Source organism: Paenisporosarcina sp. OV554 (assembly GCF_003058165.1).
Taxonomy (GTDB): domain Bacteria; phylum Bacillota; class Bacilli; order Bacillales_A; family Planococcaceae; genus Paenisporosarcina.
The window spans coordinates 1-48064 of record NZ_QBUC01000027.1; the positions used below are offsets into that span (position 1 = coordinate 1).

Annotated in this window: 34 protein-coding genes and 2 pseudogenes; 28 read left to right on the forward strand and 8 right to left on the reverse strand. The window is 37.4% G+C overall.

From position 1 onward, the window contains the following. Positions 1 to 171 (forward strand): IS3 family transposase (locus C8K15_RS17190; protein ID WP_146173673.1); only part of this gene is annotated, 171 nt, incomplete at its 5' end. 58 nt (positions 172 to 229) lie between these two features. Here C8K15_RS17190 and C8K15_RS20640 read toward each other — a convergent pair. From C8K15_RS20640 to C8K15_RS20430, 5 genes are all read right to left on the reverse strand, one after another. Beyond that, positions 230 to 880, reverse strand: coding sequence for an HNH endonuclease (locus C8K15_RS20640; RefSeq protein WP_199224135.1), 651 nt, complete (start codon positions 878 to 880; stop codon positions 230 to 232). A 74-nt stretch (positions 881 to 954) separates the two neighbouring features. Further along, positions 955 to 3564, reverse strand: coding sequence for a hypothetical protein (locus tag C8K15_RS17200; protein WP_108587658.1), 2610 nt, complete (start codon positions 3562 to 3564; stop codon positions 955 to 957). Beyond that, on the reverse strand, positions 3561 to 4007 hold the full coding sequence (locus C8K15_RS17205; RefSeq protein ID WP_108587659.1) for a hypothetical protein: 447 nt from the start codon (positions 4005 to 4007) through the stop codon (positions 3561 to 3563). Before C8K15_RS17205 ends, C8K15_RS17200 begins: the two co-directional genes overlap by 4 nt. Continuing rightward, a complete protein-coding gene (locus C8K15_RS17210; protein ID WP_108587660.1) occupies positions 4004 to 4387 on the reverse strand; it encodes a hypothetical protein in 384 nt (127 codons plus the stop codon). Before C8K15_RS17210 ends, C8K15_RS17205 begins: the two co-directional genes overlap by 4 nt. After that, positions 4384 to 4551 (reverse strand): hypothetical protein, encoded by a 168-nt coding sequence (locus tag C8K15_RS20430; RefSeq protein WP_158268347.1) that lies wholly within the window; start codon positions 4549 to 4551, stop codon positions 4384 to 4386. The genes C8K15_RS17210 and C8K15_RS20430 overlap by 4 nt, the downstream gene beginning before the upstream one ends. A 589-nt stretch (positions 4552 to 5140) precedes the next feature. Between C8K15_RS20430 and C8K15_RS20965 the strand changes: the two genes are divergently transcribed. The 4 genes from C8K15_RS20965 to C8K15_RS17225 all read left to right on the forward strand — a co-directional run bounded on the left by C8K15_RS20965 (position 5141) and on the right by C8K15_RS17225 (position 11694). Then, the gene (locus tag C8K15_RS20965) at positions 5141 to 5515 is read left to right on the forward strand and encodes a hypothetical protein (protein WP_233260548.1); all 375 of its coding nucleotides are present in this window, start codon (positions 5141 to 5143) and stop codon (positions 5513 to 5515) included. A 381-nt stretch (positions 5516 to 5896) separates the two neighbouring features. Continuing rightward, entirely contained in the window at positions 5897 to 6019 is a 123-nt protein-coding gene (locus C8K15_RS21215) for a hypothetical protein (RefSeq protein WP_255421141.1), read from the forward strand. A gap of 149 nt (positions 6020 to 6168) precedes the next feature. Beyond that, positions 6169 to 10890 carry a protein NO VEIN domain-containing protein gene (locus tag C8K15_RS17220; RefSeq protein ID WP_108587661.1) on the forward strand — a complete coding sequence of 1574 codons (4722 nt, stop codon included), beginning with the start codon at positions 6169 to 6171 and terminating at the stop codon, positions 10888 to 10890. Positions 10891 to 11247: 357 nt separating this feature from the next. Further along, a complete protein-coding gene (locus tag C8K15_RS17225) occupies positions 11248 to 11694 on the forward strand; it encodes a hypothetical protein (RefSeq protein WP_108587662.1) in 447 nt (148 codons plus the stop codon). A gap of 744 nt (positions 11695 to 12438) precedes the next feature. On the opposite strand, the gene C8K15_RS17230 is transcribed toward C8K15_RS17225, so the two are convergent. Then, positions 12439 to 14514, reverse strand: coding sequence for a DUF262 and DUF1524 domain-containing protein (locus C8K15_RS17230; protein ID WP_108587663.1), 2076 nt, complete (start codon positions 14512 to 14514; stop codon positions 12439 to 12441). A gap of 246 nt (positions 14515 to 14760) precedes the next feature. Between C8K15_RS17230 and C8K15_RS17235 the strand changes: the two genes are divergently transcribed. The 20 genes and pseudogenes from C8K15_RS17235 (at position 14761) to C8K15_RS17330 (ending at position 42165) form a co-directional block, all read left to right on the forward strand. Then, entirely contained in the window at positions 14761 to 15351 is a 591-nt protein-coding gene (locus tag C8K15_RS17235; protein WP_233260550.1) for a DUF1819 family protein, read from the forward strand. An 11-nt stretch (positions 15352 to 15362) separates the two neighbouring features. After that, positions 15363 to 15908, forward strand: a complete 546-nt coding sequence (locus C8K15_RS17240; protein WP_108587665.1) for a DUF1788 domain-containing protein — start codon at positions 15363 to 15365, stop codon at positions 15906 to 15908. Positions 15909 to 15920: 12 nt separating this feature from the next. Then, positions 15921 to 19496 carry a BREX system P-loop protein BrxC gene (brxC, locus tag C8K15_RS17245; RefSeq protein WP_108587666.1) on the forward strand — a complete coding sequence of 1192 codons (3576 nt, stop codon included), beginning with the start codon at positions 15921 to 15923 and terminating at the stop codon, positions 19494 to 19496. A gap of 55 nt (positions 19497 to 19551) precedes the next feature. Beyond that, positions 19552 to 23037 carry a BREX-1 system adenine-specific DNA-methyltransferase PglX gene (gene pglX, locus C8K15_RS17250; protein WP_108587667.1) on the forward strand — a complete coding sequence of 1162 codons (3486 nt, stop codon included), beginning with the start codon at positions 19552 to 19554 and terminating at the stop codon, positions 23035 to 23037. 182 nt (positions 23038 to 23219) lie between these two features. Next, on the forward strand, positions 23220 to 25727 hold the full coding sequence (gene pglZ / locus C8K15_RS17255; protein ID WP_108587668.1) for a BREX-1 system phosphatase PglZ type A: 2508 nt from the start codon (positions 23220 to 23222) through the stop codon (positions 25725 to 25727). A gap of 63 nt (positions 25728 to 25790) precedes the next feature. Continuing rightward, positions 25791 to 28967 carry a DEAD/DEAH box helicase gene (locus C8K15_RS17260; protein WP_108587669.1) on the forward strand — a complete coding sequence of 1059 codons (3177 nt, stop codon included), beginning with the start codon at positions 25791 to 25793 and terminating at the stop codon, positions 28965 to 28967. Positions 28968 to 30208: 1241 nt separating this feature from the next. Beyond that, a pseudogene (locus C8K15_RS17265) lies at positions 30209 to 30592 on the forward strand (DDE-type integrase/transposase/recombinase); the annotation flags it as partial. A 409-nt stretch (positions 30593 to 31001) separates the two neighbouring features. Beyond that, complete coding sequence (locus tag C8K15_RS17270) at positions 31002 to 31727, forward strand: GntR family transcriptional regulator (protein ID WP_108587671.1); 726 nt, start codon at positions 31002 to 31004, stop codon at positions 31725 to 31727. 147 nt (positions 31728 to 31874) lie between these two features. Then, the gene (gene phnG / locus C8K15_RS17275; RefSeq protein ID WP_108587672.1) at positions 31875 to 32297 is read left to right on the forward strand and encodes a phosphonate C-P lyase system protein PhnG; all 423 of its coding nucleotides are present in this window, start codon (positions 31875 to 31877) and stop codon (positions 32295 to 32297) included. A 37-nt stretch (positions 32298 to 32334) separates the two neighbouring features. Beyond that, positions 32335 to 32931 carry a phosphonate C-P lyase system protein PhnH gene (gene phnH / locus C8K15_RS17280; protein ID WP_108587673.1) on the forward strand — a complete coding sequence of 199 codons (597 nt, stop codon included), beginning with the start codon at positions 32335 to 32337 and terminating at the stop codon, positions 32929 to 32931. Beyond that, positions 32932 to 34047 carry a carbon-phosphorus lyase complex subunit PhnI gene (locus C8K15_RS17285; RefSeq protein ID WP_108587674.1) on the forward strand — a complete coding sequence of 372 codons (1116 nt, stop codon included), beginning with the start codon at positions 32932 to 32934 and terminating at the stop codon, positions 34045 to 34047. Beyond that, on the forward strand, positions 34037 to 34915 hold the full coding sequence (locus tag C8K15_RS17290; RefSeq protein ID WP_108587675.1) for an alpha-D-ribose 1-methylphosphonate 5-phosphate C-P-lyase PhnJ: 879 nt from the start codon (positions 34037 to 34039) through the stop codon (positions 34913 to 34915). Before C8K15_RS17285 ends, C8K15_RS17290 begins: the two co-directional genes overlap by 11 nt. Further along, entirely contained in the window at positions 34908 to 35747 is an 840-nt protein-coding gene (locus C8K15_RS17295) for an ATP-binding cassette domain-containing protein (protein WP_108587676.1), read from the forward strand. The genes C8K15_RS17290 and C8K15_RS17295 overlap by 8 nt, the downstream gene beginning before the upstream one ends. A gap of 14 nt (positions 35748 to 35761) precedes the next feature. Then, positions 35762 to 36943, forward strand: coding sequence for a phosphonate metabolism protein PhnM (gene phnM, locus C8K15_RS17300; protein ID WP_108587677.1), 1182 nt, complete (start codon positions 35762 to 35764; stop codon positions 36941 to 36943). A 20-nt stretch (positions 36944 to 36963) separates the two neighbouring features. Beyond that, positions 36964 to 37686: a phosphonate C-P lyase system protein PhnL gene (phnL, locus tag C8K15_RS17305; RefSeq protein WP_108587678.1), complete on the forward strand. Its 723-nt coding sequence runs from the start codon at positions 36964 to 36966 to the stop codon at positions 37684 to 37686. After that, positions 37676 to 38503, forward strand: coding sequence for a PHP domain-containing protein (locus C8K15_RS17310; protein WP_108587679.1), 828 nt, complete (start codon positions 37676 to 37678; stop codon positions 38501 to 38503). The genes phnL and C8K15_RS17310 overlap by 11 nt, the downstream gene beginning before the upstream one ends. Positions 38504 to 38606: 103 nt before the next feature. After that, positions 38607 to 39647: a PhnD/SsuA/transferrin family substrate-binding protein gene (locus tag C8K15_RS17315; protein ID WP_108587680.1), complete on the forward strand. Its 1041-nt coding sequence runs from the start codon at positions 38607 to 38609 to the stop codon at positions 39645 to 39647. A 94-nt stretch (positions 39648 to 39741) separates the two neighbouring features. Further along, positions 39742 to 40515: a phosphonate ABC transporter ATP-binding protein gene (gene phnC, locus C8K15_RS17320; RefSeq protein WP_108587681.1), complete on the forward strand. Its 774-nt coding sequence runs from the start codon at positions 39742 to 39744 to the stop codon at positions 40513 to 40515. A 13-nt stretch (positions 40516 to 40528) separates the two neighbouring features. Beyond that, entirely contained in the window at positions 40529 to 41317 is a 789-nt protein-coding gene (phnE, locus tag C8K15_RS17325) for a phosphonate ABC transporter, permease protein PhnE (RefSeq protein WP_108587682.1), read from the forward strand. After that, positions 41317 to 42165, forward strand: a complete 849-nt coding sequence (locus C8K15_RS17330; protein WP_108587683.1) for an ABC transporter permease subunit — start codon at positions 41317 to 41319, stop codon at positions 42163 to 42165. Before phnE ends, C8K15_RS17330 begins: the two co-directional genes overlap by 1 nt. A 179-nt stretch (positions 42166 to 42344) precedes the next feature. Here the strand turns inward: C8K15_RS17330 and C8K15_RS21220 are convergent, their stop codons facing one another. After that, positions 42345 to 42479 (reverse strand): hypothetical protein, encoded by a 135-nt coding sequence (locus C8K15_RS21220; protein ID WP_255421143.1) that lies wholly within the window; start codon positions 42477 to 42479, stop codon positions 42345 to 42347. Between the two features lie 191 nt (positions 42480 to 42670). On the opposite strand from C8K15_RS21220, the pseudogene C8K15_RS17335 reads away from it, so the two are divergent. Next, a pseudogene (locus C8K15_RS17335) lies at positions 42671 to 43066 on the forward strand (ATP-binding cassette domain-containing protein); the annotation flags it as partial. 153 nt (positions 43067 to 43219) lie between these two features. On the opposite strand, the gene C8K15_RS17340 reads toward C8K15_RS17335, so the two are convergent. Beyond that, positions 43220 to 44875: a PucR family transcriptional regulator gene (locus tag C8K15_RS17340; protein ID WP_108587684.1), complete on the reverse strand. Its 1656-nt coding sequence runs from the start codon at positions 44873 to 44875 to the stop codon at positions 43220 to 43222. 150 nt (positions 44876 to 45025) lie between these two features. On the opposite strand from C8K15_RS17340, the gene C8K15_RS17345 reads away from it, so the two are divergent. Together C8K15_RS17345 and C8K15_RS17350 are read left to right on the forward strand one after the other, a co-directional pair. Next, on the forward strand, positions 45026 to 46495 hold the full coding sequence (locus C8K15_RS17345; RefSeq protein ID WP_108587685.1) for a CoA-acylating methylmalonate-semialdehyde dehydrogenase: 1470 nt from the start codon (positions 45026 to 45028) through the stop codon (positions 46493 to 46495). A gap of 21 nt (positions 46496 to 46516) precedes the next feature. Beyond that, complete coding sequence (locus tag C8K15_RS17350) at positions 46517 to 47878, forward strand: aspartate aminotransferase family protein (RefSeq protein ID WP_108587686.1); 1362 nt, start codon at positions 46517 to 46519, stop codon at positions 47876 to 47878. The last annotated feature ends 186 nt before the right edge of the window (positions 47879 to 48064 follow it).

A 48064-nucleotide genomic window follows, 5' to 3' on the forward strand; every position in this document is an offset into this window, starting at 1 on the left:
TTTGGTTTATTGAAATCTGAGTTATTATATCTTAAAGAGTTTGAAAGTATCGATCATCTCAAGCAAGAATTAGAACAATATATTGATTACTACAATCACAAACGGATTAAGGCAAAATTAAAAGGCATGAGTCCGGTTCAATACCGAATTCATACCTTATCAGCCGCCTAATATTCGTGTCTAACTTTTTGGGTTCAGATCATAACAGCGGTGCGATTAGTTCCTCATATTACTTGAAGGGAGGGAAGATATCGTCATTTTTAACTTTCCCTTGTTTTTCAAGGAATTCATCTAATGTCAGTTTTCCTTTTTTTGAATTGCACGATCTACAAGCAGGTACAATATTTTCTAGTTTGTCTGACCCGCCTCTTGAAATAGGAATTATGTGATCTCTTGTACGCTGTTTTATACCTGGGGTTTTTGTCATCCGAACTCCACAATAAAAACAAATGTTATCATGTTTTTTTAGAAGTTCTACCCATTCACCAAAATGGTGTCCAACAACAAGGTTTCTTTCGCGCTTCATCTTACCTTTACGTAAACAATCTTTTACCTTATCGCTATTGAGGACTAGATTTCGTCGTCTTGCTTTTATATGTTCGGGATCATCCTCTAATCTATTTCCAGGACCTTTGTAATTCCAATGTTTTTCGTTTGAATGTGATTTTCCTTTGCATTGTAGTGAACAATATTTAGCATCTTTTCTCCATTTGTTATTATGAAACTTAAACTCTTTCCAGCACACTACACACTTTTTGACCACAAGATTGGTTATGGCTTTTCCTTGACACTCTTTTGAACAATAAGTCCGTTTTTCAGCATGACTAGGTCTTGTTTTATACTCTTTTCCGCAATAAACACATTTCTTGATAACCGGCATCCTAAGCCGCCTCCTCTGATTAATTTTCAAGAGCAAAATTATGCAAAAACTAGTTTAGTAGCAATCCACCCTGCTCATTTTCGAGTAGGGCGCTTTTTTGGTTTATCCTGGGAATATAAAACCCTCGTCTTATCGAATATTTCCTTTTCTACTTCGTGTAACGGTCTTCCGTATGTTTCTGCACATTGTTTCCGAATATAACTCCTATCTTTGACGAGTGGTGACTTAATCGTTTCACATAAAAACGCCTCGTCACTTTCAGCAAATTTACTAACACAGACTCGCTTTTCTGGAATCTTGAATAGTTCTTCTTCCGTAAAAGGAGCAAGTTCCTCTTTTAACGACTTAACCGTTTCTTTAGACGTAGAAAATATAGAGAACTGAGCACCAGCATCTTTAAGAGTTTTCTTCATGAATTCAAAATCCTCCAACTTATGAGCCATCCAGATATTCTTCATGCCCCATTTGCGTGCTTCTCGACATGCGTCATTGTGTATCTTGAAAGACGATGGAGTTTGATGCGGTTCATCCCTTATATATACAAATGGTTTACCGTGACAGCCTTTAACGCTAGGAACGTTATAGCGGGATAACGCTGCAAGCCATATTTTTGCATCCCAAAAAGCTGCGAATCTGTCGATACCTGTTTCGCCTAAAATGCTCTTAGGAATACGGATTCCTACGAAATAAGCACCGCCATACTTAGGATTCGTTAATAAGTTTCCGTCAATCCATTTACGTATATTTATTAGAGGTTTACCATCAGGTCCAATGTTCGGCGTTTGCAAGATGGAATTTCGCATGTAATCGTTCGAAAGGAGTACATTGATACGCGACATAATAAAACGTACTGTTTGCGCTCTCGTATCTTGTGACATTTCATGTAGTTCTTGGATAGTGCCGAACACGATGGAATCATTAATTTTAAAGTTTTGCAAAACATTTTCTCTGTATTCGCCATTTGTAAGGCATAGAATAACCTCCATAATTCCACGAGTCGGACTGGTGAGAATCCCTTTTGCAACAGCTGAAAGGAAACGCTCCATATTGTCAGTGGTTTCATTTGTAGCGAGTTTATTTAAGAAATCAATGAGGACACCAGATAGTTTATTTGAAGCCATACGCCTGTTTACTTCGATTTCTGTCCAATCACCACCACTTAGCTGCATAGCTGAAGTGATTTCGCTCCAATCAGATGCAGGGAGCAGGGCAAGATTGCCAAAATCTAAATCAATGATATGTGATTCTGGAAAGTCTGCAGGCAGTCGGTTGATTGCGTCCTGGATTAAATCACCGTCTGCCGTGTCCATGAGTATGGAAGTGAATCCGAAAGTAGGGAATAGGTGGCCCATCTGCATGCCTTGATTGGTTTTCCCTGTTCCCATTTTCCCTAATACAACTTGTGGCCGACACAATAAGCCATAGTCTTTAATGGGAATGTGAACAATTTCCTTGGTACCTTTGTGGCTGACGAGTCCCCAAGGAATGCCTGAACGTAATACGTTTGGAATTTGTACCTCACGGCGGTTAATGCTTTGAAAATCAAAGGTGTCTTGTAAATAAGCAGAAGGTAGCTCAATCAATCTCCCAAGTTCATTATTTGAAAGGATCATTGCGTTAGGATCAAGTGTAGTTTTTGCGGAAGGTGAGAAGTGTAGGATTTCGGATAGGGTGCGTAGCTGTGTTTTACGTGATAGTTCAACTCGTTCTAGTTCATTATCTGCGGTGAGGTCATGGTAGCCGTTCGATAGGGTCATGATAATACTTTGACGTCTTCCAGCATCCTTTGAACCAGCTATAATGCGCATCCACGTCTTAAAGGTCGGGTCTTTCTTCTTGTGGTGAGTGGAGGTTTTTAAATCGCCGTCAATTAAAATCATTCGTTTTCCGATGTCGATAGCGTCTTCTTTGCGACTTTTATCGCGTATTTCCTTATCTCTAGCGCTTGCTTTCCCTGCGAGTGAATCTAAAATGACGTCAATAGCGTCTGATGCCTGATCCATTGCAAATAGAATTCCGTCACCACTAGCGAGTAATGCGTCTTTCTTCGATATTTTCATACGACGCGGTACTTTTCCAGATTTAAACTTCTTATGCGCTTTCTCTGTAGTATCCTGCCATGACAAGCGATTGACAGGTTGACAAACAATCTGAATACGTGCGAAATCGTCGTCTTTCAGTTCCTTCGTTCCCATTAATAGAGATCCTAGAGGTTCGTGCTCAATCCGTTTATCAACTTTTAGTGAAAAGATGTTATGACGAGATAATCCCATTTCGCAAACCTCTAAGTCATTAAGTTCTTCAATGTGCGAAATAGCTTCCTTTAGTATCGTTGCATGTTCCCAGGTGAGTTCTATTTGTTGGCGTACGAACGATTCTTTTTCAGTGGGTACAGTGCAATAAAAAGCTACATCCCCAGCCGTCATAACAATGTCCCAAAAGAAACGTGTCGGGTCTTTAAACTCGATTTCCTTTTCCGTAAATTTCAAGCGTTTTCGATAGCCGCGATAGAAGTCGTGAATCGAACGCATGAAATCATGGTTACGATTATTTAAAACGGTTCTATCGGGAATGATCCGTAAAGTCAGGTATTGTCCTGTTGTTGAATCAAGTTGTTTCTTCTTCAAAATCTGTTCACCGCGTCCAGTTTTTATTGTCAATTCGCCTACTTTTAAAACACTCAAAACGTTGCCCTCCTTAGAATTTCGAAAATGATAGCAAGGACTAGCGATATAGCCGTCCATTTACCCATTTTTGGAATAGAAGCGATAGCACCTAAACAAAAGATCATTGCGAGTAAACCAAAAGAGTCGGGAAGGACTTGAAGTAGCCACAACCCGAATTCCTTCGCAACATCGCCAAGATTTTGCGTAACACTGTCTTTGATTCCTTCACCAATACTCGATAACGCCTCCGACTTTTTATCGTCCAGGTATTCGCCGAACGATCTGTCGTTAATAGGTGCAGTTTTTACGTATTGAATCGGTTCGATAATCGATATAGGAGAGGGTATGAAAGCTGTGGTGAATTCTTCTGTTTTAATTATTGGTGGTGGTAATTCCCAAACAAACGCAGGGGGCTTGTATTCAACAGCGATAAACGTCCACTGAATGACCGTGCTACTCATTGAGGTGCCGCAGCCTTTATCGTTTCCATGATTACGGGTATTAAGTTAATACCGATGAATCCGATAGCTGCATATTTCATTCGGTCTAAGCCACTTGCCGGACGTTTACATATTACTTCAATACATCCCCATACAAACATTACGTAGCACAACGGTTCAGCCATCGAGATTAGTAAGTCTTTAACTGGCTGAAATGCGGAAGGAATCACTCCATTAGCTGATGCAAACGCCGTACTTCCACTGACTATGCTTCCAAAGACAACCCCTGACGATAAACCCAACGTAACTTTCTGTGCTAATGACGGGTAGAAATCCTCGACTTTTCGAATATCTTCTTTAATTGGAAAACAAGCAGTCCAATCTAATACCGTACTACTCAATCTTTCTCCTCCAATTTCTCTTTATGTTTGAAATACATACTCAAGGCTTCACGATACGTGCGGGATCGGTCACGTCTAGGGATTTTTCTGATGCCATCAATTATTTCTTTGTCGTACTCAGGATTCAATTTTGCAGAAATTTGTGTGATTTTTTCTTCTTCCATTAGTGTAATCCTCCTTTATGACACTTTCTGACTTCCTCACAACATATGAACGAAATTCTGAAATAATGCTTGTACTTTATTAAAAAAGTTAGAGACTTTCATAAAAAAAGAGCCACTTCATAAAGAAGTGACTCAGTACTATATATGACCAAACCTACTCCTACGATCTCGGGGTATGCCCCAAGATATGCTAACAGGTGGTCAAAAGATTCTCCTTTTACCTATGGATTGAAAATAAAGTGTTGAATGTCGACATTTGTCGAACGAATTATAAAGGATAGTGCCAAGAATTGGTGTATTTTAAACGAATGGGGTAAAGAAAAAACCTTTTTAGAAAAGGTATATGAATAGTAACCAATTTCCCGGTTCCCTACCAATAATTATCTTCTAATCATGACTTAGGGAGGAAGAATGAGTTGTCCGAGTTTTTAAGAAATGATACCTCACTAGAAAGTCAATTCAGATCAATATATCTATTCGGAGCAAATGTCGCAACATATAAATTCGCTTTAGCGAAATCACTACTGGAACTCAGCATGATAAGGAATTTATTTCACTGGAAGAATTATCGCATAGTTATGTAAAACATATGTTAGAACATGTTCGTAGCGGAAAGTGTCAAATTACTAGTCAGGGTTCAAAATTTATTCAAGCATGTCAGCTTTATGAAGCTAAGCAAATAACGCTTGACCAATTACTATTAGTCACTGAAAAATTAGGTTTTAAAAACGTTCTGGATGCTTTTCACAACGTTCCAGGTACATCGTTACAATCTAACTTCTTTATAAAAGATGTTAAGGGGAAAAGTTTAGGTATTACTTTGAGTGATGACTTATTTAAAATGAATGATGGAACCCAGAGCAAGAGCATGGTGGAAGAAATAGAGGGTAGATGGAACTTAGGTGAGACAGCTTGGAATGAAAAAAACCCAAATCTTGAAATAAAGTATGATATTAATAACTAGGATTTCTTTACATTTCGACCTGTTTCTGCAAAAAAATATTTAAATTCTCATAGCAGAATTCATCTGACACCGGTTCGAAAACCATTAAATGGGTATCAAAAAGGAAAATGTTTTTATTGTTTTGGTCCAATTTCAATAATTAGCAATCATCATGAAACATGTGACGTAGATCATTTTTATACGATTGAGCATCCAGTACGATTCATCTGTTGACCTCGATTTAAATGGAGTCTGGAATTTAGTCTTAGCTTGTCAGGATTGTAATCGAGGAGAAAAAAATGGTAAATACGCAAGACTTTCGCAAATACACTTCTTAGATAGATTAATTAAAAGGGAAACGAGTATCTTATCCAAAGTAACCACCCATTAAAAGAAACATTAATGTTACGAACAGGTAAAACTCAATCTGCAGGGAACCGATTTTTAGATGTCATGTTTAATTTAGCCAAAACAATCAAAACCGCAGAAAGGGCACCAGAGTATGTAAAAGGTGAAGAATTCTAAGTAAGCATCAATAGAATTATTAGAAAACAGATTTGCTCCTCACTCAAGCTTTTTTATGAATTAATTTCTAGCAACGTTTTTCATTCCCAAAAGAAAATCGGATTTTGAACTTAGAATTAAATGTATTTTTATTATAGGAGGTAAGATTCTTGGGGAATGGTCCACTTGAAGTTATTACGCGAGGAAATATACATGAAACAATTCAAAATCGAATGCAAATGATTAGAAATCATTATAAAGTCGATGTAGAAGATATGGTGTCGAAATATCAAGGAGAAATTCGTAATATTGATGAGTATCGTGGGCGTCAGTTACTAGAGCTAATCCAAAACGCTGATGATGCATCCGTATCGAATAAGCCACGTAAGGTATGGATTCAATATTGGGACCATAAGCTAATCATTGCAAATAATGGTGAACGATTTTCGGAAGATGGCGTTATTTCGCTCCTTTATTCAAATTTAAGTCCGAAGGCAAGACAAGAAAATAAAATAGGCAAAAAAGGATTAGGATTCCGTTCTATCTTAAGTTGGGCAAAATCAATTTACATTAAAAGCGATGAATTATCAATTCAGTTTTCTAAAGAAATTGCCCAGAGCTTTTTAAAAGAAATTATGGAAGAAGAGCCTTCTGTTAAAGATAAGGTAGAAAAATACAAATTTACTGAGCTCCCGATAGCTACATTACATGCTCCGAAGTGGATTGATGATATTGATGATCAATATACAGAGTACGATACATATATAGTCATTGAATGTAATGAAAATATTGAAGATGAGATTCATCAACAAATCCAATCGTTAGACGAAGAGACTATGCTGTTTTTAAATAATTTAGACGAGCTAGTCATTGATAGTGATATTTGCTGTCAAAGCTTTAAAAGACATATTATTTCACCGACAAGAATTGAAGTAGATCGCGTTGAAAAAGGATTAATTACAACTAAGGCATGGTCGATTAATACACGAACCGGTATCTATGAAGATAAAGAATTTGAATTAAAGGTAGCTTTTACTGACACTTTAGATGATAAGAAAAATGTTCTTTACAGCTATTTCCGTACAGAAGTGGCGTTCCCCTTTCCAGCAATTATCCACGGAACTTTTGACTTAACGGGTAACCGGAATCAGCTGATTGAAAATAGTACAAATGCTTATTTATTAGAAGAATTACTCGAGCTATTATTGGATACAGCTATCCTGATTACAAAAAAAACAAATAAAGTAAGCTATGATGCGCTGAAGTTTTTAATGTTTGAAAAACATTTTGATCCGAAGTTAGAAAACTATTTTAAATTTACTGAAAAGTTATTAGAGAAGCTGAAAAGCTGTAAAATTTTCCCTACGATTGCAGATAATTATATCGACTTTGGCGATGAGCCTGTATATTATACGAATGCGTATGCACAAATATTGCCATCACAGTCGTTTACACAATTACTTTTACAATGTGACGATGCAAAAGTTGAGCAATTCTTAGTCAGCCTAGAGTTATTTATTTATGAATACGATGAACTTGTAAAGGATATTAATGCAGAACACGAACAGTTTTCCATCGAGCAGCGTGTTGATTTACTTTACTATTTAATTCAAGATTACGGTGACGAAATTAAGGCAAGCAATGTAAAACCACTATTATTACTTGATACGAATGGTCAAATAATTGAAGAAGGCACAGACATATTTTTAGCTGCAGAGCAGGATGTATTTGAAAATATTCCGAATTTCATTTCCCTTAAGTTTCTCCACCGCGAAATGACAAGACTGTTTCGTGAAAGGATTGGGCAAACGCAAGCGCGTGCTATAGCGGACTTTTTAGAGCCTGTGCATGTAACGGAGTATAATTTTGAATCAGTTATGCGTGCGATGATGAAAAGTATTCGCACGTTTACACAAGTAAAAGGCGATAAGCAAATTTACATTGATGTTTTTATTCCATGGCTTTATGAAAGCTTTAAACAAAATAGTGCAGCATTTGAAAGACTTCCTTCAAATATTCATGTACTACTTCCAAGTCGAAATGGTAGATTACTAGTTGCGAATAAGCTTTATTTCGGCAAGGACTATGGGCAAAGGTTAACTGAAGAGCTATTACAAAATATTGAAGGAACACAGTTTGTTGCTTATTTAGCTCCAGCTAAAAACGATGAAATTTTATTCAAAGATTTTTTGTCGAAGCTAGGAGTAAGGTCTTTCCCTGAGTTAAAGGTACAACCGTTAGTAGGTAAAGATAAGGCAGCTTATGGTCAATATGTTTTAAATACGATGCAACCTTTAAAAGTAGGAGATCAAGTATTTGCAACACGCGAGGACCTTTTAAAAAATGTGAGTACTGCAAATACAGTGAATGTGTTATCAAGTGAGTTATTTGATGCGATTTTAAAAACGGTACCTTTTGAATATATTCTTGCATGGCTTTTACAAGACGAAATGCTTCGTAAATCACTTGAAAATGAAATGGAGCATGCAAATAGTAGTTTGATGTATCTCGTACCGAAGGGTAAATTAAACTCGCGACAAATTATGTATTATCAAATGCCATCTTATATTTTATGGAAGCTTCGTCAAACACCGTGGATAGCAACAAAGGATGCGCGTCGAGAAAAGCCTAGTAGATGCTGCCTAGCTCGAAATTTAAGTAGCGAAATGAGCAAAATCATTGGTGTGCCAAACATCAACTTGGGTCATCCGATTTTTAAACAATATAAAATTACGCGCGAAACAATTGATTATTGTTTACTAAAAGTAGGAGTACCAAGAGATTTTAGTGAAGTGGATACCGTATCTATTTATTCAATGCTTCAGGCAATTCCAGATATTTATCCAGACGGGAAGGGTGTACGTGCCTTTTACCGACATCTTGTGCAAAACGTTCAGGTAGCGTCAATTGATAAAACTAACGCAGCTTATGATAGTTTCTTGAAGAAAGGAAAGCTGTTAGCGACACATCAAGGGAAGAAAGACTATTATTCCGTTAATGAAGTGAGTTATTTAGATAATCGAACGTTAAGTAAACATATTTTAGATCAGTTCCCTATTTTAGATTTGGAAAAGCGTTCTGGTGAGCAAAAGGTGTTGAAGCTATTTGGAGCAAAACCTTTAAAAAATATTACTTTCCAGCTAAATCAGAATCCAATCTTACATAGTGTACAGCGTCCCTTTACGGAAGATTTACAAAAGTTTTTACCCTTTGCTTATTGCTATCGAATTGATAAGGATGCAGAGTTTACATCGCGAAATGTATTGAAAAAGTTAGATATTCAGTTGTGCAGTAAAATTGATGCCAGTTTTAGTATAAATGAACAATCAAGTCAATTACATTTACAGCCTTATGAATATATTATTGTGAATGGAGTGCATTACGTCCAGCTTTCATTAGATATTCATGAATCACTTATAGCACTAAAAGAGGACTTTTATTTTTGTGATTTAATTGCAGAAATATTTACAGGTATTTTTAAGGTGGAAGATGACCGAAATAGCTACCGTGAGCTCTATAGTAAAAGTATTTCGATGCGTCAAAGCATGATTCGCAATGATTTTGATGATGTACAACTAGAATTACTGCGACGTGCTGAGCAGGAGCTTCAAATTGCTCTTAACGAGCGATACGATTTTTGGCAAACACTTATGGATGTACTGGAACTCCAACAGTTACCGATTCAGGACAATAAATTAAAGGTAGCAGTTGTCGATGCTTTATCTAATGTTCCGAAGATTGATCAGCTCTACGAGGAAATACTTTACACTGCTTTAAGTGAAAGTAGAGGGGCGGAGTCATTATGCTCATTGTTCCAGGCATTGTCGATTGATTTTGATGATTTTAACGCACAAGCTTATCAAAAAATCGATATAAAGACGCATTTTATTAAGAAAATAGATCGTATAAAGGAGCACTATACTAGTGCCTACTATTCTCATTTATATAATAATCTAATAAAAATGCCGCTTCAAGAGCAAAAACTTTTTGAAGTCCGAAAGCGCGGATATCAAAGTAAAATATTTCAGATTGAAAACAGCTGTAATTTTAATGCTGAGGAAGCCTTCTTTAAGCAACTTGATTTAGACAAGGAAACATTATTAGAGTCGTCTTCAGTGACATTAAATGATTTGTATTATACGAATGAGAAAAAGTTTATTATGCATTTGGAAACGACCGGTATGTCAGTTGAGAAAAAGGCATTTCAACAATTTTGTGAGAAGGACGAAAATAAAAGCTTAATATATTTTGCACAGTTTAAAATGTTAGCGACATCTTACAGTTTGCAATCTAGTATGGTAAGTTCCCAAGCAGCCCAACTAACGGTTAACACAGAATATAAAGATGTTTTTGCAAGCTTGGAAAATGCATCAGTTAGTGTAATAGTTGCGGAAACCGAAAAACCATCTCTACAAGGGAGAAGAAAAGGTATATTCAATGGTGGTAGTGGATCTCGCCAATCGGATTCTGAGAAGGAGAACATTGGGTTTTATGGCGAGTCAATCGTATTTTATTATTTGCAGAAATATGGAAAAAATGTGAAGTGGGTTTCAGAAAATGCGAAAAAGGCGAATGTAAATGCTGATGGAAGAGAAGGATTCGGCTATGATTTGAAATACATTGAGCCAGATGGAACGGTAAAGTATGTAGAAGTCAAAGCTAGTACGGGAAATGCTCTTCAATTTTATATCACACCTAATGAAGTAAATTTTGCAGAGAAACATAAAGAAGACTTTGAACTTTACTTCGTCCGAAATATTTTCTCGAAAAATCCAGAAATTGTATCTCTGGGTAACATTTTCAATTATGAAGAAAATGAATCGTTCAGGTACAATCCTCGCTTTATTGTGGAAAATAAAGATTTTCGTATTCATGCAAAGCTGAAGGAATGAAACCCCTTTACTCTCGAGGAATACCAAGTGGTATTCCTTCATGTACCGTGTGATCGAATCTAAGATTTCATAGTTTTCACACTGGGTGTGGAAAGGTCTTTTTCTAAAATAACAAGAGTTTTATTGTTCAGTAAAAGTGCACTCTCATATGAGTGTGTTTTTTCTTTGCAACATGAAATGATCAGTTACATATTGAAAAAAGAATGTCGAAAATTTTTTTACTGAAATAGTTTCTCAAGTAGAAAAAAGAAAAAAAAGAAGAAATAAAGGCTAAAAAAAATAAAATTGTATTTAAATTCTTAACTTATTACCAGTAAATGGTGTAAAATATTAATGTATAACTATGAGGTGATTATTATGAAATTTAAAGAATTTTTGACATTTTTTCTTGCACTAATTATTCTTGCAATTTATGGAGCTTTAGGAGGAGTGCTTTTATTTGCATTGCAATTCTCTCTTTGGTTTTATGTGTTGGCTGTTCCTGCATATTTGTTAATGGGCTATATATTCTTTTTATTAAAATTATCTGTGCATAAGGATATATATGGTGCACTTGAAATTGTACTTGGACTTGTAATAATTCTAATTCCATTATTAATGAAGTTTGATGATGCAGATGCAGAGAGTTTTAAATTTATAAGTATTTATTTTGCTTTTTATACTGGGTTATATATTCAGGTTAGAGGTTTTGAAAGTATATATCGTAAATGGACTTCAAAGTCGGAGAAAGTTAATAAGGAAAAAGATTTTGGCTTTATTACAAAATATATGTGTAAAAAAGCTGATGACATATCGATAGATTAAATACATAATGATGGAAAATTGCTTAGTATCATTAGCAGTATTAGAGAAGCCATAACTAGGCACACTCAAATGAGTGTGCCTTTAAATTTTTAAATAAGTGGTCCTTTCTATTTGCACCAAGTAGCAATTACACATTTCTGAACATACGCCGCCATTAATATTTTTTCATTAGTCCCAAACTAGCCCCAATAACCTGTTTTTCTGTACTTTATCTTGCATTATCAAATGAAAAAGAAAAAGCCCTAAATACTGGGACTGACCCCCAGAAATGAGACAGGGTCAAAACACCTTTAATTTAAACTGCAAGTTGAAATTGCTCCCAAGAGTGCTTCCACAAGGGAGCAACAGTCCCACACCTCCGTCTTTCCCTGGGGGAGAAATAGTTGTTGCGTAACCTTCTACATCAACAACTGCCGCAACTAAAGTTAATACCATTAAAAGGCATACTCATCGGGAGTGTGTATTTTATGTCTTAAAAATCGCAACCCATATTACAACCCATATTTTTAAAAATAGAAAAAGCACCACCTCCTAGGGACTGACCCCATAGGCTGGGACAAATAAAAACATCTTTACGTTGAAATTCGGGTATATACTACCTAAATCCAACTTGGAGGTGGGCTTTTAATACTGCAATTTGCAAAGTATAATTAACGTGGGTAACATCATGTTCAATGCTGGCAAAGATGCCAGCAATATTAATACGTTACTGTTTAACATACTCAAGATCATTTTGCGCAGTTTTCACTCCAACAAATTATATTGCTGTTGGATTAAATCCATCAAATCATTCACTTCCGTGATGGACGTCAGCTCCAATTCCGCATTAAGGTTATTGGATGCATTTGTGGATGCGTTTCGGCAAATGCGCTTTGTGTCATTTAAGTCTTCGTATCTAACGTTCAGGTATACTTTCAACTTATTCTTCCTACCCTTAATATCCACAAAATTCTGGAACACATTAGTGTACTTTATCGCGATGTGGTACTTATTGAATTTCTCACTCAAACCTGAATCTAAGGCGAGTACCCGGTCTCTTAATTCATGATAAATGGCTTTCGTATTCTCAGACATTCTTTCATAATGGAAATCTACATCGTACGCACCATTATCCGGATTTTTGACTGGTTTGTATTTTTCTAAAACGGCATCATCCAAGTGTGGGATTTTCCAGATGTGTTCTGCTGAAAGAATAGCAAGTTCTGTTGCTCGTTTCAAAATAGCCGCTTCATTCCATACTGGAGCTTGCTGCAATGTTTTGTTTAGCTTTAATGGACTTTCATCAAAATAGACTTTTTTCACTCGATACAGGCTATCGCTCATCTCTGAGTTGTAACCGGTCAATGTTATGTTCCCCAATGTATGCAGATAGTTCTCATGCACTTCTGCCCAATTTCCCCCTAGTTCGTTCTTCCACCCGGCGCTCATGTTTTCATTTTGAGGTACGACGTGTTCAATCGAATACTCGTTCACATTAACGAATTCTTTACGATTATGATTTTCAATCTTTCTAAGGAGATATTTGCAATTACGGAAGTGATAGACATCCTTTGAAAGAAGACTTTTGATAAACACTTCATCCCTTGGGAAAACCCGATACGATTCTCTTAACAAGAAGGCTGCTTTGACACTTTCTAAATAGTTGTCCTCTTTGATATCTTTCTTTAAACTAGCAAAGATTTTATTAAGCCCATGAGTAGGGACTTCACAGATAGAACGTCTAAAGATGTAACTTTCAATCATCCGGATGGTTTCGACCAATTCTGTTTTAATGATTTTACGGTTTTCATAATCCGCATACACATCTAGCAAAAATGGATACACGACGTCCATATCCAGCTCCGCAAGGTCTACTAAGGACATTCTTATGTCCTTATCTTCAACCTCTTGAAAAGCGACTTTAAAGAAGATTTTCGCGTACTGGTAGATGTCATCCACTAGTGTTTCCACTTCTACTTCCCGATGTTCGATTACATACTTTTTAAATACTTGATAAATTTCATCTTTTCTCGGAATGGCTCCGGTCTTAATGATTAAGTAATCCCTAAAGAATTTATCGAACAACTCTTTGTTGTCGCTCTTTTCAAAGCCTACCTCCATCTTTCTCCAATAACGGTTGTAGATGTCATTCTGCGTGTTTCTATCCAGTCCCATGAGAATGTAATTGCGGATAAGGTCTACCTGGGATAAATCCAAGCCAGTCGAGTTTAAACTCTCAAAGATTAACTGAGGGTCATCTGTCCCTCTTTGTAAGGACGTATCTACAATGACAAGTTTCTTCATACCTTCTAAAATTTCATCTGGGGAATGTTCGCTTCTCTTAATTTGCTGAACAAAGAAGTTGTAATTCTCCATAATTCTAGATGAGTATTCGGCTGGTAATTCTGTATCTTCTAGTAAGTTCAACAACGTGTCTTTATCGGCATCCGTTGATAGAAGTTTATACCGGGCGTTGCCTTCTTCTTCATTGTTAAACAGGTAGTAGTTGTTAATTTTTCGTTGTGATTTCTCATCACCTACATCTTCTTTAAAAGCCTGCCCTAATGCAAACAGTAATATCGTAGTGGTGGTCAACCTTTGCTGTCCATCAATCAATAAGAACTTTGCAATATCCGCAATGTTCGACCCTTCATCATCTATGTACACAACAGAGCCGATGAAATGACTATTAATATGTGGGTTTTCAATAACTCGCTCTATATCTTTCCACAGGCTGTTGCATTGCTGAACAGTCCAACTGTATTTACGTTGGTAAATCGGAACTATCATTTGTTTTGGTTTTTGCATGAATTTCATTAAATTTGCTTCTGTTGCCTTCACTTCTAATTATCCCCCTTTTAAATGGTGACACTATCTTCATCTCCAACCTAAATCTTACATTATTTAATTGAGCTTAACCATGAATTGCACCACTATGCCTCCAATTATTGGTGGCTTTTATTATGTTTACATTTCCTTCTTTTGTCATCTATGTACTGTTATAATTTAAGAATATAAAAAATACCTTTAACCATTGTGCTTACAACATGACTAGGCATCGCAGCAAGGAGTGAATGAGATTTCATGATGAAATATTCAGCTGGATTTACAGGCGAAGGATGGTTTCAAAACGAAATATATATTGTACTTTCGTTAAAAGTAGAAGGTTTATCTCGTAATGATATGCTTGATAAAATATTAGAGCAAAATTTATTCCAACTAAGAAGTGAAGCCAGCATAAAAGAAAGATTTCAAAAGGTATATCGCAGGTCTGAAACATTCAATTCAGAACTTGCTACTTTTTTTATTAATGGTTCCCGCTTGGATCAAAAAGCATTGCTCTTATATAGTTATTTAAAATGTTTTCGTCTTCCTTATGAATTCTTTAATGAGGTTATTTTATACAATTATCGTAACAACAAGCCATTCATTCAAAACATAGAGATCGAATTCTTTATCGAACGAAAAGAAGGGGAATCTGAAAAAGTTGCTGGATGGCGGCCAGAGACGAAAAAAAGGTTGCGCAGCTCCATTTGGATGTTTTTTAGAGAAAGCGGGCTATTGGAAGAAGAAAAAACCGATTTATACAGAATTACTCCTATACATATGAGCAGTAAATTAAAAGATTATGCAAAAGAGTACGATCAATTGCTTCAATTATTAAGTGAATTAAGGTAGGTGAAAAAGACATGAGTCAAACATTCGAGCGTTTAAAACAGATGGAAAAAAGAATAAATGAAGAAGGGTTTACGACTCCTACGGGAATTGGTAGTGAAATTCCTCATTATGTGTTTGACTATCCTGCAGAAGATGAATTAATCGTTCGAACCTATTTAGAAGGTGTCTTGAAACGTACATCTATTGACATTAAAGAAATGCACTTGTTTCAATTCTTATTAAGTCTCTTTGAAGACGATGTAGAGGAACTCGTCGAGATTAGTGAGGAAGGTGGCTACGATGAGTTAGTGCATGCCTTGCAAACTGTCTTAGAAGATCAAGATGTGATTGTTGAGTCCTTCGTAGAACAAACAGATGATGCGAAATTAATTTTCATCACCGGGGTAGGCAGCGCACATCCACTAATCCGTTCAAGTCAGTTGTTAAAAAAATTATCCAATCATGCCTATCGCAAACCAGTTATCTTATTTTATCCGGGTCATTTTACCGGCTTAGAACTCAGGTTATTTGGCATTTTGCAAAATGAAGATCAGTACCAGTTATCCCGAATTTCCTAGGGGGGAAAAAACATGCAAGTTAAAGAGATATTCAAAAAAGATATTTTCCGAAATATTAACGGCGTTGTCCAAGCTGGTCAGTTAGATCATGACACAATCAAAAATGAACTAGAAGAATATGTTATGACAGAGGAAGTAACAGAGTATTTTCAGGAATTTTATGAAAACTATATAGCAGTTTATAAAAATCCAACAAAAGACATTGGGGTATGGCTCAGTGGTTTCTTCGGATCTGGTAAATCTCACTTCTTGAAAATCTTATCTTACTTACTTGATGGCAAAGAAGTAGAGGGTAAGAAGCCATATGAATACTTTATAGAAAAAACAAATAATCAAAGACTACTATCTATGATGCAAGTAGTAGACGGCAAGAACTCTGACGCTCTCCTATTTAATATTGATTCTATGAGTTCGTCTGGGGCTTCTAGCAAAGAACGAATTGTAGAAGTGTTCTTGCGTGTTTTTAATCGCCATTTAGGCTATTCCGATACTTTATGGTTAGCAGACATGGAGCGACAGTTAGATGAAGAAGGTAAATATGAATCTTTTAAGGAAAAAGTACAACTTCTTTTTGAAACAAATTGGGAGGATTTTAGATTAAAAGCTGTTATACGTCGAATGAAGATTATTCAAGCACTTGTAGAAACGGGTTACGACGAGGAAACTGCAAACAGTTTTTTTGAAATCAGCAAAAATAATTTCAGTATGAATTCAGAGCAATTATCTAAGTTAATTGCTAATTATTGTCGAAACCGTGGTTCAGAGTATCGTCTTACATTTTTAGTAGATGAGGTAGGTCAATACATCGGAACAGATGTCAATTTAATGCTCAATTTACAGACAGTAGTGGAAGATGTTGGTGGAGCTACAAAGGGACAAGCATGGATTATTGTGACTTCGCAAGAAAAAATAAATGCAGTAGCAAATATTCATAATACAAATGACTTTTCAAAAATTCAAGGACGTTTTGCCACTCGTATAAACCTATCCAGTGCCAATACGGATGAAGTTATTAAGCGCCGTATCCTAGAAAAAACAGAATCGGCTGAAAAAACCTTGAAAATGCAATACGAACCAATTGAACAACTAGTACGAAACCGCTTATCTTTTGACCAAAACTCTACACAGTTACGTTCAGGATATCGGACTGCAAGTGAGTTTGTAGCTCTGTATCCATTCATTCCTTACCAAGTAGATCTACTACAAAAGGTATTTAATAAAATCAGGATTCATGGTGAAGGCGGTACAAGTCTAGCGCATGGTGAGCGGTCCTTGCTAAAAGCGTTCCAAGACGCGGCTAAGCTAAATTCAGAAGAACAAATTGGGAATTTAGTTACATTAGCTGAATTCTTTCCATCCATACGAAACTTCTTAGAGACATCAATTACAAGAACAATCAGTCGTGCTGAAGATCGCTCTCGGAATAATGAAGGAATAACAAAAGAAGATATTGCTGTTTTGAAGGTACTTTATTTAATTAAAGGAATAGATGAGATAAAGGCAACTTCTAGAAATATTGCCACTCTTCTATTAGAGACGATTCATGACGATCAAAATGATACCCCAATTAAAGAATCATTAAATCGACTAGAACAAGCGATGTTCATTGAGAAACATGCAGATGGTACGTATTCTTTCTTGTCAGATGAAGAACAAGAAATCAACAAAGAAATTAGAAGTGTAGAAATAAATTCGACGAAGGTAAAAGAACAAATAGGGGATTTATTCTTTACTAAAATGTATACAAAAGCAAAATATGAGTACCGAAAAGATACTACACCTTTTGATTTTAACAAGCGTTTTGATAACTATTCAAAGGGCAATATGACACATTCATTAACGATGCAGGTCTTTTCTATTTTTATGTCTGACATGGAAGCCGCTCTAAAAGCAAATTCTGGACAGCTGGTCATATGTTTAGATGAAGAACTTGTTGCCGAAGCAGAGGGAGCTATTAAGTATTCCGAACAAGTACAACGGTATGTCAACCTAAAGCGGAATAACAGTACAACTCAATCGCAGAATCGTATATATGATGCCAAACTAGCTGCAGTTGATGAGTTCGAACAAAAGGCTGACGAACTACTGAAAAAAGCATGTGAAAAGGCTAGTTTCTATATCCAAGGCCAAGTGCGCGACTTTAAAGGTTCTTTTGAGAATCAAATAAATAGCGCCTTCGATATGCTAATTGCTAACACTTATAAGTATCTGGATTATATGGATGACCCTATTTCCTTTAAAACTCATAAAGTAGAATGGAAGCGTCTTGCCGAACAAGGTATTACTAACGATTTGTTAAATATGACCGGGAATCGCAATGCCTATAATGAACTAAAAGAGTATTTTGAAGAAGTAGCCCGGATGCATGAAAAACCATCATTAAAAACCATTATCGAGAAGTACCATGCTATTCCATATGGCTGGAGTGAATATGATGTAATAGGTTTAGTACTGGCTCTCCTGAATGCTGGGAAGGTGAAGCTGCATATAGGAGAAGATCTATTTACGCCAACTCACTCGCAATTTTATGAAAGATTAACACGTATATCGGAACGAGAAAAAATTCGTGTCTTACCTGAAATTGAAGTCGATCCCAAAATTCGTAAAGAATTTATCCCTATCATGCGTGGGTTCTTTGGTCTCTCTGATGTAGGTGAAACGTATCAAGAATTTGCGAATGCCATTGAGAGTGAACTGAAAGACAGGTTTCAGTCACCACTCGAGACTATTCGATTAAGACGACAAAATACACGCTTGCGCAATTACCCTTATCCGGGTGAGAGAGAGATCACCACACTATCGATGGGAGTACAAAAGCTTTTACAAATCCGAGATCCAGAACAGATGGTAAAAGAATTCATTCAAGCTGAAGATGATATGGATGAGTGGTTCGGGATTTTGGAAAAACTTATTGGCTTTTATAATAAAACGCCGATTAACGTATTTGATGAAACGGTTGAAATAATTGAGAAATATCAGAGAGATTTAGCACTTATCCAAAATACAGACGTACAGTTGATTAAAAAACAAATTACAGACATATTAACAAAGCAAGAACCTTATCTTGATATTCCTAGACTACCGCAATTAACTGCCCAGCTAGAGAAAAAAATAAAAGAAGAAGTTAATGAACAAAGACAAGCTATTCAGGTACAAGTAAAGCAAATGGAAAATAAGTTAAATGAGTTAATAGATTATTATCAAAGCTTGCCATCTATTGTTAATTTTATTGAGACAGAGTACCATACATTCAATCAAATTAAAGTAAGAATTCTTACAGAAGATAGCATTGTGACAATTCGTGCGCTTTTACAACAATTAAATGAACTAGCAACACGTATTGAAAAAAGAGCAAAAGAACTGGAGGAAGAATTAAGAAAGCCACCAGTTATTGGTCCAGATCCTGTTGTACCCCCTTTGATAATTAGAGAAAAGAAGCCTAAAGTGATTAAGGCAAATGACTTGCATCGTTTATTCTTCAATGGTCGAAATAAAATTGAGACCCAGCAAGATTTAGATGATGCGATTAATCAACTACGTTCGACATTACTAAAAGAACTAAAAGATCACACATTGGAAATTGAATAAACAGAAGCGGGTCTTACCGACCTGCTTTTTGTTTATATAGAGGGAGTAAAGAAAAATGAACAAAACAGAACTAAAAAACTTTGCCGTTTATGCTCGTAGAGACTTGCTTGAAAAAGTAGCCTTACGGGCGAAAATTTTTGGGATTGATGAGAATAACGTTTTAACAATTGAAGAACAGTTTGGACAACTTGTCATCAATGGAAATATATATCCCCTCTCAATGAAGGAATCTTTTCAATCATTAGCAAACCAAATGAAATCTATAGGTTATGACCAACTCATCGAAGAAGCGGCTTATACTTGGTTTAACCGTATTATTGCTATACGCTTTATGGAAGTGAACGACTATCTTCCAGAGCATGTAAACATTTTATCAAGCAGTACAGGGAAAATTGAACCTGATATACTAACACAATTTGAGACAATGGATTTATGTATTGATGTTGCTGAAGTTAAATCTCTAGTTAGACAAGGAAAAACAGAGCAGGCATACCGTAAGTTATTTATTGATCAATGTAATGCACTGCATAAAATATTGCCGTTTCTGTTCGAGCAGATTAATGATTATACAGAACTATTGTTACCAGATTTCTTGCTAGATAGTGAATCTGTTATAAGCCAATTAATTAAGAATGTTTCTAGAAACAATTTTCATAACATAGAAGAGGATAAAAACAACGTAGAAATATTAGGTTGGCTATATCAATATTATATGACAGAAAAAAAGGAGAAAGTTGGTGGATTAAAGAATTACGTTGTTAAAAAAGAAGATCTACCAGTTGTTACACAGTTGTTTACCCCAAAATGGATTGTTCAATATATGATTCAAAACTCACTTGGAAAGCTATACGACGAAAAATATCCAAATAATAAATTATCAACAAATTGGAAATATTATCTGAAGTCTTCTTACGATGAAAAGGTATTTCCTGAATTTGACTCTTTGGAAGAACTCAAAGTTATTGACCCTGCTTGTGGTTCCGGACATATTTTACTGTATGCATTTGACCTGCTTTACGAAATGTATGAAGAAGCTGGTTATCCATCAAGAGAAATACCAAAATTAATATTGGAAAATAATCTTTATGGTTTAGATATTGACAAGCGCGCTCAACAAATAGCTAACTTCGCTTTGGTGATGAAAGTTTTAGAAAAGCAACCTAGATTTTTTAAAAAAAATCATAAACAAAGTTTAAATGTAATTGAAATCGTAGATACAGATTACTCTCTTCCTAATGAAGCAATTGAATTCTTCACTAAAGATAACAATGAAAAAGAGATAATAAAAGAACTTCAAAAAATATTCGAGAATGGTAAACAATTTGGATCTTTGCTAGATATTGATTATTTAGAATATAAAGAGTTGATTGAACGAATTCTAAACTTTGATGGTGAAAAGGCCGATTTATTAGAACAAACATATATATATGAATTGAAAGATAAACTCTTACCTTTACTAAAGCAAGCGCAATTATTATCACAAAGGTACGATGTCGTATGTACAAATCCACCTTATCATAATAAATACAATAAGATTTTAAAAGATTTTATGTCTACGGAAAAGTATAAAAACTATAAGTCAGACTTGTACTCAGCATTTATCTTTCGTGCTACACAAATGACTAAAAAAGATGGATATGCAGCACTTATGACTCCATTTACTTGGATGTTTATTTCTTCACATGAAAAATTACGTAACTTTATTATTAAAGAGCTTAGCATTGCAAGTTTGATTCAATTAGAATACTCGGCATTTGAAGATGCGACAGTACCAATTTGTACATTTGTAATTCAAAAACAAACTGAATTTCCCATTGGAGAATACATTAAGTTATCGAGTTTTAAAGGGGATCAAGCAATAAAAGTCAGAGAAGCAGTTGAAAGAGCAGTTGATTACCGTTACTCATTTGATAGCAAGGATTTTAATGCAATTTCTGGCTCACCCATTGCTTACTGGACTACAAAACAAGTAAGACATATTTTTGAAAATTATCCGAATTTAGAACAATTGTCTGAACCGAAAAGTGGGTTATCAACAACTGATAATAATAGATTTATTAGATATTGGTTTGAAGTCGATAACAGTAATATTGGGTATAAATGTGCAAATTTAACCGAAGCATCTAATACAAAGAAACGATGGTTTCCATTTAATAAAGGTGGAGGTTATAGAAAATGGAATGGTAATGAAATATATGTAGTGAATTGGTACAAAGATGGTGAAGAAATTAAAGAAAATGCAAAAGGGGCATCCGGGGGGAGAATAGTTAATCCAGAATATTATTTTTTAGAAGGTATTACTTGGTCAAAAATAAGTAGTGGTAATTTATCAGTAAGATTTAGTGGAGAAGGGTTTATATTTAGTGATGCTGGTATGAAATTATTTGCAGAAACTGATAATCTATATTACTTTTTAGCAATTCTTAACTCAGCAATTACTAGTACTATGATTGCACAAATATCTTCTACGATGAATTTTGAAAAAGGAAATATCTCAAGAATTCCTGTAATATTAGCAGAAAATGATTATAAGTTAATTGTTAATATTTCTCAAGAAAATGTAAAAATTTCAAAAAAAGATTGGGATTATTTCGAGATTTCTTGGGATTTTACAATACATCCATTTTTAATGTTTAGAGAAAAGAACGTTCTACTTTCTGAGATTTTTAACTATTGGTTAGAACATGCAGAATCACAACATGCCCAATTAAAAAATAATGAGGAAAAGTTAAACCACGTTTTGATTAATTTATATGATTTACAAGACGAGCTTTCATCTATAGTTACTGAAGATGAAATTACTATTCGTAAAGCTAATCAAATTCGTGATTCAAAATCTTTTCTATCTTACTTTATCGGTTGCGTTATGGGTCGTTATTCTTCTGATAATGATGGACTAGTCTTTGCAGGTGGTGATTGGGATGATTCTAAATATAAATTATTTCAACCTAATAAGTTTGGTTTAATCCAATTAACAGACGAACATTATTTTGATAATGACATTATTGAGCGATTACGTGAATTTTTATCCATAACATTCGGTGCGAAAACTGTTGAGGAAAATTTACAATGGCTTGCTGAATCTCTAGAATTAAAACGTAATGAAACAGCAGAAGAGCGTTTACGTCGCTATTTCTTGGACGAGTTCTTTAAAGACCATTGCCAAGTCTATCAAAAGCGGCCGATTTATTGGCTTGTTGATTCTGGTAAACAAAAGGGATTACGCACACTTATTTACATGCACCGCTACCAACCAGATACAATGGCGACGATACGTTTTGAACACCTTCAGGAAATCCAAGCTAAGTATAATAATGAAATTGCAGCGGTTGAATTGCGTATTGTGAATCCAAATTTAAGTGCAACTGAGACACGTGATCTTGAAAAGCAGAAAACTGCTTTCCATAAGCGTATAGAAGAACTACTTGAGTTTGATAAGAATCTTGCTGAATATGCGAATGAACAGATAGCATTAGACTTGGATAATGGTGTAAAAGTGAATTACGAGAAATTTGATAAAGTGTTGGCAAAGATCAAGTAATAGATATATATATAATGTTTTATTAACTTTATATCAAATAAGAAGTACCCACCGATGCGGTTTTTCGATACAGATTACGGTGGGTCTTTTTTGATTACTCGGCAAAACACTTTAGATTTGGTAAAATGTAGATATCATTAATATCGAATAATTTATAGAGAGTAGCCAACTGAGGTGTAAAAATGGATGCTATAGAAATGGTTCTCGAACGGATTCGTGAAGAAAAAAATAAGAAAGAACGCGCAGTTGTTTTTTGGTATGACTCTTCTGGACAAGAAACTTTAGCGTCTTTAGAGAAATCATTAGCCGAAGAACAAGTAATTGTACGCGAGTTAACCGATAATAACTTTTTTAAGATGAAAATTGAAATAGAGATAGAACATCCAGATGAGTCATATTTGTTGTATGCTCCATTTTCAAGGCCATCAGATGAAGAAAACTTTTTATTAGATATCCTTTTGTATGGAACGGAATTCAAGGCTGACCAGATCGCCATATGGGCAGAACAGTTAACCGTAAAAGATGTTATTTTACGTTCTATCGTTAATCGTTATCCGAACTTTTTTAATAGTAAGGAACGGAGAGAGAAGCTAAAGAAAGTAATCTCTCATTCTCCAAAAGAAGAAGAGATTGAATACGGAATTCTTGCGGTGCTAACAAACGCTCCTGTGGCGAATATTTCTCTTGTTACAAAACATTTATTGCTTTCAGGCCTCGAAGAAAACAGTAATGACGTTTATAAAAAAATAAATAAATTATTCTCCACTAATCGCATGTGGGAATTGTTAGGGCAGTATTTTGGGTTGCGTCTATCAGAAGAACAGCGGAAATTACGATATCTAATTGAACACCTGCTGTATTCTCACTTTTCTAGAGACTCAACACTTGAGATTAAATCATTAGGTGATAAGTATCCTACTTTCCGTGCAAATATTTGTGCATTGTTTATTGATGACTGGTTTCGTAGTAAGACAGATGAAGTTGAAATACTAGAGACCTACATAAAAGAAATGGAAAATGAAATTAATCTCCGCTATCACTTACAGGAAAAGTCTGTAGTACAGTTTGACAAAGTGTTCACATTTCCAATAATTGACCTACTACTTATTGAAAAGCTGACTGAGGAATTACAGCATAAGACAACTGATTTGGTAGCTTCGAAGGAAAGAATTTCCTTACGTTTAAGTACTTACTGGGGAAGCAAACCTAAAATAGCCGGACTTTATCGTACACTATTCGAAGCAGTTCGCTTAACTGAATACAAGACATATTTAAACCAATATGATACCCGTCAGGAGTTATACGATCAATATGCTACGAATCTTTATTTAATTGATCAATCCTATCGTCGTTTTATGCATTCTTATACTGGACTTGAACAAAGAGAACTTATGGAGCCATTAGCTGAACTCCTTACTAATTGGTATGAGAATATTTATTTACGAAAGTTAGCTGATGAAACTAATTTTATTCTTTCGAATGTCCAACATTCAAAAGTCCCTATGCAAAAGGGATTCTTTAAGAATACGATTCAGCCGATTTTAGAGAAGGAGTCGACTAGAGTATTCGTAATAATTTCGGACGCACTCCGCTATGAGGTTGGAAATGAACTTACAGAGAGGTTAAACGGACGGATTAATGGAGAAGCAAGTGTATCCTCTATGCTAGCGAGCTTACCAACGTATACACAGTTAGGCATGTCCTCTTTACTTCCACATCGTACTTTGACTGTAGCTGAAAACAAAGTAGTCTATGCCGATGGAGAACCTACAAACGGAATTGCTAACCGAACGAAAATTTTACAAAAAGCCCATCCTGATGCGGTAGCTTACCGTTTAGACGAATTTTCTGATTGGTCCCGCTTAGTGTCTGAAGAAAAATTTAAAGGTAAACGTCTTGTTTATCTTTATCATGATGTAATTGATGCTACTGGGGACTCGAGAAAATCGGAGCGTGAAACATACTCCGCTGCTGAAAAAGCGATAACTGACTTAGAATTAGCCGTTGATCGTTTGTCACGATTACAGGCAAAAAGGATCTTAATAACAGCTGATCACGGATTCTTATTCCAATATCCGAAAGTAGAAGCTGATGTAAAGATTGAAGCAGTAAAAGGGACAGTTATCGATAGTAATCGTCGATTTGCGATTGGTAAAGAACTTCAGGTTCCAGATGGAGCGGTCAAGTTAAATGAAGGTCAATCACCATTAATTGATACAGAAGTCGTAATAGCAAAAGGACTTAACCGTTTTATAGGTGGCGGTGGATTACAATTCATTCATGGAGGCGCGATGCCTCAAGAGGTTATTGTCCCGCTTATTGATTATCGCCGTACTGAGCGTGCTGAATTAGTGGATATTAGTGTAGCTATGTTAGACAAGGTAATTACGAATTATCGTATTCCTGTTACTTTTTATCAAGAAGAAAGTATTTCAAGTGATTACTTACCTCGTCAAATCAAAGCGGCTTTTTATATAGAAAATGAACGTGTTTCGAACGAAGGTGTCTTTACATTTAACTTAACAGGAGAAAACCATCAGCGGTCGGAGCAACTAATCTTTACACTATCAGAAACATATTACTTAATGGGTCAAGTATGTACCTTGAAAATAGAAACCGTATTGGATAAGAAAAATGAGTTTTATAAAGAAGAAATATTTACAATTCGTATGTATGAAGCATTGTACTAATGGATTGAAACCTGCCTTGTTAACAAGCTTGGCAGGTTTTTTAGGATATAGGGGGCTTTAAAGATGTTAAAAATTGGCGAAATAATTAAAGGCCCATTTTGGCCAGAAATTGTTGAAATAAAGAATTGTGAGTTAATCGATGACGGACTTTACTTGGTTGAGTCTATCGGTCGACAAACGAATAAGTACTACGACAGTTACTTAGAACAGTATCAACTGGACCAATTAGAAAAAATCCAACAAGAAGATGCCCATTTTAATCCGGAGCGGCTGCAACATTATTTACAATATCACGTATTAAAGACGGACGAGCGTTACTCACAATCGAGGGCTAGAGGCAATAAAAAGATTATTCCGTTACCACATCAAATCGAAGCAGTCTATAGCCGCATGCTGCAATCACCACAGGTACGTTACTTGTTAGCGGATGATCCGGGAGCGGGTAAAACCATTATGTCTGGAATGCTCATTCGTGAACTGTTAGCTAGACAAAGTGCAGAGCGGATTCTCATCCTAGTTCCTCCCCTTGTGCTTAAACAATGGCAGGAGGAATTAAAAGAAAAGTTTGGTGAGGATTTCACAATTGTTACTCGTACTCTTTTAAACAGCTCCAACGAAGTTAACCCTTTCGAATCATATGATAAAATAATTGCTTCTGTTTACTGGGCATCACGAGAAGAAATTAAATCCCTGATAATAAAATCCCATTTCGATCTTGTCATTGTGGATGAGGCTCATAAAATGGCTGCATATACTCATGGTGTAAAGAAGAAAAGGATTCAGCGTACAAAAATGTACCAACTTGGTGAAGCGTTATTAAGACATACTGAACACTGTTTATTATTAACGGCAACTCCGCATAAAGGGGATAAAGAAAATTTCCGTCATTTAATGAGTCTAGTAGATCATGATATTTTCTCTCGTTTAAACAGCGGAGAGTCTATGTATGAAAAGAGTAATCCGTTTATTATACGGCGCTTGAAGGAAACAATGGTCAATTTTGACGGAACACCGCTCTTTCCTAAGCGGACAACAAAAACTCTTTCATTTGAACTAAGTATAGAAGAACAAGAACTGTATGAAGAGGTTACTGAATATGTTCGGGAACACTTTAACCGGGCCAAACAGAATAACAAGCCAAATGTAGCATTTGCGATGATGATTCTCCAGCGGAGGTTAAGCTCTTCATTAGATGCTATATACCTGTCACTTGTACGTAGAAAAGAGCGGCTTGAGAATCTTCTATATAATCAGCAACAAATCCAACAAATAGATATAGATGATTTTGAGGATATTGCTGCGGACGATCAAGAAGAGTTGGAATTGCAATTAGAAGGTGAAACAGAAACACTTGATTTAGTTGAGCTACAGCTCGAAATTGATGTTCTAAGCAACTTAATTGATAAAGCGGGTAGCATCCGTCAACAAGATGTAGAACGTAAATATATAGAGCTTGAAGGGACCCTTTTTGGACCTAATGGCTTGTTAGCAAAAGGCGAAAAGATATTAATTTTCACTGAATCGAAAGATACGCTCCACTATTTAGAGAACAAATTGCTTGCTCATGTGCCGGAAGTAGCAAAGATTATAGGTAATTTCTCAATGGATCAGCGACGTATAGAGGTTGAAAAGTTTCGAAATGACTTACAAGTGATGCTTGCTACCGATGCTGGTGGAGAATCGATAAACCTTCAGTTCTGTAATCAAATGATTAACTATGATATTCCTTGGAATCCAAATAGGCTTGAACAGAGGATGGGGCGTATTCACCGTATTGGTCAGAAAAACGAGGTATTTGTTTTTAACTTAGTTGCATCGAATACGCGAGAAGGTGATGTGTTAGTTCGTCTTCTTGAGAAGATGGAGCAGATGCGAAATGATTTAGGACAAGAGTCGGTTTATGATTTTATTGGGGAAGTTTTAAAGGAACAAGGCGTTGATCTTTCAGATTTGATGGAGCAGGCAATTAGTGGACGTGAGCATTTGGATGATTTAGTTGCTCGAATGGAAAAAACGCTATCAGAAGAACACGAACGTTTACTCAATATGGCGAAGCAGGAGAGAATGGACGAACAAAGCTTTGACCTGCCGGGGATGCGAAGAGCCTACCAAGAACTTTCTATAAATAGCTTGCCTTCAAGAGTGTATGGAGAATTTGTGGTCAATCAGTTTGAAGATACAAGAGTTCGTCTCCATATATCTAGTGACGGAGCGGTAGGACGTATTGATCGTTTACCTAAAAATTACCGTGAATTGGCCAAAAAGCGCCGTTTCCTATTAAAAGCAGATGAATCCATACGTTTTGCGCTAAAGCCACAGAAAGAGTCAGAGGAAACCCCATTATTACAAAATGACCATCCATTGTTTAAACTAGCATTAGAACTGGGTGGATCTGAGACTCAACAAGTAGCCATTCCTAACTGTCATGTAAAGGCAAATGTAAGTGAACAAATTGCAGTTGAATTAAATCAAGTAAGTATTGTGGACGGGACAGGCAGGGAGTTAGAACGCTCTCTCATGCTACTTGGAAAACGTGAATCAGGGGAATGGATTCAGGTCGACCCATATTGCCTATTTAATAATTCAATTGAGGTTATCGACACAAACAGTGACGAAGATACTTCATTCAAGAGAGAAGCCATTATGCAAGCTCGGAAGCTATTACAAGGCGTGCAAATGAAGAGAGATGATTACGTAAATAAAAAGAGTGTTTATTTACGGAAATCATTTGATGAACAAATGTTGACCCTTCAAGATCGTATTCTAAATTATGAACAGAACAATTTTGAAAACAAAAACAGTGCTTTAATAAATCAAACATATACGCAAATCGAGGATTTAGAAGAACGTAGTCGTGAGCGGTTAGATGATATCGAAAGAGAACGAAGCATTCAATTACAACCAATTAAGCGGATTGTTCAACTAACATTAGAACCTACAGATCAAATTACGGGTCGAGTAGTTCCAGATGATATGTTCCAGATGGTAAAAGAATACGAGTATCAAAACGGAAGACTCAACGTAATAAAAAGAAAAGCATTTGGTCTTGTTGACTTTACGAGTGAAGGTGTAACAGATGAAACCCGATTTATTATCGTCACGGATTCTTTGTCCGATCTTTTAAGTACTATTTGTTACGATGATTATTTGGGGATTGAAACGTATGTTTATATTTATGTTGTTGATAATGGGGAAGTAAGAGAAGAATTACAATTTGAGAAAATGAATAAACTAATTTAAGTTATTATAATCGATGAACAAACTCCTAGTTAATTCACAATGCTAGGAGATTTGTTTTTTCGAATTCACATTTATTTATTATACTAGAAGAATATCTTGAAAAAGATGATATAACTAGTCATTAATTGGTAATTAGTCCTTGTTTTCATTTTTATAATGATTAATTTCTAAAGGTCATTGACATCAGTATGAATTGGAATTGCTGTTAAGATTTACATTCAAATAACCGTGACTACTTTTTTTATTATTCTATTTAAGGATTTGAACAGTAAGAATGTAAAAGCCTTAATTCTCGAGGGATTCCAAGTAGTATTCCTTCCTATTAATAACGTTGAGTGATGGGCGGCATGATGTGATATAAGCACTATTTGTTTAGGGATATACATGATCCAAATTAGATAGAAACGTACCGAAAAAAATTGTGCAATATCCTGCAATACAGAAAAAAGAAAAAAGCCCAAAAACCCTGTGTTAACAAGGATTTTAAGGCTTTTAATACTACAATTTGCAGAGTATCACGATTAACGTGAGTAGGACTCAATAGATCAAACCTTATACGGAAACAGCAATAAAAAAGATCCATAAAGGCTGGGTAAAATAACCCCGTTAAAAGCCATTATCCTGAGTGGAAATATTACTAATCAAATCCAGCGAAAACGCTTGTATACCGCGCTTTAATAAGCTTGAATGCACTTTCGTTAAACATGTTACAAAGGAAAAGACTCATGGGTGACATGATGCTCTAATTAAGAACAAGTAAGGATGTACTAAAGTTTAGTTTCAATTCAGTTAATTGGAGAAACTACTACCACGAGTGACCAACAAATGTTACCACGAAGTTACCACGAATTAATAATTCCTTATAGTTTTTCATAGTACTTATTATAATAAAACCCCTGTTTTAATAGACTCAAAACGCTCCATTACTTCCTATTTAGTATAGAAACATAATCAGAACATCTGTACACCCATGGGAACGCGAACAATATTTGAAAATGTATTAAGCTTGATATAACTGTGTTTAAAGGGTGTTTTGTTGGGGTGTAGGAGTCCAATAACTTTGTTGGTATCGAATCTACCCCCATTTCACCCCGAAAAAAGTCTAAAATAATTATTTGAAAACATCGTTCAGTCGTGAGTTGACTTGTTCGATGTTTTTCTTTTTCATTTTTTTAGATACGTGAGAGTATACATCGGCTGTAATTTGATAACTACGATGCCCCAATTGTTTCTGAATGTATTTAATATCGGGCGTTTTTTTGGGGGAAAAGGGACAAGCAGAACGGCAATGGCTAACGATTATTTTGGATGAGTACAGTCGAGCAGTTGCTGGATATTTTTTAACCTTTCAAGCACCATCTACCATTCAAACGGCTTTAGCCCTGCCAAGCGATTTGGCGAAAGAGCCATCCAGATTGGACCATCTGTGGTATCCTTTTTTTACGGACCATGGCAGTGATTTTACATCGAATCATTTAGAGCAAGTAGCCATTGATTTGAAAATCAACCTTGTATTCTCTGCTGTAGGTGTCCCAAGAGGCAGAGGGAAAATTGAACGCTTCTTTTTAACGATCAATCAATTGCTTTTACAGGACTTGTCCGGATACTTGAACACCAAAACAACTGAACCTCTCCTCTCACTAAATGACCTAGAAAAGGTGCAGTCAGGAAAATGCGGTTTTACAACGTTAAACTGTTCCAGGTAGTAAAAATTGTCGACTTAGCAACGATAAGTGTTTTGAGACAAGTTATACGAGGCACTAACAAGCCTTGTTTCACGTAATATTGACCCCCATCTCAACAGATTAGACCCTATTGATACAATCCTCACAGACCTTGATATAACAGTATTTGTATCCTTAACGTTGTAAATTGTAAAAAACCTGACGCTACCCCCTTATGGTATTTAGTGGTTTATTATTATGAATCATATTATTATGGTATTTTGAATGTAGCGAGAGTAGAGACATTTACATATAAGTGTGTAAACTTTCGTGATTGTTTGCTCCAGAGGCACCAATAAATTGAAGGGAGATGCTTTTTATTTCAGCAGATAAGGAAACTCAAATCGTTGATGATATCATGCATCAAATCGTTTCAAAGACGTTCAAATACGGGGAGAAACTTCCTTCTGAAAATGAACTTGCAGAAAAATACCGGGTACCAAGAATGACGGTAAGGAATGCACTTACCAAGTTAGATGAACGGGGATACATTTATTCGAAGCAAGGTAAGGGGCGTTATTTAAAAGAAGAATCGATTCAAATTCACTTGAATCTGACTGGTAAAACGAGCTTTACAGATAAGATGAAGCAATCAGGATACGATTTAAAAACACATAATATATACTGCGAAAAAATTCGTTTCAGCGAACAAATATATCAAAGTTTAAACGCTAAAGAAGACGATGATGTTTATAAAATTGGAAGATTGCGTTATATCAATGATGAGCCGATAGCAATACATAATTCTTTTGTAAGTGTAGCGATGTTACCTGAAATCATGGAAGACGGTCCTGAAATAGAGTCGATGTTTGCCTATTACCGAAAGCTCGGTTACTCGAAATTTTCGAGTAGAAAAAGCATGTTAAGTATAACGTTCCCTACTTCCTACGAGCAGCAATTGTTATCCTGCAAAAGCATGGTACCCCTCATTGTTGTGGAAAGTGATTGCATAGATGTAACCTCGGGAAAAGTACTGGAACATACGAAAATATTGTACCGCAGCGATAAGTTTAAATATGATTTAACGATGGATTAACGAACGAACAGGTAAAGGGTCAAAACTCCTTTACCTGTTTTTTATTTGTCGGATTGTAAAGAAGGTTTACAATTTCTTAACGGTTATGTAAAACACTAGAACTTGGCGACAAGTTACGATGGTTTTGTAAAGGAGGATGCATCGAATATGAAAAGACGCAGAAGAACCGAGATTCTCATTCAAGGTGATTGCAGTTTGGCTCGAAGCTTTGCAAAAACGATTGTCGATAGTTATGAGTGTCGAGAAATTGTTGCTCCACAATATGGATTAACAATGATTAAGATGCGTGAATCTGCAAAGAATTCCTTATTCTATATCGGGGAAGTCCTCGTGACTGAAGCAAAAGTAGAAATTGAGAAACGTATCGGTATCGGCATTGTTGTAGGTATGCAAGATGAACTTGCCAAACATTTAGCAATTATTGATGCAGCCTATAAAGCTAACTTACCGGAAACCGCAGGATGGAAAGCGGAGCTGATAGAAGAGGAACACAATATTATAAAACAGCGAGCGAAAGAGCAAGCGGAACTTTTTGAAACGAAAGTCCGTTTTGAAACAATGGAAGTTTAAGACAATGCAAACAAACTAAATTAACAGGAGAGATAGTATGGCTATTGATCAAGTACATGATTTGCAGCAGGTTTATAGAAAAATATTGCATAGTATGTCGCGACCAGGCACAATTTCGTCCATCCAAAAAAATGTTGAAAGTGTAGATTACAATCTTCCTTGTTATGACGCAACACTGCTGAGTGCGATGACACTACTGGATGCGGAGGTTACATTCCATATCCTTTCAGACAATCAGCATGACTTAATAGAAAAAATTTCAGATTATACATTAGCTAGATTTGCCCCGATTGACAAAGCGGACTTTGTCATTGTGTTGCGTGAAGATACAGAAGCAACAATCCAACAGGCGTTAGAACAATGTAAAGATGGCAATCTTATTGATCCCCAGCAATCATCAACATGGATTATTGAAAGTTCACTTCTATCAAATAATGGTGAACTGACTTTAACCGGACCGGGGGTTCAACACACAGCACAGCTTCATACGAGCTTTAGCACAGCTCTATGGCAAGCCAGAAATGAACGGACAAAGGAATATCCGATAGGTATTGATTTGATCTTTGCAGATGAAGCATCACAAATTGTCTGCGTTCCTAGGACAACCTCAGTAAAACTTATGGGGGTGAACTAAATGGGGTATGTTCCGGTAAAAGGCGGTACTGAGGCAATTGAAGCTTCTATAAAAAGATTAAAGTACGAACGTTTAAAAGGCCAAGAAATAATTGCGATCAATACGATCAGGTCTACCATGCGAGGCATGGTAGACCAAGTGATGTCTGAAAGCAGCTTGTATTCACCTTACCTGGCAGCATTGTCTATTAAGCAAGCGGAAGGAAGCATGGAAGAAGCCGTTTTCTTGATGCGTGCGCATCGTTCCACATTACCGCGTAATTATTATAGTCAGACAGTTGAAGCAGAAACCATGCTGGTCGAGCGACGCATTTCAGCAAGTTTCAAAGATATTCCAGGAGGACAGTTGTTAGGTCCGACATACGACTACACTCATAGATTACTGGATTTTAACCTGATAGAAGAAAACCCAACAGAAAATCAGCAATGGCTACAAAATTATAAGCAAGAATTACAACATATCGAACCCTTCAAAGAATTAAAGTACTTCCCAAAAGTAGTAGAGCATTTACGTGAAGAAGGCTTGTTTGAAGTATACGAGGCGGACAATACACCTCCAATAGATATTACAAAACAAAATTTGGATTTCCCGACAAGCCGCAGTGCTAGATTGCAAGTATTGACACGCGGACAAACAGGGGCTGTCACATCTCTAGGATATGCCTCGTTAAGAGGATACGGGCAAGTCCATCCGACAGTCGGTGAAGTACGAGTAGGTTCTGTACCTATTTACGTAGAGCATCCAAACGAAGTTGAGCATGGCGCTGAAGATGAGTTCTATATCGGAGAAATAAAAGTGACTGAAGTGGAATCTTTTGTTCCAGTAAAAGTGAAAAATGAAAATAACGAAGATGAACTGGAGTTTGAAATCGGTTATGGCATTTGTTATGGCCAAAACGAAACGAAAGCGATTGCGATGAGTATCTTGGACCAATGTCTGGAGCATACAAATTCCGATTTTCCAACGCATGATGAAGAATTCGTATTGTTGCACATTGATTCTGTTGAATCTACTGGCTTCATTTCCCATTTAAAATTACCGCATTATGTAACATTCCAATCAAAATTGGACAGTATCCGTCAAGTGAAGAAAGGAGTGCAGAAAAATGAAAGCTGAGACGCATTTTGCATTCTTTGACGAAGGTTCAAAAAAAGAAATTCGTCGTGCCATCATGAAAGCTGTAGCAATACCAGGCTATCAAGTGCCATTTGCTTCGAGAGAAATGCCAATTGCTCGCGGATGGGGAACAGGTGGATTGCAAATCACCCTTTCTATTATAGGTAAGTCCGATGTACTGAAAGTCATTGATCAAGGCGCAGACGAGTCCGTTAATGCTGTCAGCATCAAAAAACTAGTTCATGAAACCACGGGCGTTGAACTTACAGATCGCACGGAAGATGCGGACATTATTCAATCAAGACACCGGATACCGGAAATTGCTTTAACAAAAGAACAAATTATTGTCTTGCAAGTTCCGACGCCAGAACCACTTCGTGGAGTGGAAGCAAGAGAATATATAACGAAAAGAATGCATTCAGAATATGACTATAGTGGTGCGTGGTTAATATTATTCGAACAGATTATGAAATATGGGAAAACTGCGACTGCTGCGGATCACCCTGTATACGTTAATCATCGTTATGTAATGGCACCTAGTCCGATTCCAAGATTTGATAACCCGAAAATACACCAATCTGATGCCTTAATCCTGCTCGGTGCAGGAAGGGAAAAGAAAATCTATGCCGTTCCACCTTATACAAATGTAGAGTCACTGGCATTTGATGATTATCCATTTACAGTGGAATCGTTTGAAGGTATGCATTGTCACTTATGCAGCGGGGCGGATGTATTTCTGGATGAACTGATTGATCACACAACCGGAGAAACGATCTATCAATGCAACGATACTAGTTACTGTATGGAACGGATGAACGAGAACGTGAATGAGAAAGAGAAAGCTGAGGTGGAAGGCAGCTATGCATGAGGAACCGGTATTGCAAGTAAGGAACTTACGGAAGCAATTTGGTCCGGGTTGCCGTGAATGTGGACAAATGGATAATCGGCAATTAGAGAAAAACTACTGTACAAACTGCGGAACCGTATATGCTTGCCAAGATATTTCATTGGATTTATATCCAGGAGAAATTTTAGGAATTGTCGGGGAAAGCGGAAGTGGTAAATCCACGCTGATGCAATGTTTGTATTTCGATGCAGAGGTCTCATCTGGCGAAGCATATATTAAAGACCCAAAACTCGAAGGCAAGAATGTTTTCGACTTATCGTCACAGCAAAAACGTTACATCCGCAATCATAGTTATGGCATGGTTTATCAAAATCCGGTGCATGGGTTGAAAATGAACTTTTCTTCTGTCGGGAATATTGCAGAAAAACAGATTGCAGCTGGCAACCGCAATGTAGCTGATATGGAAGCTACGAGCAAAAAGCTGTTAGAAAGTGTACATATCCCCTTACATCGCATGAAAGAAGAGCCCCAGAATTTTTCTGGAGGGATGCAGCAGCGGGTTCAAATTGCTAAGGCGCTGTCCAATAATCCGCCAGTTTTGTTTTTGGATGAAGTAACAACCGGATTGGATTTGTCGGTACAAGCAAATGTTTTGGATTTAATAAAAACCATTCAAAGAGAATTAGGTATCAGCATGCTCGTTGTGTCTCATGATTTGGCAGTTATTCGAATGCTCGCAGACCGTACTGTTGTCATGCTGAATGGCGCAATCATTGAAGAAGGTTTAACTGATCAGATCTTGGAAGATCCACAACATGAGTATACGCAGCAATTAGTCTACTCATTATTATAGGAGGAACGGCCACTGTGTACATTATTCATAATGGAAAAATCATAACAGAAGAAGCAATACTTGATGGATACGCTGTTGTTATTGAAGGAGAAACTATTCAAGAGATTATTCCTCAAAAAGATATAGTACATTTCGGGGATGCACAGTTGATCGATGCGCGGGGTGGGTACATTTCCCCTGGGTTTATTGATATCCATTCCGATTATATCGAAACTATTGCCTCCCCTCGTCCGACTAGCATGATGGATTTCAACATCAGCTTAAGAGAGGCAGAAAAAATATTAATTAGTCATGGGATAACGACGATGTTCCATTCCCTTTCTTTTTACCGAGAAGATGTTTTTACGCACAAACCAATGAGAAATCCGCAGAATATCCAGCGTATGGTAGATGCCATTGACGCTACCCATCATGAGCTACATCTCATTCGCCACCGTTTACATGCACGTTTTGAAATTGACAATATTGATGAAGTTGATCGTCTTGTTAAAAATATCGAAGACGACAAAGTGCATTTGCTATCATTTATGGACCATACACCAGGACAAGGGCAATATCGTAACTTGGAAGTCTACCGGGAAACATTAAAAGGATACCGCAATATCTCGGATGACGCTGTGAACGTAATAATTGCGGAACGTCAGAGTACAGAGTTTTTAACGATAGAAAAAATCAAAGAAGTGGCTGACATCGCTTTAGCTAAAGGCATTGCGATAGCTTCGCACGACGATGACAACATGAAAAAATTGGATCTAGTGAAAACATTTGGAACTACAATCAGTGAATTCCCCATCACGCTTGATGTGGCACTAAAAGCAAAGGAGCTTGGTTTATATACAATTGCTGGAGCTCCAAATGTGCTGCTTGGTGGTTCTCACTCCGGAAATTTATCAGCTGCGGAAGCCATTGGACACGATTGTGTGGATATTCTTTGCAGTGACTATTATCCGGCAGCACTATTGCATGCCATATTCGATCTGCATGATAAACACGGCAATGATTTACACAAAATGTTTATGATGGTCACCCTTAATCCAGCAAAAGCAGTACGCATGGATGATGAATTGGGTTCGATAAAAGTAGGGAAGAAGGCCGACATCCTTGTTATTGAAAGAATGGATGACGGGTACCCGATGCTGACTGCAACAATGGTAAATGGTGCGTTGATCACCACGACTAATTACCGAACGAAATAGTAGACCGAGGAGGCAGTGAGATGGCGATGCTGGAAATAACTGATTTTGGCAAGCGATTTACTATTCATCATTTAAGCAAAACGATGCCCGCAGTTGAACATATAAATTTCACATTGGATGCAGGGGAATTTATTGGCATTGTAGGTAAAAGCGGCAGCGGGAAATCCACCATTCTGAAAAGTATTTACCGTACGTATCTTCCGGATACAGGAAAGCTACTTTACGACTCAGGCCGATTTGGAATCATTGATTTGGCAAAAGTGACGGAAAGACAAATGCTGTATTTGCGCAAATATGAAATTGGCTATGTGTCACAGTTTTTGAATGTGATGCCGAGAACAACCTGCAGGCAGCTCGTGACAAATGCATTGCTAGAAATGGGTGAGTCAGAGGAAGTTGCACGAGTGGAAACAGAAAGAGCACTAACTCATTTTGAACTCGATTCGAAGTTATGGGACAGCTATCCCAATACATTTTCTGGCGGTGAAAAATTACGCTTGAATATCGCTATGGCGACAGTGAAAAAACCACGGTTATTATTACTTGATGAACCTACTGCAAGTTTGGATCAACAATCGAAAGAGAAAGTCCGTCAAATCATCGAGAAATTGAAAAACACTGGGACAACATTGGTTGGCATTTTCCATGATATCGAATTCATGGAAGGACTTTGCGACAAGGTGTTCGATATGCAGACAAGGCAGCTAACAACCGCAAAAGAAACAGCTGTTTATGAGAGCTGATTTGCATGTCCATAGTCGCTACTCAGATGGTTCTGATTGTGCTGAAGCGGTGATTAAGCAGGCTCGTGATAATGGAGTGACTCAACTTAGTTTTGTTGATCATGATACTGTCGAAGGATTAGTTGAACTTAATATGCTCGGTGAAAAATATGGAATTGAACTTGTTCCGGGGATTGAAATTTCAGCGTATGACTTTAAGAGAGACCGTAAAGTACATCTGCTCGGGTATAATTTCCATTCAAATGCAGTGCACATGAAGTCTATATGCGAGCCACTGCTAAAACGGAGACAGGAACATTCACTGTGGCAAATCGAGAAGATTCAAGCCGCAGGATATGAGTTGGATTTAGAAGCGATTATCGAACATGCGAAGCCGTCCAAGACGATTTACAAACAACATATTATGAAGTCTTTGACGGAAGCAGCCTATACTTCACCTGATTATAAGCGATTATATAACAGCTTGTTTAAAGGAGATGGCGTTGCTTCAGGGGATATTCGCTACATCGATGCATTCGATGCGGTCTGGGCGATTAAAGCAGACGGGGGAGTTGCTGTCGTGGCTCATCCAGGTCAGCTTGATTCCTATGACATTATTCCGGAACTTGTTGAAGTCGGATTAAGCGGAATTGAACGGAATCATATGGATCATACAGTGGAGGACCATCATCGGGTTGAAGCTTTTGCAGAAAAATATAACCTAGTGATGACGGGCGGATCAGATTATCACGGTTCATTTGGAGCGGCGGTTAAAGTCGGGGACATTGTAAGCCCCTCCAACCTCCGGAAAGTTGTAAACAACGTTAAGAGTCTATGATAATCGTGTAAATATACACTCTGCGTATAGGATATATGATTCAATGAAACTGATTAAATACCTTGCACTGCCATTCTACTTAGCGAAAAGGGGAGTAAAAATAATGAAGAAAAATTTGTCTGTGATCACAATGTCTTTAGTAGCAGCTTTAATGTTGTCTGCGTGTTCGGAAGGAACTGCAGGGGCAGGAAAAACAGAAGTGGATGATGTTATCAAAATCGTTTGGTATCCCAATGAATCCGGTACAGACATGAAATCTTCACGTGAAGAAATTGGCAGAGTTATTACAGAAGCTACAGGTAAAGATGTAGAGCATCAGTTAACGACTGATTATGCAATCGCTATCGAAACATTAGTAAACAACAATGCAGATCTAGCATTTATGGGAGCACAAGGTTATATCGAAGCGAAGGAAGGCAACGAAGTAATCAAACCTTTAGTTGTTCCTACTGGCGCTTCAGGTACCTTAGATGACGCAATGTATCACAGCTGGTTAGCTGTAAATGTGGACGATCAAGAAAATTTCAAGATGGACGACGAATTTTCACTCGATACGATTGAAGGGAAAAAGATGTCATTCGTATCAAACAGCTCAACATCAGGGTTTGTTGTACCAGCATCAACGATTATCGGACACTATGCGGAAAAGTCAGGCTTTGAAGATTTAAGTCAGGAAGATTTAATGGAAGGCGGAACCCTTTTCTCTCAAGTATTATTCGGTAATTCTCATCAAGGTTCTGCGGTTAATTTATTGAGTGGAACTGCGGAGGTTGCTGCATTCTGTGACACATGTGTTGAAAACTATGTGGAAGTTGTTGAAGGCGATACAAACAAGGTAGGTTCAGTCTATAAAGTTAAAGAGGATGCAGCTGAGCCTTTTAACACGGTGACTGGCAGTGAATTTACATTGATGGGTGTAACTCCAGTATTAAACGCACCATTCGTTGCTAATACAGATGTTCTGGGACAAGAAGATTATGATCTCCTGCAAGAATTATTCACTTCAGATGACATTGCAAATAATGAAAAAATCTTTGTCCCGAAAGATTCAGGAGAGTCAGGATTGTTCTTCAAATCAGACCAGGAAAGATTTTCATTAGTGGAAGACGCATGGTTCGATCCAATCCGTGAGCTATCAAACTAATAGAATCAACTGCCAAAGTGAAAAATTAGAGCATGCATTTCTTAACATGCATGCTTTAAGTTTGTAAATATGCTAAAAAAGGAGCCGATAAACATTGTCCTTATTAACAGTTGAAGAACTCGGTAAAACATACAATTCGGGAACGAAAGTATTAAAAAACGTTAGTTTTAAGGTGGAGGCTGGAGAATTCGTTTCAATCATTGGTCCATCTGGTGCTGGGAAATCTACACTCTTGCGCTGCATCAATCGAATGGTTGAAATCGATGAAGGTAAAGTTCATTTTGATCATTTCGACGTAGGTAATTTGAATAAAAAGGATTTGCGATTATTACGCACGAACATAGGCATGATCTTTCAGCATTATAACCTAGTACCACGTTTATCCGTTATTGAAAATGTACTGCACGGGCGTCTTGGTTATAAAACAACGCTCCAAGGTGTATTAGGGAAATTTACGGAATTGGAGAAAGAACGTGCATTTTTCCTGCTAAAGAAATTAGGCATAGAAGAACATGCGTATAAACGTTGCGATCAGTTAAGTGGGGGGCAGCAGCAACGCGTTGGTATTGCGCGTTCGCTTATCCAGGAGCCGAAAATCATTTTGTGTGATGAGCCGATTGCTTCGCTTGATCCGAACGCTTCTAAAGTTATAATGGACCATTTAAAATCCATTACGTTGGAGCTCAATATTACTTGCATCGTAAACTTGCATCAAGTAGAAATTGCACGTAGCTATTCAGATAGGATTATTGGTTTGAAAAAAGGTGAAGTCGTATTTGATGGACCGAGTCACAGGCTTACGACTGATAATATTGACATTATTTATGGGACAGAGAATAGAGAGACTAGAGAGTTAATTACGGTGTGAGGAGCAAAACCAAATGAATGAAAAAGTGATGCGAAACCAACGTAAAAAGCAGACGATAATTTTTTCTGTCATTATTATCGTATTGACGTATTTATCAGCAAACATAACAGGCTTTAATATCCTTCATGGAATTGCCACATTACCCGAAGCGATCGTATGGATTTTTTCCAATTTGTATATTACACAGGAATCACTCGAAAAATTACCGACGATATTGGAAAAATTAATTGAGACCATCCTGATGTCCATTGCTGCTACTACTACAGCGACAGTTGTCTCTATCTTTTTGGGCTTAATGGGATCTAAAACCACAGGAACAAACGGTGTAATGGGTGTCTTTGCCCGTTTTATCGCGTCTGTTTCAAGGAATATTCCAGTGGTTGCATGGGCTTTAATTTTGTTGCTTTCTTTTGGACAAAATTCAGTGACAGGGTATCTAGCATTATTCGTCGGTTCCGTCGGATTCTTAACTAGAGCGTTTATAGAATCCATAGATGAAGCAAGCCTGAGCGCAGTTGAAGCATTAAGAGCTACGGGTGCTACATACTTTCAAATTGTCTATAAAGCGGTCATTCCTCAATGTTTGCCACAGATGATTAGTTGGATATTGTTTATGATTGAAACGAATATTAGAAATGCAACATTAGTAGGAATCTTAACAGGTACAGGAATTGGATTCTCATTCGATTTGTATTACAAAACGCTTAACTATAACGCTGTCGCACTTGTTACATTTAGTATCGTCATCGCCGTGATAATGATCGAACTTATTTCAAACCATATTCGGAAGGTGATTCTATAATGGAAGCAACAACGTACATAAAAAGGACACATGATGGCCGAATCACTATTAAATCAGGCAACAAAGTGGAACGCGTGATGAGCGGGACGCTGACGGTACTTACTGCACTCACGATCATGGCCTTTATCTTCTTCGACTATACGGGGCTGGATTTAGGGGAAGCTTTTCCTGCCACCGTTTATAACTTGAAAACGATGTTCCTGGAACCTACTCTTAGTCATTTTAGTTGGGGAGAAGCTTTCTACCAAGTCGGCATTACGCTCGGTTTAGCTTTTCTGGCAACGATTCTAGGTGCAGTCATTGCATTTTTTTTAGCCTTGATGGCAGCAACTAACCTTTCTAAAGAATGGGTATCAAAAACGATTCGAATCGTGGTTGCCTTTATACGTGCTGTTCCTACCGTGTTATGGGTGTTAATCTTTGCGATTGCAGCTGGTTTAGGAAGTGAAGCAGCGGTCCTCGGGATGCTATTCCACTCGATTGCCTATTTAGTGAAAGCATTTTCAGAGTCTTTTGAGGAAGTTGATCAGGGAATACTAGAGGCGCTGCGTGCAACCGGGGCCAATTGGTGGCATATAGTGACACATGCAGTCTTGCCGTCGACCTTCACTTATTTGTTATCTTGGACTTTCCTACGGTTTGAAATCAACTTTGCCGTAGCAGTTGCAATGGGAGCAGCAGCTGGTGCAGGTGGGATCGGATTTGAACTCTTCATGGCATCAGGTTTTTACTTCGATTTGAGAGAAGTTGGATTCATCACCTATATGATCCTTGTTCTAGCGATTGTTTTAGAAATCATGTCAACCCGTTTAAAAAATCGTTACTTTCCAGATTCTTCGGCTAATTAAGAAGGTTGAATAGATTTGGGAGAACATGGTCGATAAGTGTAATATGAAAATCAACAAGGGCTTTTCCGGTTAAAAAGGAAAGCCCTTTTTTCTTATCCTTGTAATCCTCATATCCATTTTATTCGTGTTATAGATCCTCTAGGAATAACGGGATATGGTCTTATTAGAGACCATCTAAATCAACCAATCCCTCGTATCGATTTACCCGTACGGACGGGCTCATATTTTCCTTTAGGTAAGACAACAGTCACAGTTGAAGCTGCAGAAACAGCTAGTGGTCGAGTTATTGACAAAGCTGACTTTATTGCAAGCATTACTCCTGGACGAGATATCCCTTGTGGACTACCAGTTTATTTTACAGTAGACCTAGCAGAACTAAGAATGAAGATAAATGAGGGTATTAACGGCCAATTAATGAACAGGGAATACATAAGAAAATTAGAGGATATGAGTGTTCATTATGGGCAGGATAACCTAATTGTAAGTCAACGTTTCAGAGCGTGTTTCTCGCACGGCGCATGCCGATCATTTCATTTGGACACTTCCAGATGGTTATGAAACAATCTTAAATGAAGAAGGTTTGAACATCTCACAAGGACAAAAGCAGCTTCTGACAATTGCTCGAAGGTTCTAGCAGATCCACCGATTATGATTTTGGATGAAGCACATCGAGTGTGGACACGCGCACCGAAATCTTTATTCAACAGGAGATGAATCGATTGATGGAAGTACGTACTAGCTTTGTTATTGCTCATCGTCTCTCAACCATTAACTATGCCGATTTAATTCTTGTGATGAATCAAGGAAGAGTGATTGAGTAAGGAACACATTCAGATTAGAGGAAAATGGTTTCTACGTAGATTTTTATAACAGTCAGTTCTCTGAAAAAGTAGCTGGATAAATAGTAAGAGGCTCATTTCTAACTTGAAATGAGCCTCTTTTAATTTTTTGTGGGATACCGGATGTTACACATTGTTAATCGAATGCATGATAGGACAAAATCATCGGCGTTGCACATTGAACGGGATGGATGAAATATAAAACTAGTTTTCTTCTAGTGAGCAATACCGGTTTTACTCTCTATAGGATACTTATCTTTCAAAAGCTGGTAACCCATTATGGCGACTTCAAGCGCGAGACGATTTGATGGAGCCATGAAACCTTCCCCAAGAAGCGTTTCTAGTTTTTCAAGTCGGTGGTACAATGTTTGCCTAACAATGAATAGGCGATCTGCGGTATCTTTTTTCGAACCGCGGCATTCAAGATATACACGGAGTGTTTCAAGGAGATTGCTCTCCATCTTCCGATCGTAGTCGAATATGGTTGCCAAGCAATCTTGAATGTATCTTTCAAGGTAGTCGCTTTTCTTTAATAATAGAAGAAGTCTATAAATTCCCAAGTCTTCATAGAAATTTGATTCAGCTATTTCAGATTTATGAAGGTTTAGAACTTTACCCGCTTCTTCATACCCTCTGTTAATATCTGGAATATCTTTGTAAACCATACTTACTCCGAAAATACATCTGCTACCATCAATGAAGCTGTTATCCTTCATTTCACTAATTCTTTGTATGACTTGTGAAAATCGATCAATCTCATTTTTTAGGTGTTCGGTGGAGATGAAAGAAGCAATGATTGAAATTTCATTTTTGTTAGATGAAACTGCGGGAAAAAAGCCGAATCGTTTAAAGATGGATCGAAGCATCATCGATCTTTGTAGTTTTATTTCCTCCCAATCTTCCTCACCGAAGTTTTTCTCTGGTATATCTATTTGAATTACAAAGATTCTGAAATACATATTACGACTTGTGGGTGGCAAGTAAATTTGGATATCGTCCTGTTCAAAATCTCTCCCATTCATTAAATTTCTGACGAATTCATCTTCCTTGTTCTGTTTGCGTTCTTCAATTGTTCGATTTCGTAAAAAAACCTGTGCGACGGCAACTGCAGCACGGTCTAATACGAGGAAGGAAAATTCATTGGGCAGTGGGTGCTTCACTTGTAAGCACAAATGTCCACAAATATGACCGAGTCCTATGACAGGCATTAGGGCGAATGTTTCATCATCGAGCGTAATTAGTTTCTGATCCGTATTGACCAACGGAGACCTCTCTATATAGTCCCGTATGGATATTTCCAATTCCCTAATATCAGCTGGGTAATAGTAAGGTTTCGCATCATCGGTTATGAATAAGACACTCTGTCGAAAAAATTGATGCAATTCTTGTAGGATTTTTAAAATGCCGTTGGGAGTAAGGGATAGCGCATTGAATTTCCTTGACAGTGTGTCGAGCTGTGAAAGCATTTGGTGATGTTTATTAATAATAAAGGTGTGAAGATCTTGGGTTATATCGACAAATTTGACAGTCTTCTCAAATATAATTATTGGGAAATTTTTTTTGTTTGCTAATATGATGATTTCAGAAGGGATTTCTTTAAAATAAGAGCCCATTTCTATACAAATACACGCAACGTCTTTTTCAATTAGTTTCTTAACATACTTTAGTTGGGTCGGAAGATCGAGTTGTAGACCGACTCCTGTTGTAAGAATCATCTCTCCACCGTTTATTAACGAATCGAATTCTTTTATTTCTAAGACGTGTGACCATTTAACTTGCCGGTTCAACCCATCTTTTCCTGCAACGACCTTCGCTGCCTTGAAGGAATCCCGGGAAAGGACATCACGAACAGTTAGTTTAATTTCTATCATATTCAGGGTTACCTCCACAACGTTAAAATAAAAGTGTTATAAATTTACATAATGTAAAATGACAATAGTCTGAATAATTTGTAAAGTATACTATGAAGTCTATCGGAAATAGCGTTAACTAGCAAGTGAACTAAAATAGGAGGAATGAAAATGAGTGTAATAGCAATAGGAAAGAAAACACTTTCAAATTTTATTAATGGACAATGGGTAAAATCAACTACGGATAAATATGAAGAAGTACCGAACCCTGCGACAGGAGAAATCCTAGCAGAAGTCCCAATGTCAACATTAGAAGATTTGGACAAAGCGGTTGATGCGGCGAAAAAAGCATTTAAATCTTGGAAAAAGGTGGCAGTTCCTCAACGTTCCCGGATTCTATTCAAATATCAGCAATTGTTAATTGAACACTGGGAGGAGCTTGCAAAGCTTATTACAGTGGAAAACGGTAAAAACTACAATGAAGCTTACGGTGAAGTGCTGCGCGGAATCGAGTGTGTCGAGTTCGCAGCAGGAGCCCCGTCATTAATGATGGGCAGTCAGCTTCCGGACATTGCAACAAATATTGAATCGGGCATGTATCGCTATCCAATAGGGGTTATCGGAGGAATTACACCGTTCAACTTCCCGATGATGGTACCTTGCTGGATGTTCCCTCTGGCAATTGCGAGTGGAAATACCTTCATTCTTAAACCGTCGGAGCGGACCCCACTTCTAGCCAATCGTCTTGCAGAGTTGCTGCAGGAAGCGGGTCTGCCGAAAGGTGTGTTCAACGTTGTGCACGGTGCACATGATATTGTAAATGGTATTTTGAACCATCCAGATATTCCAGCGGTATCGTTCGTGGGCTCACAGCCAGTGGCAGAGTACGTGTATAAAACAGGTACTGCGAACGGTAAGAGAGTTCAAGCACTATCGGGTGCAAAAAACCACACGATTGTCATGCCGGATGCGGATATGGATTTATCGGTCACGAATATAATTAACGCTGCTTTCGGATCTGCAGGGGAACGATGCATGGCATGTGCAGTTGTCGTTGCAGTTGGCGACATTGCGGATGAATTGGTTGAAAGATTAGTAGATGAGTCGAACAAGCTTACAATCGGTAATGGGTTGGAAGAAGGGATTTTCCTTGGACCGGTTATTAGAGATTCGCATAAAGATAAGACGCTCAGCTATATTGAGTCAGGCATTGAAGAAGGGGCAAAACTTTTGCGTGACGGACGAAAAGACAAGTCACATTCTGAAGGTGGATATTTCGTAGGACCGACAATATTTGATCATGTAACACAAGAAATGAAAATATGGAAAGAAGAGATTTTCTCACCTGTACTTTCCGTTGTCAGAGTTGACACATTAGACGAAGCAATCGAGTTTGCTAACAAATCAGAGTTCGCAAATGGAGCTTGTCTATTTACGGACAGCGCGAGGTCAATTCGTCAGTTCAGGGAGGAAATCGATGCGGGTATGCTGGGCGTGAACCTTGGAGTACCAGCACCAATGGCATTCTTCCCGTTCTCCGGGTACAAAAAATCATTCTATGGGGACTTGCATACAAATGGTCGCGATGGAATCGAGTTTTACACACGTAAGAAAATGTTAACAGCACGGCATTCATATTAAGTAGGAAAGGGAGATGAGGAAATGACAACAACTAAAGAGGAAATGAAATCATTGGTTGAAAAGGATAGAGACAACGTTTGGCATCATATTTCCGCTTACAACGATAAAAATCCACCGATGGTCGTAAAGAGTGGAGAAGGAGCATGGATTACTGATCATAATGGCAATCGTTATCTTGATGCTATGTCCGGACTCTGGTGTGTGAACGTAGGGTACGGGCGTGATGAGTTGGCAGAAGTAGCATATGAACAAATGAAAAAAATAGCATATGTTCCGATGACGCAAAGCCACGAGCCTGCAATCTTGCTTGCCGAAAAGTTGAATGAAATGCTCGGTGATGATTATAAGATTTTTTATTCGAACTCAGGATCCGACGCGAATGAAGTTGCGTTCAAACTTGCTCGTCAATATCATCAGCAAAATGGGGAGCCGTCACGCTACAAATTTATCTCGCGATACCGTGCGTACCATGGAAATTCAATGGGTGCATTGGCTGCGACAGGGCAAGCTGTCCGCAAATTTAAATATGAACCGCTTGCGCCGGGCTTCCTCCACATTGCACCTCCGGATAATTACCGTAGACCAGCAGGGCAGTCAGTCGAAGAACACAATATACAACGTGCTCAAGAGTTTGAGGAAAAAATCATTTGGGAGCAGAAAGATACGATTGCCGGCATCATTATGGAACCGCTTATTACGGGGGGAGGCATCCTCATTCCGCATCCGGTTTATCTCGAAAAAGTACAAGAAATTTGTAATCGCCATGGCGTATTGCTCATTATCGACGAAGTCATTTGCGGATTCGGACGAACAGGGAAAGCATTCGGCCATCAGCATTTCAATTTGAAGCCGGACATCATTACGATGGCAAAAGGGTTGACTAGTGCCTATTTACCGTTGTCGGTTACGGCTATCCGCAAAGATATTTATGAAAAATTTGATACGGGAGAGGAAAACAGCCATTTCCGTCATATCAATACATTTGGTGGGAACCCAGCTGCTTGTGCTGTTGCGTTGAAAAATCTTGAAATCATAGAGAAAGAAAACCTCGTCGAACAGTCAGCTGAGCTTGGTAAGCGTCTCCAAAAAGAGTTGGCGAGCTTGAAAGACCATCCGTATGTTGGCGATATCCGAGGTCTCGGTTTCCTATTAGGTATCGAACTTGTTGAAAACAAAGAAACAAAAATGCCTGCCTCCAATGCGCGTGTCGCAAAGATTATCGGAGAATGTAAGGGGAACGGCCTCATCATCGGGCGGAATGGCGATACTGTTGCTGGCTATAACAATATTCTGACACTGAGCCCGCCGCTATCGTGCACGGATGAAGACCTCGATTTCATTATTTCGGTCATAAAAAAAGTCTTTAGAGAAAACGCCGCTTAAGGTAGTTTGAGGTATTTTACACTTCTCAGCAGTTAATTGTATGAAGTCAGTCTTTTTACGAATAAAACATGTAAATGCCCCTGTACAATACGAGGCCACTGAAAAAGTCTATATTGTTTAAATTAAGCGAGCCTTTCTTCGATTTTTATCGAGGAAGGGCTCGCTTTTTTTGTTGTATAATAAGTG

Excerpts from the sequence above, each read along its gene's own strand:
- C8K15_RS20640 (WP_199224135.1), bottom strand. The coding sequence starts at position 880 with ATGCCGGTTATCAAGAAATGTGTTTATTGCGGAAAAGAGTATAAAACA.
- C8K15_RS17205 (WP_108587659.1), bottom strand. The coding sequence starts at position 4,007 with ATGAGTAGCACGGTCATTCAGTGGACGTTTATCGCTGTTGAATACAAG.
- C8K15_RS20430 (WP_158268347.1), bottom strand. The coding sequence starts at position 4,551 with ATGGAAGAAGAAAAAATCACACAAATTTCTGCAAAATTGAATCCTGAG.
- C8K15_RS20965 (WP_233260548.1), top strand. The coding sequence starts at position 5,141 with ATGTTAGAACATGTTCGTAGCGGAAAGTGTCAAATTACTAGTCAGGGT.
- C8K15_RS21215 (WP_255421141.1), top strand. The coding sequence starts at position 5,897 with ATGTTACGAACAGGTAAAACTCAATCTGCAGGGAACCGATTTTTAGAT.
- C8K15_RS17225 (WP_108587662.1), top strand. The coding sequence starts at position 11,248 with ATGAAATTTAAAGAATTTTTGACATTTTTTCTTGCACTAATTATTCTT.
- C8K15_RS17235 (WP_233260550.1), top strand. The coding sequence starts at position 14,761 with ATGAAATATTCAGCTGGATTTACAGGCGAAGGATGGTTTCAAAACGAA.
- C8K15_RS17240 (WP_108587665.1), top strand. The coding sequence starts at position 15,363 with ATGAGTCAAACATTCGAGCGTTTAAAACAGATGGAAAAAAGAATAAAT.
- brxC (WP_108587666.1), top strand. The coding sequence starts at position 15,921 with ATGCAAGTTAAAGAGATATTCAAAAAAGATATTTTCCGAAATATTAAC.
- pglX (WP_108587667.1), top strand. The coding sequence starts at position 19,552 with ATGAACAAAACAGAACTAAAAAACTTTGCCGTTTATGCTCGTAGAGAC.
- pglZ (WP_108587668.1), top strand. The coding sequence starts at position 23,220 with ATGGATGCTATAGAAATGGTTCTCGAACGGATTCGTGAAGAAAAAAAT.
- C8K15_RS17260 (WP_108587669.1), top strand. The coding sequence starts at position 25,791 with ATGTTAAAAATTGGCGAAATAATTAAAGGCCCATTTTGGCCAGAAATT.
- C8K15_RS17270 (WP_108587671.1), top strand. The coding sequence starts at position 31,002 with ATGCTTTTTATTTCAGCAGATAAGGAAACTCAAATCGTTGATGATATC.
- phnG (WP_108587672.1), top strand. The coding sequence starts at position 31,875 with ATGAAAAGACGCAGAAGAACCGAGATTCTCATTCAAGGTGATTGCAGT.
- phnH (WP_108587673.1), top strand. The coding sequence starts at position 32,335 with ATGGCTATTGATCAAGTACATGATTTGCAGCAGGTTTATAGAAAAATA.
- C8K15_RS17285 (WP_108587674.1), top strand. The coding sequence starts at position 32,932 with ATGGGGTATGTTCCGGTAAAAGGCGGTACTGAGGCAATTGAAGCTTCT.
- C8K15_RS17290 (WP_108587675.1), top strand. The coding sequence starts at position 34,037 with ATGAAAGCTGAGACGCATTTTGCATTCTTTGACGAAGGTTCAAAAAAA.
- C8K15_RS17295 (WP_108587676.1), top strand. The coding sequence starts at position 34,908 with ATGCATGAGGAACCGGTATTGCAAGTAAGGAACTTACGGAAGCAATTT.
- phnL (WP_108587678.1), top strand. The coding sequence starts at position 36,964 with ATGGCGATGCTGGAAATAACTGATTTTGGCAAGCGATTTACTATTCAT.
- C8K15_RS17310 (WP_108587679.1), top strand. The coding sequence starts at position 37,676 with ATGAGAGCTGATTTGCATGTCCATAGTCGCTACTCAGATGGTTCTGAT.
- C8K15_RS17315 (WP_108587680.1), top strand. The coding sequence starts at position 38,607 with ATGAAGAAAAATTTGTCTGTGATCACAATGTCTTTAGTAGCAGCTTTA.
- phnE (WP_108587682.1), top strand. The coding sequence starts at position 40,529 with ATGAATGAAAAAGTGATGCGAAACCAACGTAAAAAGCAGACGATAATT.
- C8K15_RS17330 (WP_108587683.1), top strand. The coding sequence starts at position 41,317 with ATGGAAGCAACAACGTACATAAAAAGGACACATGATGGCCGAATCACT.
- C8K15_RS21220 (WP_255421143.1), bottom strand. The coding sequence starts at position 42,479 with ATGCTTGCAATAAAGTCAGCTTTGTCAATAACTCGACCACTAGCTGTT.
- C8K15_RS17340 (WP_108587684.1), bottom strand. The coding sequence starts at position 44,875 with ATGATAGAAATTAAACTAACTGTTCGTGATGTCCTTTCCCGGGATTCC.
- C8K15_RS17345 (WP_108587685.1), top strand. The coding sequence starts at position 45,026 with ATGAGTGTAATAGCAATAGGAAAGAAAACACTTTCAAATTTTATTAAT.
- C8K15_RS17350 (WP_108587686.1), top strand. The coding sequence starts at position 46,517 with ATGACAACAACTAAAGAGGAAATGAAATCATTGGTTGAAAAGGATAGA.